The sequence below is a fragment of the Vibrio sp. 10N.261.55.A10 genome (assembly GCF_041470825.1).
In the GTDB taxonomy this organism is placed as follows: domain Bacteria; phylum Pseudomonadota; class Gammaproteobacteria; order Enterobacterales; family Vibrionaceae; genus Vibrio; species Vibrio crassostreae_C.
Genome location: NZ_JBFRNC010000022.1, coordinates 1 through 57,671, shown reverse-complemented (window position 1 = coordinate 57,671; position 57,671 = coordinate 1). Strand labels below are relative to the sequence as shown.

Here is a 57,671-nt window from a genome sequence, read left to right as displayed (position 1 = left end):
CTATTTGTATTTTCTCAATATTGAGACGGTATTAGCCGATTACCTTTGCAATCAAAGGGCGGGTGTTAAGGTGTAAGTGCAGCGTCGTTCGCCAGCAATGATGTGCTCTGTACGGCTCACGTGACACTCATCTTTTAGTAACTCAGTAAACACGTTGAGCTCAGATTGGCACAGGCTAGGGCAGCGAGTTGCAGCCTTACAGATAGGGCAGTGGTTCTCAATCAAGATGTAGTGATCATCATGCTCTTGAAGCTCAGCCATGTAGCCTTCGTCTTCACGAAGCTGGGTGAGTTTTTTAAGCTTGCTGATGAGTGAATCACAGCCAGACAGCGCAGTTTGATATTGCTTAAGAGTGTGTTGTTCACGCTCGGCAGCAACCTTAGCCAGCCCTTCTTTACCAAATAGATTCTCGACAGCATCAATCACTTGAATGGTGAGTTCACCATGTCGGTCTGAAAATTGGTTATGACCTTGTTGAGTCAGGGACCAGTGGCGAGTCGGGCGACCCACTTTCACTTTCACATCATGAAACGCAAGAATACCGTCATCTTCCAGGCTTTGCAGATGTTGCCTTGCCCCCATTGTCGTCATGCCAAATTCTTCTGACAGTTGTTTCGCGGTTACCGCGCCTTGACGCTTAATGGTCTGTAAGATTCTGTCGCTTGTTTTCATACTATCCCTACCTAATGAACCTTACTATTATGAGGCAAGGTGTTTATAAAGCAAACCATTTACTATATTGATGATAATTTACTCTATTGGCTGCCATGGTCAGATTCTGGTGCGCTAATAAAACAAAAGGCTGATACTAGGTATCAGCCTTGGAATATTCTGTTTCACCGAATTTAGGCTTACAGGATATGACCTACTACTTCTGGATCTTTACGCTCTAGGTAGTGGATAGATTTGATGCGGCGAATTGTACGGCAGCGGCCACGGATAAGCAGGGTTTCTGTGGTTGCGATATTACCTTGACGAGAAATACCTTCTAGCAAGTCACCCTTAGTGATGCCTGTTGCTGAGAATACAACGTTGTCGCTGCGTGCCATGTCTTCCATCTTCAATACGATACCCGCCGTTACGCCCATTTCTGCGCAGCGCTCAAGTTCAAGTTCACCGTGCTTGCGGTTCTCTTCTGTGTCGCCTTTCACTTCGTGGCGAGGTAGAAGACGACCGTGCATGTCGCCGTCGAGTGCGCGAATTACCGCAGCCGAGACCACACCTTCAGGTGCGCCGCCGATGCAGTACATGACGTCTACTTCACTGTCTGGCATACAGGTTAAGATAGAAGCCGCAACATCACCGTCTGGCACAGCAAATACACGAACGCCCATTGCTTGCATGTCGGCGATGACTTGATCATGACGAGGCTTAGCAAGCGTGGTTACGACTAGAGTATCAAGTGTTTTACCTAGTGCTTTAGCGATGTTTTCTAGGTTTTCTGTTAGTGGCAGTTCTAGGTCAATCACGCCTTTAGCGCCAGGGCCAACAACCAACTTTTCCATGTACATATCAGGCGCTTTAAGGAAGCTGCCTTTTTCGCCCGCAGCCAATACAGCCAATGCATTTGATTGGCCCATTGCTGTCATGCGTGTCCCTTCAATTGGGTCAACTGCGATGTCGACAGCGTCGCCGCCCACACCTACGTTTTCGCCGATGTATAGCATAGGTGCATCATCGATTTCACCTTCGCCGATAACAATCTCACCGCTAATTTCGGTTTTGTTTAATAGGCTACGCATTACTTCTACAGCAGCACCATCTGCAGCGTTTTTATCGCCACGGCCAAGCCACTTGTAACCAGCTAGTGCTGCACCTTCTGTGACACGAGAGAATGACATTGCTAAATCGCGTTTCATGCGGACTCCAAAATTTTCAAAGGGGGAATAGAAATTTCGCGGCGAATTTTACCATATCCAAAAGGAAACGTTTGCCTTTTTGTTTTTTGGAGATTGCTCTCGATCAATTCGCAGTGGAAAACAGTTATTATTCATCAAAATAATCGGTTTGCCGTTGTGGCGGTAATCGTTCACGTCAATATTCGGTAAAAAGTGCTGTTTTTTTCATCGAATGGCGCAAAATATCGAATATATTGAGTGTTTATCCTTGCTCTGCTGAGTAGAATGGGGAAATAAGTGGAGTGAACCTTCACCATCAAACGGATAACTTAAAGGTAGGCCAGAATGTCTTTTGAAGTACTAGAGCAGCTAGAAGCAAAAATTCAAACAGCAGTAGATACAATTGCACTTCTTCAAATGGAAGTGGAAGAGCTTAAAGAAGAGAAACAAGCACTAGCAACAGAAGCTGGTGAGCTTAAAGAAAGCCGTCACGAGCTAGAGCAAAAAACTCAGCAAATGCAGGAAGAGCATTCAGCGTGGCAAGATCGCATCCGTAACCTTCTTGGTAAAATGGATGACGTAGAGTAATTGACTCTTCAGATTTAAAAAAACGCCCGCTACTGAGTAGCGGGCGTTTTTGTTTGTATTCTTATGCTTCGTATTCTTATGGTTTGTTTTATTATTTGAAGCTGAGTGAGAGTTACTCGACCTCTTCTTCTTCAACATCCAGATCAAGTTCGACATCTAAAGGCTCTGCCGAAAGAATAATGCCGGTGTTGTCAGCGTAGAGGTAATCTTCCGGTAAGAAGGTTACGCTGCCAAAGTTGACCGGTACGTCCAATTCGCCGACACCTTCTTGGCTCGCACCAACAGGGATAGAAGCCAAAGCCTGAATACCAATGTTCATGTCTTCTAGCTCATCGACTTCACGAACGCAGCCGTAAACCACAATACCTTCCCACTCATTGTCTTCGGCAAGTAGGGCAATCTCAGCATCGATCAGCGCTTTGCGTAGTGAGCCGCCACCATCGATTAACAACACACGTCCCAGACCATCTTGCTCTAATACGGAGCGAATCAAAGCATTGTCTTCAAAACACTTTAATGTCGTGATCTGTCCTGCGAAGGATGCACGTCCACCGAAGTTGCTGAACATGGGCTCCACGACATCAACTTGATCCAAATATATGTCGCACAGTGCTGAAGTGTTGTATTCCATTAGTATACCTTTTGAACAATGAGCTTACTTTGAGTATATCGGTGCTTGATCCCTTTGCAATGATTAGTCTCATTTAACTCAATAGAGTTTGAGCTACGACAACCCCTGCAAACAATAGGTTAGTGACCAGTGAGCATTTCACAATCACTGGCATCATTGGTGCAATCTGCACTGGTTTTTCGGTTTCCCAAACGGCCTTGCCATGTTTGTAAACAATAACAATGCTCAATAAAAACGGCAGGCTGATCCAGACCGGTTTTTCTTGAATCAGTAGGTAGATAGCGAAAGAAGCAAGGGCGAGCCCAAGCAGTGCAAAATGATAGTGCTTGGCTTTGCGTTGCCCTAGGCGAACCGCCATGGTGCGCTTACCACATTCGCTGTCGTTCTCTATATCACGCATGTTGTTGATGTTGAGTACCGCAACCGCCATTAATCCACAGCCTAAGGCCGGAAGAAATAGGCTTGGCTCAACATGACCAGTGTGTAGGAAGTATGTGCCTGAAACGCCTAACAAACCGAAGAAGATAAATACCGATAAGTCGCCAAGGCCAATATAACCATAAGGTTTATTGCCCACGGTGTAAGCGATGGCAGCCATTATGGCTAATACGCCTAACGCGATGAAAGATAAGATGCTTTCAATCGAGGTTAAGGCATGAAAAATAAGAATCAGCCCAGCGAGCATGGTAAACACGATGTTGAGGATGATCGCTTGTTTCATGGTTTTCGCAGTCACCGCACCAGATTGCATTGCACGTGTTGGCCCTAGACGGTTTTCGTTGTCTGTGCCTTTTACTGCGTCGCCATAGTCATTGGCTAGGTTCGACAGGATTTGTAATAAGGTGGCAGTTAAAAAAGCCAGTAGGGCTATTGATAGAGAAAACTGACCGCCGGCGAACGCTAAACTACTTCCTGTAAGAATAGAGACGAGTGCGAGAGGCAGAGTTTTTGGTCGTGCGGCATCAAGCCAAATCAGTAGAGATTGTTTCATCGTAGGTCTATTTCTTTGTAAGTCTTCGTTTCAAACTGTGATTTGAGTATACGCCCATTTTTCGGGTAATAAAAAGCCCACTCGAAAGTGGGCCTTGAATTCGCTTATTAGCTGCTATTTCTTTGAGATAGAGCAATAAGTTGGAGTTTTGTGTGCTACAGGATGAAGCGACTTAGGTCTTCGTCTTCTACGAGCTCGCCAAGCTTAGATATTACATAAGCTTCATCAATCAGCAATTTACTGCCTGCTCGGTCTGTTGCGTCAAATGAAATTTCATCCATTAGGCGCTCCATGACTGTGTGTAGACGACGCGCACCGATGTTTTCAGTGGTTTCGTTCACACGCCATGCTGCGTCTGCAATTTGGTTGATGCCATCTTCAGTGAACTCAATGCCGACATCTTCTGTTTTCATCAGGGCAATGTACTGTTCTGTCAGTGACGCCTTTGGTTCAGTAAGAATACGTTTGAAGTCATGTGCTGATAGTGCTTCAAGTTCTACGCGGATTGGCAGACGACCTTGCAATTCAGGGATCAGATCTGATGGCTTAGCCACTTGGAATGCACCTGATGTGATAAACAAGATGTGGTCAGTTTTAACCATGCCGTGCTTCGTTGATACTGTGCTGCCTTCGATTAGAGGCAGTAGGTCGCGCTGAACACCTTCACGAGATACGTCTGGGCCTGAGCTGTCGCCACGCTTACAGATTTTGTCGATCTCATCGATGAATACGATGCCGTTGTTTTCAGCGTTGAAGATCGCGCTCTCTTTTAGCTCTTCTTGGTTCACAAGCTTCGCAGCTTCTTCTTCCGTCAGTGCTTTGAATGCGTCTTTGATTTTCATCTTACGCTTTTTCTTGGTGTCGCCCGCTAGGTTTTGGAACATGCCTTGCAGCTGGTTGGTCATCTCTTCCATACCCGGAGGTGACATGATTTCAACGCCCATTTGCGGTGCGGCTACATCGACTTCGATCTCTTTGTCGTCTAGCTTACCTTCGCGCAGTTTCTTGCGGAAAATCTGACGAGTGTTTGAAGAGGTGGTGTCTTCAGTTGATTGCTCGTTCTGACCCCAAGCATCACGTGCTGGTGGTAGAAGGGCATCAAGAATACGTTCTTCAGCTTGCTCTTCAGCGCGGTATTGTACTTTTTCCATCGCTTGTTGATGTGTCATCTTGATCGCAACGTCCGTTAGATCACGGATGATGGTCTCAACTTCTTTACCAACGTAGCCAACTTCGGTGAACTTAGTCGCTTCTACCTTGATGAACGGCGCATTAGCGAGTTTCGCTAGACGGCGAGCAATTTCAGTTTTACCCACACCTGTTGGGCCAATCATCAGGATGTTTTTTGGCGAAACTTCAACACGCAGGCTTTCTTCAAGCTGCATACGACGCCAGCGGTTACGTAGAGCGATAGCCACTGAACGCTTAGCGTTGTCTTGGCCGATAATGTGGCGATTGAGTTCGTGAACAATTTCGCGAGGAGTCATCTCAGACATGGTTTTTCCTTAATTCTTTAATCACTGTTGAATACAACGTTATTGATGGAAGCGGTCGTTACTCTGGCTTTGGCAGCTCAACGGTGCTTTCTAGTTCTTCAATAGTGTGGTGATGGTTGGTGAATACACAGATATCGCCAGCAATGTTCAGCGACTTTTCTGCGATTTCACGCGCATCTAAATCAGTATTTTCTAATAGTGCAGTCGCTGCTGCTTGAGCGAAGTTACCGCCCGAACCGATCGCAATCAGGTCGTTTTCTGGTTGAACGACGTCACCGTTACCAGTAATGATCAGTGAAGCGGTTTCATCCGCGACTGCTAGCAGTGCTTCTAATTTACGTAGAGCACGGTCGCTACGCCAATCCTTCGCCAGCTCAACGGCAGCTTTGGTTAGGTGGCCTTGGTGCATTTGCAGCTTGCTTTCAAATTTTTCGAATAGCGTGAAAGCATCTGCCGTACCGCCAGCAAAACCTGCCAGTACTTTATTGTTGTATAGGCGACGTACTTTACGGGCGTTGCCCTTCATTACTGTATTGCCCAGAGATACTTGTCCATCACCCGCGATGACGACTTTATTATTACGACGTACAGATACAATGGTAGTCACGAGTCGACCTCTTTTGATTATTATTTATGGTTACTACTTATATGTGGCTCCACTATCATGAATTCAAGTGCCACATTTAATGGTATGTCATATCAAAAAAACTAAATGTTACCAGTTGTTTCAAACATCCATTACCTGTTGAGCCTATGTGTGGCAAGGGTTGGTGGGTTAATAGTTTGTGATAAATATAAAAAAAGATAAAACAAATTTCTAACGTGAAATGGTTAACACTTTTTGTTTGATTTATAAGGAATGATGTTCACTAATCAGTGGTATTCACTGCATAAGGAGTAGTGTGATGAATAGTGACAATATCAGTTTTTTTAATAGAGATATGGATCTGGATGAGCTGTCTATACTGCATCATCTGATGTATCAGGAGGCGGGCGAGTGTTCAACAGAACATCTAAAAAACTCGGTCAACGTTTTTCTTAAACGTCCATTTCCTAACGTTTTAGCGCACTTGGATTTTTTTGGTTACATCGAGATAAATAAGGAGCAGGTCTACCTGACTGACTTTGGGCTTGAGTACTACGAACAAGTACCTCAGTTTCGTTAAAACGCACTCTTTTGATTAACATACTGGTATTGCTTGTGCGATGAACTATTGAACGCTTTCAAACAGCAATAGGGGGAATCCTCTTCCCCCTATTATATATTGAGTTGATTAAGACCCGTCTTTCCAAATAGCGCAAGGTTCAATTTTCGCTCGTTGCAGCTTATGGCGATCGCGTTCTGCGTCACGCTTCAACTTGTATGGCCCTAAAACCACACGGTACCAGCTACTGCCATCTTTCTTGCGGATCTCACTTGAGATACCTTGGAAGGCAATATCCAACTTACGTGCTTCTGCCTGCGACGAGGTTTTGTAAGCGCCACACTGCATGATGTAAGGGATCTTAGAGATCTGTTGCTCTTTGGCTTTTACTTCAATCTCGCGGCTTGGCAGCGTTTCAACGTAGTCCCACTTCTCTTCAGGAGGCGGCGGAATCACTTTCGCTGGTTTTGGCTTAGGTTTTGGTTTGGTTGCCACAGGCGTTGGTGCAGGCGGCTCAGGATCATTACTCAATAGGTAAAGTCCGTAACCAAAACCACCGGCAAGGAGGATCGCCAAAAGACCACTGCGCCAAGGTTTACGGCGAGGTGCTTGTTTTTTGGTCGGTTTTTTCGTGCCACGACCGCGCTTTACATAATCTCTATTAGCCACAAGACAATTCAATAGTTGCTGATTCTGCCCTCATGGTAATCCAGATTGCGCGAGGATAATAGTGCAGAAATGGAAGCGGCACATCAAAATGTGCCGCAGATTTATAAGGGTATTTCTAAGGGTTATATTCGAGGTGGCGCTGTACTGCCTCGAACCACTAATTTAGCTTCAAGCAGACGCGAACCTGCTTGCACATCGTTGCCTTTTAATAGATCAAGCATCATCAACATCGCTTGGCGTCCAATCTCATAACGAGGCTGAGAAATGGTGGTTAGCGGTGGATCGCAGTATTGAGCGAATTGGATGTCATCGAAGCCGACAATCGATAGGTCTTGAGGAACGCGCAAGCCCAGCTTCTTCGTTTCTTGAATCGCACCAATCGCCATCGCATCGTTGTGACAGAAGATAGCTGTAGGTTGTTCAGGAAGTGCCAGTAATTGACGAACCGCTTGAGCGCCCGCTTCAAAGGTGAAGTCACCGACCGTGCTATAGGCTGGATTCATTGAGACTCCGGCGCGACGCAGCGCTTGCTGGTAGCCTTGTTGGCGGAACTTACACAGTGTTGCCGATACTGGTCCTGAAATTTGAGCAATACGCTTATGACCTAACTGAGCTAGGTAGTTCACCGCTTCAAAGGCAGAGGTCAGGTTATCGATGTGTACCGTAGGCAGTTCAAGCTCAGGGGCAAACTCACACGCCATTACCATCGGCGGTAAATTCTTTTGTTCAGGTTTGCTGACATCAAACGGATGGTCAGTACCCAGCAGCAACATGCCGTCGGCTTGTTTGGTGAAAACTAAGTTAACAAACGAAGACTCGCGCTTCTTTTGCTGGCCGCTATCACCCAGTAGAACAAGGTAATCATTTTCTACTGCGGCATCTTCGATACCACGAATGATCTCGGCGAAATAAGGGTCACAGATATCAGGAACAATAGTGATGATGGTTTTTGATTCGTTGCGACGTAAGTTTCTAGCTAATGTATTGGGTGAGTATCCAGCTTCAAGTACTGCTGTTTCCACTCGTTTGCGAGTCGAAACTGAGACTTTCTCAGGGTTCATCAATGCACGTGATACCGTGGCTGTTGAGACGCCTGCTAGCTGGGCAACATCCTTCATTGTCGCCATAAATTAAACCCTCTTTTAAGTTCCTTTGCCGCCTAAGCATCTAAGGCGTGAATAATAAATGTAATCGAATAGATATTATGAAAGTGTTGCTAACACTTTTTTTATTGCAATATTTTATTCGTTTAATCCGTGTAAAGTTACGGCTAGATTAACAAAAATCACATGACTAGTGTGAAGTTGCTCACGAGAAATATGAAATATTTGTGAACAAACTTATCATTAGTTTTAACCCAAGTGGGTTTAACTCAAATCTTGCGGCTCAATATCGAGTGACCAGCGAACTTTTTTCGCAGCAGGTAACATATTGATGGCCGGCTTGGCACTCATCAATAGCTTCTGCATTAACGAGCGCGTCTGAGTTTGTAAGATTAACTGCCAGCGCGATTTGCCCGCTCGTTTTGCTAACGGAGCCGGGGTTGGCCCTAACACCATGCAATATTGGTCAAACAGCGGGTGCGATTCCAATGTGTGACGAACCTGACGCAAGAACTCTTCCACCAAGCGAGTGTCATTGGCTTCTGCTCTAAACAGCGTCATAAAGGTATAGGGCGGTAACATTGCCTGCTTACGTTCTGCTAGCGCCGTCTGAGCAAAGTGGTTATAGTCTTTGTGTAGCAAGGCTTGCAACAACCCATGTTCGGGGTGGTGAGTCTGTAAGATCACTTCACCGGGTTTGCTTGCTCGTCCTGCGCGTCCCGCTACTTGGATGAATAGCTGCGCAAGACGTTCAGAGGCACGGAAGTCACTACTATATAAAGAGCCATCCACATCCAATAACGCCACAAGTGTCACGTCAGGGAAATGGTGACCCTTAGCAAGCATCTGCGTGCCGATAAGAATTTGGAATTCACCCTTACGAATCGACTCGAGCGCGCTTTCTAAGCTGCCTTTACGGCGGGTGCTGTCGCGGTCAATACGAATGGTTTTGTATTCCGGGAATAGTTGACCAAGTTGAGCTTCTAACTGCTCGGTACCGACACCCACTGTCACCAAGTTCACAGACCCACAACCTTGGCAATTGTGCACGATATGCTGCTGAGAACCACAGTGGTGGCAGCGCATCTCATTGCTGTATTGGTGATAGGTGTAGTAAGCATCGCAACGTTTACACTCGGCTGTCCAACCACAATCGTGACACATCAATGCGGGAGAAAAACCTCGGCGATTGAGGAATAGCATCACTTGGTTGCCAGCTTTGAGGTGTCTTTGCATCTCTGCAATTAACGACGCAGACAAACCACTTTCTAGATATTCACCTTTAACGTCCAACACCTTATTGGTGGTCGGCAGTGCGACACCCGCACGTGAAGTCAGGGTGAGATAACTGTATTTGCCGATCTGAGCGTTGTGCAGCGTCTCAAAGGCCGGAGTCGCCGAGCCTAACACAACTGGAATCTGCGCTTTGTGCGCACGCATGATCGCCACATCACGAGCGTGGTAGCGCAGGCTATCTTGCTGTTTATAAGACGCGTCGTGTTCTTCATCGACAATGATAATACCTAGGTCAGCAAACGGCGTGAACAGAGCCGAACGGGTACCAATCACGATGCCCGCTATTTTATCGCGCGCCGATAACCAAGCATTCAGTCGCTCAGAATCGTTTAAACCTGAGTGGATAACCTCAACAGGTACATTAAAGCGTCGCTTAAAGCGGTTAATCGTTTGAGGGGTGAGGCCAATCTCGGGCACGAGCACTAACGCTTGTTTACCTTGGTCGAGAATCGGCTTAATCATATTAAGGTAAACCTCGGTCTTACCTGAGCCAGTAACGCCCTCTAACAGGAAGCAACCAAAGTCGGTTTGGCTATTTACGGTCGCAATCGCGATGGCTTGTTCGGCATTGAGCTTAGGCTTGTCTTGGTCGTTTTCAAGATCAACTGGCCACGGCTGACGCGTTGGCTTTTTCTCTACCGATTCAATCCAGCCTTTCTCTTCTAGCGTTTTGAGTACGGCGCTGCCAACTTCTTCATCAATGAACTCTTGATGAGGAACCGGGCCGTGTTCAAGCATGTGCATCACTTTGGCTTGCTTGACCGCGCGACCAAAACCTTGCATCAGTTGGTCTTTGCCTGATGGCGTTAACTGCCACTCAACCAGCGTCGCGAAGTCGGCGGCTTTGCCTTTTCTTAGAGCGCTCGGAAGGGCGTTAGCAAAGGTTTCGCCAAGAGGGTACTGATAAAACTGACTGCACCACATTAATAGTGAATAGACAGATTCCGGCCAAACAGGCTGATTATCTAACAAGGCTTTAATCGGTTTGAGCTTGTCTAGCTCGAATTCAGATTCGTTAACCAGAGCCGTGACAATGCCGGTTAAGGTTTGTCGTCCAAAAGGCACAGAGACTCGTCCACCAATAATCGGAAATAGGTGGTTTGGAATCTTGTAATCGAACTGCTTGTCGAGTGGAACAGGCAGTGCCACGCGGGCAATCATTGGACGCATAAAGGGACGGCTTTATCTGAGTTGACGAGAGCGAACAGTCTAAAGGATAAGGCGGTTAAATTCGAGAAGCAGTTTGGATGAAGGTGGCGAGTTAGCGTATACCGACAACGACAGCCCGAAATCTCAGGCCGATAAAGGAAATAAAGAGAGAATTGGTGAAAAATGTATCAAATCGGTTGATCCTGCTTTATAGATTCATTACTATACTGCGCCTTAAAGGTATGGCTTCATCACTCTTTTGTGTCGATGCGGTGTCTTTATTTCTTTTTTAAACTACGTGTGGTGTGCGGCTTAGAATCGTATAGCGACACGGCCTACTTGAGGTTATCCCATGAAAGCTGGAATCCACCCAGAATACAAAGCAGTTACTGCAACTTGTTCTTGCGGCAACACATTTGAGTTCAACTCAACGCTAGCAAAAGAATCAATCCACCTAGACGTATGTGACAAATGTCACCCGTTCTACACTGGTAAGCAACGTATCGTAGATACTGGCGGCCGTGTTGATCGCTTCAACAAGCGTTTCGGTGCTCTTTCTAGCAAGAAGTAATTCTCGCTATTTAGACATGAAAAAGGACACTTCGGTGTCCTTTTTTGTTGCCTGTAATTTGAGAAAGCACTGACTTCTATTCAAGCATCACTCTCACCCAACGATAAGTTGCCTCTCTATTCTATTTCAGGGCAATTCCTTGCGTATCTCTCTTCACCAAAATTCAGCACGAAACTTCAACAAGCGATAGTAATTTCAACTGCTCACTGGTCTTATTAGTAGTGAAATCTCGTTTTTTAATGAGACAGAGGCTTCAACCACCTAGGAACTTTGAAGTACATCCATTAACATGAACAAGATCCCCCAAATAATAATATCCTAGGAACCTACACCTATGTCTGAAGACAGCAGCCAAGCTCAATCCTCTCAAGCGTTATCATCTGAAAAATCGTTATCGCCTCAAGAACAATTCCGTCAGCAAGCTCTTGATTACCATGAGTTCCCAATTCCTGGCAAAATTGCCGTAGAACTGACGAAGCCTGCAAACTCTGCAGAAGACCTAGCACTTGCATACAGCCCAGGCGTGGCTGAGCCTGTTCGCGAGATCGCACAGAACGTTGATAACGTTTATAAGTACACAGGTAAAGGCAACATGGTTGCAGTTATCTCTAACGGTACAGCGATTCTTGGCCTAGGTAACCTTGGCCCTATTGCTTCTAAACCTGTTATGGAAGGCAAAGCGCTCCTGTTTAAGCGTTTTGCTGGTTTAGATTCTATCGATATTGAAGTAAAACACCGCACAATCGATGAGTTCGTTGATACAGTTGCGAATATCGCAGATACATTCGGCGGCATTAACCTGGAAGACATCAAAGCACCAGACTGTTTTGAGATTGAACGTCGCCTGATTGAACGTTGTGATGTTCCGGTATTCCACGATGACCAACACGGTACTGCGATTGTAACGGCAGCGGGTATGCTGAATGCGATCGAGCTTCAAGGTAAGAAACTTGAAGAGTGTAAGATCGTTTGTTTAGGTGCTGGCGCAGCGGCGGTTGCTTGTATGGAACTACTGATTAAGTGTGGCGCTCAGCGTGAAAAAATCTACATGCTTGACCGTAAAGGTGTGATCCATACTCGTCGTGATGACCTAAACGAATACAAAGAGCTGTTCGCAAATAACACTGATAAGCGTACGCTTGAAGATGTTATCGAAGGCGCTGACCTGTTCTTGGGTGTATCGGGGCCGAATCTACTGCCTGCTGAAGCACTAACGCTGATGGCTGATAAGCCTGTTGTGTTTGCATGTTCAAACCCAGATCCAGAGATCAAGCCTGAGCTTGCACACGAAGTTCGTTCTGACCTAATCATGGGTACAGGCCGCAGTGATTACCCTAACCAAGTAAACAACGTACTTTGTTTCCCATTCATTTTCCGTGGTGCACTAGACGTGCGTGCGAGCGAAATTAATGACGAAATGAAGCTAGCGGCGGTTAAAGCGATTCGTGAACTGGCGAAAGAAGAAGTTCCAGCTGAAGTACTAGCAGCTGCGGGCGAGACTGCACTGGAGTTCGGTAAGGGTTACATCATTCCTAAGCCAATGGACCCACGTCTACTTCCTCGCGTAGCACGAGCAGTTGCGGAAGCGGCTGTTGAATCTGGCGTAGCTCGTATCGAGATGCCTGCTAACTATATGGCTTAATAGCTGTTGCTCTATTGAGCCAAAAAGAATAATAAAAAACCGACTCATCTGGAGTCGGTTTTTTTATGTCTATCATTCACAGCGCAATCATAAAAAGCTATGCGCGATGTGATAAATAAGGTTCAGCTAGAGCGAATCAATAATGAAGGCAGTGACTGAGTTGTTTTTATTCTTCGTCAAACGCTTCGAACTCGATACCCATCTCTGTCATCAGCTTTTTCACTTCAGCAGGAATATCGTCTGGGCGGTCTTTACGAAGGTCTTCATCCGTTGGTAGTGGTTGGCCTGTGTACGCATGTAGAAAGGCTTCGCACAGTAGCTCACTGTTTGTTGCATGGCGTAGGTTATTAATCTGGCGGCGAGTACGCTCGTCAGTAAGAACCTTTAACACTTTTAGAGGGATAGAAACTGTAATTTTCTTTACTTGTTCGCTTTTCTTTCCATGCTCAGCATATGGGCTTATGTATTCACCATTCCAGTCGGCCATTGCGTACCTTCATCACTTTAGTTGTTAGAATAAATTAATAGTGGTGATTTTAGCGGGATTTACTGCCATAAGCAAAGACATATAGACGTCTAGAAGTGTTGACGTCTCACGTTTATGAAAGTAAAGTGAATAACATATATCTAACACAGCCGCAAAATGCCGACAAGCCGCTGTGATTCTCAGACGCAAAACTTGTAAGGAAGCACCTATGAGCAGCCGGAAGCCAGCAACAATCGCAGTACGTACTGGTATCGAGTCAGACACGCAACACCATGCCGTTGTCCCACCCATTTATCTTTCGACTAACTATGGGTTTCCCGCTTTTGGTGAAGTGCCAAAGTACGATTACACCCGTTCTGGTAACCCAAACCGCGGTTTATTAGAGACGGCACTGTTTGAGCTTGAATCAGGCAAAGGCGCGGTTGTGACTAACTGTGGTACTTCGGCGCTTAACTTATGGGTTTCGGCTTTCTTAGGCGGCGATGATCTTATTATTGCACCGCACGATTGCTACGGCGGTACTTACCGTCTGTTTAACACTCGCTCGCTAAAAGGTGACTTCAAAGTTCTGTTCGTTGATCAATCGGATCAAGCTGCTCTGGATGCGGCGATTGCGCTTAAGCCAAAGTTGATCTTAATTGAAACCCCATCGAATCCACTGGTTCGTGTGGTTGATATTGCAGAAACTTGCCGCAAAGCGAAAGAGGTTGGTGCTCTGGTTGCTGTCGACAACACGTTTTTGACACCTGTGTTCCAAAAGCCTTTAGAGCTGGGTGCTGATTTTGTTATCCACTCAACCACTAAGTACATCAATGGACACTCAGATGTTATTGGTGGCGTTGTGGTCACTAAGACAGAAGAACACGCTGAAGAGTTAGCATGGTGGGGCAACTGTATTGGTGCGACCGGCACACCATTTGATAGCTACATGACTTTACGTGGTATTCGTACGCTAGGTGCGCGTATGCGAGTTCACGAAGAAAGCTCACGTGAAATTCTAGCGTCTCTGCAGCAACAAGATCTTGTTGGCACTATTTACCACCCAAGCCTTCCTGAACATCCGGGTCATGATATCGCGAAGAAACAGCAATCGGGCTTTGGTTCCATGCTCAGTTTTGAGTTTGCGGGCTCATTCGAGGCGCTTAAATACTTTGTTGATAAGTTAGAGCTGTTTTCTTTGGCAGAATCATTGGGCGGTGTTGAAAGCCTGATTTGTCACCCTGCGTCGATGACTCACCGCGCGATGGGTGAAGAAGCCTTAGCAGAAGCGGGTGTTTCTCAGCAACTACTGCGTCTATCTGTTGGCCTTGAAGATGCAGAAGACCTAATCGATGACCTCAAGCAAGCGTTTGAAAGAACACAGCGCTTTATCGCTGAAGGGGAGGGTTAATAATGGCAACCTTTCGCCAGCTACATAAATTTGGTGGCAGCAGTTTAGCGAATCCTGAATGTTACCAACGCGTGGTCAACATTCTTAGAGAATACTCATCAGCATCTGATTTGGTGGTGGTATCGGCAGCAGGCAAAACAACCAACCGTTTGATTGAATTTGTTGAAGCGCTCGACAAAGATGGTCGTATTGCCCATGAATGCCTACAAGCACTTCGTCAGTTCCAACTCGATCTGATTGAAGCACTGCTTGAGGGTGAATCAGCCGCACAACTTACTTCAACCATTCAACAAGAATTTACCGCTTTGGGTGAGCTAACGGCTCCCTTGAGCGAAGCACAAAAAGCAAAAGTGCTTGGACACGGTGAGGTTTGGTCTTCACGTCTACTCGCGGCTTTGTTGTGCCAGCATGATTTACAAGCCGTTGCTCAAGATGCGCGTGCTTTTTTACGTGCAGAAGTGGGCGCTCAGCCTGAAGTCGACCGCGCACGTTCTTACCCTCTGATCAAAGAAGCCTTGGCGCAGCATGCACATTGCCGCGTGGTGATTACGGGCTTTATGGCTCAGAACTGCGAGGGTGAAACGGTATTGCTTGGCCGTAACGGTTCGGATTACTCAGCAACCGTGATTGGTGCTTTGGCTGAAGTTGAACGCGTGACGATTTGGAGTGATGTGGCAGGCGTTTACAGCGCTGACCCTCGTCTGGTTTCAGATGCGTGTCTATTGCCTCTACTTCGCCTTGATGAAGCCAGCGAATTGGCTCGTCTTGCCGCTCCAGTGCTTCACAGCCGAACGCTACAGCCTGTGGCTCAAAGTGCTATGGATCTCAGCTTACGCTGCAGCTATCAGCCGGAGGCGGGCTCTACACAGATCGAGCGTGTACTGGCATCGGGTCGTGGCGCAAAAATCATTACCTCTTTGGATGAAGTGCTTATCGTGCAACTGACCTTTGGTCACGGCCATGATTTCGACCGTCTAGAGAGTGAAGTGCTTGAAGGGCTTAAGCGTGCTCAACTTGAGCCGCTTGCTTATGAGCTTGAACCGGATCAACACTGTTTGCGTCTTGCCTACACAGAGGAGATCGCTGGTGGTGCATTAGAATATCTCCAAGACCATGCGATTGAAGCGGAAATTAAGCTAAAAGAAGGTTTCTCTCTGATTGCTGCAGTGGGTGCGGGTGTGACTAAGAACCCTAACCATTGCTACGGTTTCTACCAGCAGCTTAAGAGCTCGCCGGTTGAGTTCATCTCAGAAGCGAACTCAGGCTTAAGCTTGGTGGCTGTGATTCGTAAGAGTGAAACATCAAGTCTAGTGAAAGGCATTCATTCTCAACTGTTCCAAGCGCAGAAGCGTGTTGCGATTGCCTTGTGTGGTAAGGGCAATATTGGTTCAAGCTGGTTAAGCCTGTTTGCTGAGCAAAAAGCGGAACTTGAAAAGCGCCGTGGAATGAACTTTGAATTGGTTGCCGTGGTTGATAGCCAAACCTATTGGTTCGACGATCAAGGCATTGATGCGACTTCGGTAGGTAAGCGCTTTGATGACGAAGCTATTGCTAACAATGGTAACGACTGGTTAGAGCGTTTGGGCTCTATTCAAGGTTATGACGAAGCAGTGGTTCTGGATGTGACTGCGAGCCCAGTGCTTGCAGCAAAGTATCTGCAAATCGCACAACAAGGTATTCACCTAATCTCGGCGAACAAGGTGGCAGGTTCTGCATCGAGCGAGTATTACCATCAAGTACAAGATGCTTTCGCTAAGATCAGCCGTCATTGGTTGTACAACGCGACAGTGGGTGCTGGATTGCCGATTAACCACACGGTACGTGACCTACGTGAAAGTGGCGATGACATCATTGCGTTGTCTGGCATTTTCTCGGGCACGTTGTCTTGGTTGTTCCAACAGTTTGATGGCACCGTGCCGTTCAGCGAGTTGGTTGACTTAGCATGGCAACAAGGCCTTACGGAACCTGACCCTCGTGCTGACCTAGATGGCTCAGACGTGATGCGTAAGCTGGTGATTCTGGCGCGTGAATCTGGTTTGGATATCGAACCTGAAAACGTAAAAGTGGAATCGCTCGTACCTGCAGAGCTGCAAGATCTATCTGTGGATGACTTCTTCGACAAAGCTTCTGTACTGAGCGAAGAGCTGGCTGAGCGTTTAGAGAAAGCGCACTCTCAACAGAAAGTTCTGCGTTACGTAGCGCGTTTGGAGAAGAACGGTAAGGCAACCGTAGGCGTTGAAGCACTGTCTAAAGAACATGCTCTGGCGAACTTGTTGCCTTGCGACAACATCTTTGCGATTGAGAGCAAATGGTACAAAGATAATCCATTGGTTATTCGTGGCCCAGGTGCCGGTCGTGAAGTAACGGCAGGTGCAATTCAATCTGATTTAAACAGAATGTCTAGCCTGTTCTGATACTCAGATCGGTTGGTTTAGTGTCTAAATGGCATACTATTCACTAAGATAAATAAGGCTGAAAGCACGATGTGTTTTTCAGCCTTTTTTCTACATTATTTCTGCTTTGCGACCCATCTAACGACTTGAGTTTTACTCACGATCTACTTGAGAAAAATTCATAATGGATCTGTTGACATTAAATCGTATTCAATACATTCTACAGACATATAGACGTCTAAACGTCGTTTAAGGATTTGAGTTTTTAGTGGTTGCTTTTGCCACAGGGAGAGTAAGATGGGATACACACACGCTAGTCATATCGACGCTTTAAATCAGAATATCGCTGAGCTTTCTGACAACATCAATGTGTCATTTGAGTTTTTCCCACCGAGCAGTGAGAAGATGGAAGAGACCCTGTGGAACTCTGTTCACCGCCTTAAAACACTTCAACCAAAATTTGTATCGGTAACTTACGGTGCAAACTCGGGTGAACGTGACCGTACCCACTCAATCATTAAAGAAATTAAAAACCAAACCGGCCTAGTGGCTGCACCGCACCTAACGTGTATTGATGCAAGCCGTGAAGAGCTGATTCAAATTGCCGACGATTACTGGGCAAATGGTATCGAGAGTATTGTTGCGCTACGTGGTGATATTCCAGCAGGCGGCGGCGCGCCAGAGATGTACGCATGTGATTTGGTTGAGCTACTTAAATCTCGCCACGATTTTGATATCTCAGTAGCGGCATTCCCTGAGGTTCACCCTGAAGCAAAAAGCGCTCAATCTGATCTTATTAACCTAAAGCGTAAAGTGGATGCGGGTGCCAACCGTGCCATCACTCAGTTCTTCTTTGATGTAGAGAGCTACCTACGCTTTCGTGACCGCTGTGTAGCGGCTGGCGTTGATGTTGAGATTGTACCGGGCATTCTGCCGGTTTCTAACTTCAAGCAAGCATCTCGCTTTGCTGCGATGAACAACGTAAAAGTACCGGGCTGGATGGCGAAGCAGTTTGAAGGTTTGGATGATGATCCAACGACTCGTCAGCTTGTTGGTGCTAGCCAAGCAATTGATATGGTTCGTACACTGAGCCGTGAAGGTGTGAAAGATTTCCACTTCTACACGCTAAACCGTGCAGAAATGACTTATGCACTTTGCCATACGCTAGGTGTTCGTCCGCAAGTCGCTGCGCTGTAAGAAAAGTCTAAGAAGTAAAGCCTAAGCACTTGTAAAAAGCCTCTGGCAGTAACATTTCAAATCCTATAGATACAAAAAAGGCTTGGACTCATAGAGTTCAAGCCTTTTGCTTTTCTAGCTTAACTTAAGCTAGAGCGCCAAGTTCAAGCAGTACTTCTTCAGCCCATACAATCCATGCTTCACGGATAAGTAGGTTACGACGAAGTGTTAGACGCTCAAGGCGTGCTTGCTTGTCTAGTGTCGATGGCGTTGCGTAGTAAGCTGCTTCGATTTCACGGTAGTGAGAAACCAGTTTGCGAGACTCTTCTACTAGCTCAGCAAGTTGTACACGGTAAGCGTCAGAAGGTTGTACAGCACAAGCCATTAGCTTAGCTGAGAACTCGTCACGAACGGTTGGGTGTGCAGTTGGTTGTTCAAACCATTCACCTAGCGCGCCACGGCCAGCATCAGTGATAGAGTAAACTTTACGATCAGGTTTGCCTTCTTGAGGCTCAAGCACGCAAGTTACCTGGTCGTTCTGAGCCATTTTATTTAGCTCGCGGTAAACTTGTTGATGGCTAGCTTTCCAGAAGTAACCAATGCTTGCGGAGAATTCTTTTGTGATATCGTAACCAGTAGCATCGCGTGTACTTAAAACGGTTAGAATTACGTGTGGTAATGACATGTCTGAAATCCAAATGGTAAACAGTAAACAAATACTTAAACAACAAGTGTGCTTCTAATGGCACGTTATATTGGTTATGTCTAAGTAGCACCAACTCATCGGTTGGTTATGTCACCTTACAAAGCCGTTTATCACCTAGGTTGACCAGTTTATTGGTCAAGTTGCTGCAGATTATTTTTTTGGAGTGCTTCCGCAGCGGAGCAGTAGTATATCTAAATAATAAGCATAAAGTAGAATACATGGACAAAATAACCCAAAAAACTGACAAAATACTTATTAGTGGTTATCTTGCAAAATAAAAAGGTCGCACGTGGCGACCTTTTGTTCTTTTTTTAGATATAAATGCTGATCAGGTTATAGTAGGAATCACTAATTAACCAGTGTTTCGCATACCTGCTGCAATGCCTGCAATCGTCACCATTAGCGCTTCTTCAAGCTCTGCTGGTGGTGTTTCACACTTACGAGTACGGTAAAGCAGTTCAGCTTGAAGCATGTTTAGTGGCTCAACGTAGATGTTACGTAGGCGGATTGACTCAAGTCCCCAAGGGTCGCTCTGCATTAGGTTCTCGTTGTTCTCAACATTTAGCACGGCTTTGATGTCTTTTTGCAGCTGTTCACGCAGTAACTCACCTAATGGTAATAGCTCTTCGTCAACAAGGCGTTGGTCGTAGTACTTAGCGATTTCCATGTTGCACTTCGAGTACACCATTTCCAACATACCGAGACGGGTAGAGAAGAACGGCCACTCGCGACACATCTCTTCGAGCAGGGCTTGATGGCCTTGATCTACAGAGTACTGAATCGCTTCACCAGCGCCTAACCATGCAGGCAGTACCAAACGGTTTTGGCTCCAAGAGAAGATCCATGGAATCGCACGTAGGCTTTCTACGCCGCCGTTCGGGTTACGTTTCGCAGGGCGAGAGCCAAGAGGCAGTTTACCTAGCTCCAGTTCAGGTGTCGCTTGACGGAAGTAAGGTACGAATTTCTCTTCGCCACGAACCACGTTGCGGTAAGCCTCACAAGATACTTGAGATAGCACTTCCATTAGGTCGCGCCACTCTTGTTTTGGCTCAGGTGGCGGCAGAAGGTTCGCCTCTAGAATCGCGCTTGCGTAAAGGTTGAAGCTGTTTACAGCAACGTCTGGTAAGCCAAGTTTAAAGCGGATCATTTCGCCTTGCTCTGTTACACGTAAACCGCCTTTCAAGCTCTTAGGTGGCTGAGAAAGAAGAGCAGCGTGCGCCGGAGCACCACCACGACCAACCGTACCGCCACGACCGTGGAATAGAGTCAGTTCAATGCCTTCTTCATCACAAACCTTAACCAGTTTGTCCATTGCATCGTATTGAGCCCAACCTGCAGACATTACGCCCGCATCTTTCGCTGAGTCAGAGTATCCGATCATCACCATTTGGTGATTCTGGATAAAGCCACGGTACAAGTCGATGCTCATTAGCTGTTTCATCACTGCTTCTGAGTTGTTCAAGTCGTCTAGCGTTTCGAACAGTGGACACACGTCCATGCGATACGGGCAACCACACTCTTGCAGCAGCAAGTGAACAGCCAGTACATCCGATGCAGTACGAGCCATAGAAATCACGTAAGCGCCGAAGGCTTCACGAGGTTGAGCAGCGATGACCTTACAGGTGTCTAAAACCTCTTTAACCTGTTCAGATGGCTCCCAATCACGAGGAAGTAGTGGGCGCTTAGAGCTTAATTCATTGGTTAAGAAAGCAATCTTGTCTTGCTCGCTCCACTGGTCGTAGTCGCCAATGCCTAGGTAGCGAGTCAGTTCAGACAGCACATCTGAGTGACGTGTACTTTCTTGACGAACATCGAGACGCACTAGGTGTACACCGAATGCTTTTAGGCGGCGCAAGGTATCAAGTAGAGAACCGTCTGCGATTACGCCCATGCCACATTCGTGCAGCGATTGGTAACACGCGTAAAGCGGTGTCCAAAGTTGCTCGATGTTCTGTAGTGTTTCTTTCTTCGGTACTTCAGCATCATGCAGTTTTGCATCCAGCACTTCTAACGTGTTGTTCAGCAGAGTACGTAGGCTCTTTAGGATTGCTCGGTAAGCTTCATGCTCATCACCCGCTAGTTCACGAACGGCATCATTACACTTAGTCATCGATAGTTCGGTAATCAGCTCGTTTACGTCACCTAGGTAAAGGTCAGCGGCTTTCCAGCGAGATAGGCGCAGTACTTCTTTGGTGATGGTGTGCGTTACGAATGGGTTACCATCGCGATCACCGCCCATCCAAGATGAGAAGTGTACCGGGCGCGCATCAATTGGTAGACCTTCACCAAGGTAGCCTTTTAGTCGGCCGTCCATTTCACGTAGGAAATCTGGTACAGCTTCCCAAAGTGAGTTTTCAACAACCGCAAAGCCCCATTTCGCTTCATCAAGTGGCGTAGGGCGTTGCTGACGAATCACATCTGAGTGCCAACCTTGAGCGATAAGTTGCTCTAGGCGACGTTCTGTTTTCACGCGCTCTTTGTGTGATAGGTCGCTTAATTCTAATTTAGACAGACACTCGTTGATCTTAACCAATTTGTTGATCATGGTGCGACGAGTGATTTCTGTTGGGTGTGCAGTCAGAACGAGTTCAATGTTCAGGTCGCGAACGGCTTGAGCCGCATCTAGCTTGCTGATGTCATTCTGGTTTAATTTGGAAAATAGAGATTGCAGCACGTCTGGTTCGCAAACATGCTCCTCACAGTGGCGAGAGATGGTGTGGTACTGCTCTGCCATGTTGGTGAGGTTGAGAAATTGGTTAAATGCACGAGCAACAGGAGTGAGTTGTTCGTTCGGCAGGTTTTTGATTTCTTCAACTAGGCTGTCACGGTCAGCTTTGTTGCCTGCGCGGGCGGATTTGGAAAGTTTACGGATAGTCTCCACTTTCTCTAAGATAACGTCACCATGTGCATCTTGGATTGTGTTACCTAGCAAGCGTCCCAGCATGCTTACGTTACTCTTGAGAGCGGCGTATTTCTCGTTCATTGTCATCCTGCCTCGTAAAAAAATTACATCCATTGTTCCTTGTTAAGTACACAATCTAGCGAAAAGTGCTGTATCTAGTCAAATAAAGCATTCTAAGTTTGCAATTATTAGTTTTCGAAATGCGGGAGAAGTAAATTTCCCAATAGTTCGGAATTAAAGTGAAATTTAATTACAAGATCAGGCTGTGTCTGGGATAACAGAATAAAAGCCACCTTTTCGGGTAGCTTTTATACGAAAATATTGGAAGAAAAGTAATAACTAGAAACAATATTTGCGGATCGACTTACTCAGAACATCAATCGTTGGATCGATAAAATCGAAGCTTAGGAACTCATCTGGTTGGTGAGCTTGGTCGATTGAGCCTGGACCCAGCACTAAGGTTGGGCAAAGTTCTTGAAGGAAAGGTGCTTCTGTACAGTAGTTCACGGTTTGTGATTCAGTTTCGCAAACTGATTCCATGCCACCGATAAATGGATGGTCATGTTGGCACTCGTAACCCGGGATAGGTTCGTGCAGTGGCGTAATCTCAATTCTGCCCGGCCATTTTGCTTCTACTTCTTTGAGTGCGCTGCGCAGCATGTTATCCAAACCATCTAAGCTGATACCCGGTAAAGGACGTACATCGTAGTGCAGCTCACAGCAACCACAGATACGGTTCGCGCTGTCGCCACCGTGAATATGGCCAAGGTTTAGAGTGGGGCTTGGAATTGCGAAACCCGGGTGGTGATACTCTTTGACTAGCTTGTCACGCAGTTGCATTAAAGCGAACAACACTTCATGCATGATCTCGATGGCGTTGACACCTAATGCAGGATCAGAAGAGTGACCTGATTTACCCGTTACTCGCACAGCGTTAGCAACATGGCCTTTATGGCCACGAATCGGCACAAGGCTGGTTGGCTCACCAATAATGCAGTAATCCGGTTTAAACGGTGCATTTTCAGTGAAATGACGCGCACCCAGCATGGTGGTCTCTTCGTCACAGGTTGCCAATACATATAGCGGCTTGGTCTGTTTGCTCCAATCCATCTTCTTTGCCGCTTCATAAACGAAAGCGAAAAAGCCTTTCATATCGGCTGTGCCTAATCCATAGAAGCGATTGTTGTGTTCTGTTAGTGCGTGAGGGTCGAAGTTCCAACGTCCTTCATCAAATGGCACTGTGTCGCTGTGTCCTGCGAGTAGCAAGCCACCTTCGCCCGATCCCATCTTAGCGACCATATTATGCTTGCCGGGTTCGACTTCCACGACTTCAACGCTAAAGCCTACGTCTTTAAACCATTGAGCCATTTTTTCGATCACTTTCTCGTTGCCATGATCCCAGCTTGGATCGGTCGAGCTAATAGAGTCTGTGGAAATTAGGCCTTTGTAGACCTCAAGAAAACTCGGTAATTGCATAATAACTTCACTTCTACTATTGACAGGAAAACCATAAGTCGGTAAAACACATATTAAATCATATTTAATGCATAAGAAATCAAATAAAGCTAAAAATTAAGTATGAATAGTCAAATTTGAAATGTAACTTACCTCAAAAATGGATGTGTTGAGATGTTGAAAACCACGATCATTGGCGCAAGCGGCTACACAGGAGCAGAACTGGCTCTAATGATAAACAGACACCCTGAGCTCACGCTATCAGGTTTATATGTCTCAGCCAATAGTGTAGACGCAGGTAAACCTATTGCGGCACTGCACGGTAAGTTAGCTGGTTTGATTGATATGCCAGTACAACCTTTAACAAATCCGGAAGAAGTAGCTAAACAGTCTGATGTGATTTTCTTAGCAACGGCACACGAGGTTAGTCACGACCTAGCGCCAATCTTTCTAGAGAACGATTGCCAAGTCTTCGACCTATCGGGAGCATTCAGAGTTAAAGGCGAAAACTTCTATCAAGAGTTTTACGGTTTTGAACATCAACACGAACAATGGCTAGACAAAGCGGCTTACGGTTTAGCGGAATGGAACGAACAAGAAATTAAAGAAGCTCAGCTTGTCGCTGTCGCGGGTTGTTACCCAACGGCATCACAACTGGCGATTAAACCTTTGGTTGAGGCCAAGTTACTGGATGAAACCCAATGGCCAGTGATTAACGCGACTAGCGGTGTGACTGGTGCAGGCCGCAAGGCGACGATGGTTAACAGCTTCTGCGAAGTAAGCCTGCAAGCTTATGGCGTCTTCAATCACCGTCATCAACCTGAAATGGCTGCACATTTAGGATGTGATGTGATTTTCACTCCACACCTCGGCAACTTTAAGCGCGGTATTTTAGCGACCATCACCATGAAACTGGCTGAAGGCGTGACAGAACAACAGATACAAGATGCCTTTGAACAAGCTTACCAAGGTAAACCAGCAGTGAGACTACTCGAAGAGACACTGCCAAGAATTCAAGATGTAGAACAGACACCTTTCTGCGACTTAGGTTGGAAGGTTCAAGGTCAACACATCATCGTTGTTTCAGCGATTGATAACTTATTAAAGGGTGCATCTAGCCAAGCGATGCAGTGTTTAAATTTACGTTATGGTTTTGCGCCATTAACTGCGTTAGTGTAAGGAAATCTAGATATGAGCCTTAATAATCAACCATTAATCATAAAGTTAGGTGGCGCAGCGCTATCTTGTGGTGAAACACTTAGCAAGTTATTTGGTGCTATCTCTGCTTACCAACAACAGGCACAACGACCAATCGTGATTGTTCACGGTGGCGGTTACCTTGTTGATGATTTGATGAATAAGTTGAATCTAGAAACCGTTAAGAAAGAAGGGCTACGTGTTACTCCTTATGATCAGATCCCAGTGATCGCTGGTGCATTAGCGGGCACGGCGAATAAATTACTTCAAGGTCAGGCGATTAAAGACGGTATCAATGCCGTTGGTTTAAGCCTAGCAGACGGTGGTTTATGCAAAGTGAGCGAACTGAACCCTGAACTGGGGGCGGTAGGAAAAGCGGAGCCGGGCGACTCAACCGTTCTGCAAGCGATTCTTAATGCGGGCGCACTGCCAATCATTAGCTCAATTGGTCTTACTGAGCAAGGTCAACTGATGAACGTCAATGCCGACCAAGCTGCGGTTGCCGTTGCGGGCGCACTTGATGCTGAACTGGTACTGCTTTCTGATGTAAGTGGTGTGTTGGATGGCAAAGGCCACCTCATTCCAAGTCTTAATCAACAGCAAGCCGATGACCTTATTGCCGGCAAAGTGATTACCGACGGCATGATCGTTAAGGTTCAAGCTGCACTAGAAGCCGCTAACGACCTTGGACGACCAATCGAAGTTGCCACTTGGCGATACCCAGAAAAGCTAACACAACTGTTTTCAGGTAAAAGCATAGGAACACAGTTTTTACCTCAGTAGGTCTCACAACGAGTCACTACTTAAAGAATTTAGACAAATTAAATAAACATATAATTATGAAGTCATTTCCAACGCTGACCGCCATGTGCAGTATGGAAACTAGGAGAAAGAAAATGAGCAAAGTTAACGTAAAGAAAGTTGTAGTAGCCTACTCTGGCGGTCTAGACACATCAGTAATCATTCCATGGTTGAAAGAGAACTATGACTGTGAAGTGGTTGCGTTTGTTGCGGATGTTGGTCAAGGCGACGAAGAGTTGATTGGTATCGAAGAGAAAGCAAAAGCTTCTGGTGCATCTGAGTGTTACATCGCAGACCTTAAAGAAGAGATGGTTGCTGACTACATCTACCCAACGCTGAAAACGGGCGCTTACTACGAAGGTAAATACCTACTAGGTACGTCGATGGCGCGTCCAATCATCGCGAAAGCACAGGTTGAAGTCGCACGTAAAGTAGGTGCAGACGCACTGTGTCACGGCTGTACTGGTAAAGGTAATGACCAAGTTCGTTTTGAAGGCGCATTTGCTGCACTAGCACCTGATCTACACGTAATTGCACCATGGCGTGAATGGGATCTAGTGAGTCGTGAAGAGTGTCTAGATTACCTGGCTGAGCGTAACATCCCTTGTACGGCTTCTCTTACTAAGATTTACTCGCGTGATGCAAACGCATGGCACATCTCAACAGAAGGCGGCGTTCTAGAAAACACATGGAATGCACCTAACGAAGATTGCTGGGCTTGGACTGTAGACCCTGAGCAAGCGCCAAACGAATCTGAAACAGTGACGCTTAAAGTTGAAAAAGGCGAAGTGGTTGCGGTTGATGGCGAAACAATGACGCCATACAACGCACTGGTTTACCTAAACGAGAAAGGTGCTAAGCACGGTGTTGGTCGTATCGATATCGTAGAGAACCGTCTTGTTGGCATCAAGTCTCGTGGTTGTTACGAAACTCCGGGTGGCACAATCATGATGGAAGCACTGCGTGCAGTAGAGCAACTGGTTCTTGATAAAGCGGCATTCGAATTCCGTGAAGAGCTCGGTGTTAAGGCTTCTCACCTTGTATACGATGGTCGTTGGTTCACTCCACTATGTAAGTCAATCCTTGCCGCGACAGAAGAGCTAGCACAAGACGTGAATGGTGAAGTGGTTATCAAGCTTTACAAAGGCCATGCAACGGTGACTCAGAAGCGTTCTGACAACAGCCTGTACTCAGAAGAGTTTGCAACCTTTGGTGAAGATGAAGTTTACGACCAAAGCCATGCTGAAGGCTTCATCCGCCTTTACTCGCTATCAAGCCGTATCCGTGCTTTGAATAGCCAAAAGTAATCCTAACAATGAGTTAGTGAGCTAGCCTTTGATGAAAGATTGAAGGTTAGTAAACAGACATTATTATGCAAAGCCCATTCACTATTGATTAGTGAGTGGGCTTTTTACTTTCTATTTGCCTAATAAATCAGCTTCGGTTTTTCCTATCGGATGGCATATAATTCGCGCTCCACGCTAAAAATAATCAATGGATTGAACTGTTGGTGAATAAATATGTGAAAATAATGAATTAATACTTTATTTTCATTTTGAATTGCCGTAAGTTTAAACCATCAGAAAAATACTGAATCTTAATCAGAATTATCATTTGCAAAAACAGTGAGCACTGTGCAATTAGGAGATACACAATGGCATTATGGGGCGGTAGATTTACCCAAGCAGCAGACACCCGGTTCAAAGATTTTAACGATTCTCTTCGTTTTGATTACCGATTGGCTGAGCAAGACATTGTGGGCTCAATTGCCTGGTCTAAAGCTCTACTGTCGGTCAACGTATTAACAGAAGAAGAGCAACAGAAGCTTGAGTTAGCGCTGAATGAGCTAAAACTTGAGGTGATGGAAGATCCTGAACAGATTCTACGTTCTGATGCAGAAGATATTCACAGCTGGGTTGAGCAGCAACTTATCGGCAAAGTCGGTGACTTGGGCAAAAAACTTCACACTGGCCGTTCTCGTAACGACCAAGTGGCGACAGACCTGAAACTATGGTGTCGTCAGCAAGGTAACCAACTGCTACTGGCATTGGATCGCCTACAAAGCCAAATGGTGAACGTTGCTTCTCAGCATCAAGAAACCGTGCTTCCTGGCTACACTCACTTACAACGTGCTCAGCCGGTAACTTTTGCTCACTGGTGCTTGGCTTACGTTGAAATGCTTGAGCGTGATTATTCACGTTTGAATGATGCGATTAAGCGTCTAGACACATGTCCGCTGGGTTCTGGTGCCCTTGCTGGAACAGCTTACCCGATGGACCGTGAAGAGTTAGCTCACAACTTAGGTTTCCGTCGTGCAACGCGCAACTCTCTAGATTCAGTTTCTGACCGCGACCATGTGATGGAGCTAATGTCGATTGCTTCTATCTCTATGCTTCACCTTTCGCGTCTTGCAGAAGATATGATTTTCTACAACTCAGGTGAATCAAACTTCATCGAGTTAGCGGATACCGTGACGTCAGGTTCATCTCTGATGCCACAAAAGAAAAACCCAGATGCGCTAGAGCTTATCCGTGGCAAAACTGGCCGTGTTTACGGTTCATTAGCGGCAATGATGATGACAGTAAAAGCTCTGCCTTTGGCGTACAACAAAGACATGCAAGAAGATAAAGAAGGTCTGTTCGACGCTTTAGATACTTGGAATGATTGTATGGAAATGGCAGCACTCTGTTTTGACGGCATTAAAGTGAACGGCGAACGTACACTTGAAGCCGCGAAACAAGGCTACGCGAACTCAACTGAATTGGCTGATTACCTAGTAGCGAAAGGGATTCCTTTCCGTGAAGCTCACCATATTGTTGGTGTGACGGTAGTGGCGGCGATTGCTAAAGGCTGTGCATTAGAAGAATTAACCATCGCAGAGATGAAAGAGTTCTCTGAGGTGATTGAGGAAGATGTGTATGACATCCTGACCATTGAATCGTGTCTTGAAAAACGTAGCGCGCTAGGCGGTGTATCTCCACAGCAAGTGGCTTACGCGGTTGACCAAGCTGAGAAACGTTTATCACAGCGTGATACGTCCATCGTCAAGGTTCGTCCTGCTCGTCTGACCGATATTGAAGCGTTGGAAGGTATGGTCGCTTACTGGGCGAACATGGGTGAAAACCTACCTCGTTCTCGTAATGAACTGGTGCGTGATATTGGCTCGTTTGCGGTCGCAGAGCATCATGGTGAGGTGACAGGTTGTGCATCACTCTATGTGTATGACTCTGGCCTAGCGGAAATCCGTTCACTGGGTGTCGAAGCTGGCTGGCAAGGTCAAGGGCAGGGTACCGCAATTGTGCAGCACTTGGTTGAGAAAGCGCGACAAATGGCCATCAAGAAGGTGTTTGTGCTGACTCGTACACCTGAGTTCTTCATGAAGCATGATTTCTTACCGACATCGAAATCTTTGCTGCCTGAGAAGGTACTGAAAGATTGTGACCAGTGTCCTCGTCAACATGCATGTGATGAAGTGGCCTTGGAAGTGAACTTGGTAGAGCAGATTATTGCTAAGGTTAATGTTGCATAAGGCATTGATTTTATAGTCCCTAAAAAAAAGATCAAAAATATGATCTTTTTTGGGAACAAACTAAGAAAAGCTCGGTCTATTAAAGTACCACTGCTTTTTCTTAGAATTTTCTAAGAAAGCCCTAGAATCGATTGGTTCTGGGGCTTTTTTCTATCTGCTGTTTGGGAAATGATGACGGCTTGCTAAGGCGAGTCATTTAATTGGACATCTAGCCTTTATCACTTATCTAGCAAAGTCTCTCTGTTAACGCTTTTTGTTCCTTAAAGGCAGCACGACAAACTTCATTATCCAATGCAACGACAACAAGCCACTGAATGCGAAAGCGGCCATCATCAAAGCGATGGCATTGATGGTTTTTGGGTCTTCTCTGAAAAATAGCCACCATACTCCCCAACTCAAAATCGACAACACCATCAGCTGATTCATGCAACGCTGGCAACGACCGAGCTTGTTACGGATTTTTTCACTTTTATTGCAATGAATGCATGTCACCTTGGGTTTGATTCGCGTTATGCTTGTTGCCCTGATAATAACACGTCACAAGATATTGGATCACGGTGACACAGAGAGAGAAAGTCGATGATTGAGCGCCAAGAAACCAAACAACGCATGAGCCGTATTGTGAAACACAACGGCACTATCTACCTATGTGGCCAAGTGTGTGCTGATGCAACCAAAGACATCACTGAGCAAACACAAACGATGCTGGATAAAGTCGAAGCCCTACTTGATCAAGCAGGCAGCGACAAAGAGCACATGCTGTCAGCAACGATTTACTTGAAAGACATGAAAGACTTCCAAGAAATGAATGCAGTGTGGGATGCATGGGTACCAGAAGGTCACGCTCCAGCTCGCGCATGTGTGACTGGCGACATGGCTCGCGAAGCGCTATTGGTTGAGATCTCTGTGATTGCTGCTGAGAAGTAATTGCTTAAAGCTTTTAGTGACGCAATGGCTTCAAGAGATTCCAGATACCTCGTCCCTCGGTTCTGGAATGACGAGTTTAGTTTTGGTTTAGCTGATGCGTCACTTTGATTTTCTTCAGTTTAGACGCGTTTTGAAAAGCACCGTTATTCTGGTTAGCTTCGCCTAGACGTGTATGAAAATTGCTGTCATTCCCGAGAGCGACGAAGGAGCGTAATCGGGAATCTATAGTTTACTCGTTGCCAAAAACAAAAAGGAAAGCCAATGGCTTTCCTTTTTAGTATCTAACGTTTGTTAACTGCTAATTGACTGGCGCTAGTCTGAGATTAACAGCCCGGGCCACAATCCAGACAGTGTTTCACCATCTCTGGACCTAGGTGCAGTTTCGCATTCAGGTCACGTAGCGCTGTTCGTACACCTTCTTCGATTACTGGGTGGTAGAACGGCATGTCTAGCATTTCAGAAACCGTCATCTTGTTCTGGTGTGCCCAAGCTAACAAGTGAGCCAAGTGTTCTGCGTTTGGTCCCATCATCTCAGCACCAAGGAAGCGGCCTGTACCTTGCTCGCCGTAAACGTGCAGAATACCTTTGTTGCGTAGCATCACTCGTGAACGACCTTGGTTCTCGAAAGACACTTCACCCGTTGCGAAACAGCCACATGTGCCTAAGCGGGTAGTGATCTCTTTGTACGTTTCACCAACCATCGCGATTTGTGGGTCAGAGAATACCGCTGAGATTTTAGAGCGGCGTAGGCCTGCACGAATCTCAGGGAAGCGACCAGCGTTGTCACCTGCAATGCGTGCTTGGTCAGCTGCTTCATGTAGTAGAGGCAGTTGGTTGCTTGCATCACCAGCGATAAATATTGATGGTAGTGATGTTTGTAGCGTGTAGTGGTCTGCGATTGGCACACCACGTTCATCAAGCTCTAGAGAGGTATTCTCTAAGCCAAGCTTGTCAGTGTTAGGGCGACGACCTGTTGCTGCTAGTACGTATTCAACGACGTTAGTTTCTAATTCACCTTGTTTATTGATGAACTGGATTTCGACACGTGGCTCACCCGATTCAGTGGTAATGCGCTTCATGCTTTCGATTTTCACGTCGGCATCGAGATAGAACTCTTCATTGAAAGCTTTATCTGCATAAGCCATGATCTCTGGATCAGTTACTGGGCCAACTTGACCACCCAAACCGAACAGTTTGGTCTTCACACCTAAGCGGTGCAGTGACTGACCAAGCTCAAGACCAATAACACCAGGGCCAAATACCGCAACCGATTCTGGTAAATCATCCCAGCTGAACACGTCGTCGTTAATGATCAGGCGATCGCCAAGTTCATTCCAAACGGCAGGGTATGCAGGGCGAGAACCGGTCGCGATAACAATACGCTTAGCGGTGACAACCGTGTGGTCATCAATTTGTAGCGTGTTATCGTCTAAGAATTTTGCGTAACCAGAGATCTTGTCTTGCTCTGGGATTTCATCAACGCCTTCTAAAACAAAACCAACAAAACGGTCACGCTCAAACTTCACTCGCTCCATCACTTCACGACCGTTAATCACGATATCGCCTTGTGGGTGAACGCCAAAAGCCGGAGCTTTCTCGATTTGGTGTACGCTTTCTGCAGCTGCAATAAGCAGTTTAGATGGCATACAACCAACACGAGCACAGGTTGTACCGTAAGGGCCACCTTCAATCATCACGACACTGTCAGTGTGTGCTTTTGCAGCGCGGTAAGAACCTAAACCTGCCGTACCGCCCCCGATAACTGCTACATCTACATTGACTTGTTTCATAATAATTTTCTCGCAATGGCTAAATTTGGTTTGAACGAACCCCTCCAACTCTGATGATTTTTTGAGAGTCAGGATTGCGGGTCAGTTTTGTGATTCTGTTTTATTAGGTTTAGCTTGTGACTCTGCTTTTATTGCTAACTATAGGTTAGTAAAAGACAGGCGAGTCACCAGCTATATTCTTTTTCCCAAAACTCAGATAAGAGTGTTGGGAATAGCTAACCCACAAGAGGGTGGGTTAGCTGATACTTCTAAGCCTATATCGGCGATGAAGCGATTAGCCTAGGAAAGTTTCTAGTTCTTCACTACCACCGATGTGTTTGCCACCGATGAATACTTGAGGAACGGTAGTGCGACCAGAGATTGCACGTAGGCTTACTGTTGTTGCATCTTTACCTAGAACCACTTCTTCGTAGTTCAGACCTTTGTCGATTAGGTTCTGTTTTGCTTTCATACAGAAAGGACAGCCTGGCTTAGTGAATACTGTGATTGACTCTTGCTCTTTGTGCTCAGGAGCAAGGTAGTTAAGCATAGTATCTGCATCAGAAACCTTGAACGGGTCGCCTGGTACGTCTTCTTCGATGAACATTTTTTCTACCACGCCGTTTTTAACCAGCATGCTGTAACGCCATGAACGTTTGCCGAAGCCGATGTCGTTTTTCTCAACTAGCATACCCATGCCGTCTGTGAAATCACCGTTACCATCTGGGATGAATGTGATGTTTTCCGCTTCTTGGTCTGCTTTCCAAGCGTTCATTACGAATGTGTCGTTTACTGAAACACACAGAATGTCATCAACACCGTTTTCTTTGAATACAGAGTGTAGCTCGTTGTAACGAGGTAGGTGGCTTGACGAACATGTTGGCGTAAACGCACCTGGTAGGCTGAATACGATAACTGTCTTGTCTTTGAATAGCTCTTCAGTAGTTACGTTAACCCATGCATCACCTTGGCGAGTTGGGAATGTTACTTGAGGGATTGATTGACCTTCTTTAGATGCAAACATATTGATTTCCTTAAATAGTATTTTTAATTTTGTTCTATCAGAGCTTAACGTTTTTCTTCGCTCTGTTTCGTTTCGTTGAGCCCATTATTAGATAAATCCTTTGATAGCTCTAATCGTTTGATGTTATGGTTTTGATAGGTAAATTCTATCAAGAGCATTTTTCTTTTAAATGTTTCTATTAGAACCCTTGTTCTTATTAAAACCTGAGGTAAGAGACTGATCATGAACATTCGTGACTTTGAATACTTGGTGGCGCTCGCAGAGCATAAACACTTCCGAAAAGCGGCAGAAGCGTGCTTTGTCAGTCAGCCGACACTAAGCGGTCAAATACGCAAACTCGAAGATGAAATTGGACTTCAGTTAACCGAGCGTAGTCCAAGGAAGGTGATATTTACAGAATCAGGGTTACAACTTGTTGAACAAGCCAAGCGTATTCTCAATGAAGTGAAAACTTTTAAAGATATGGCGAGTGGACACGGTGAAGCGATGACGGGGCCAATGCACATTGGTTTTATTCCAACCGTGGGTCCTTACATCTTGCCTAAGATTGTTCCTCATCTTAAAGAGAGCTTCCCAGATCTTGAGCTTTACCTGCATGAAGCTCAGACCCATCAGTTAGTGAGCCAACTTGAAGATGGCAAGCTTGATTGCTTAGTACTGGCTGCGGTTGATGAAACGGCGGTGTTCAAAGAGATCGATGTGTATGACGAGCCGTTAAGTGTTGCCGTTCCATGTGACCACGAGTGGGCTCAGCAAGACACTGTCGATATGCTGCAGCTGAATGGACAAACCGTACTTGCGCTAGGTGACGGTCACTGTTTGAGAGACCAAGCCTTGGGCTTCTGTTTTGCTGCGGGCGCCAAAGATGATGAGCGCTTTAAGGCAACCAGCTTAGAAACGCTGCGTAACATGGTCGCGGCGGGGGCGGGGATTACCTTGCTTCCTCAGCTATCGGTGCCGAAAGAGAAGCAGAAAGACGGTGTGTGTTACGTACCTGCTGTGAATCCAACACCTTCACGTCGCATTGTTGTTGCCTACCGTCCGGGCTCTCCATTGAAGGGACGTTTCGAGCAATTGGCTGAGACGATTCGAACTCAACTGGAGAAGACGGCTTAGCGCTTGAATTTAGAGCCTAGTCTGGTCAGATATAGATATAAAAAAAGGGTTGATATGAATGCATATCAACCCTTTTTGTTGGTTCATGTTACTAGGTTCTACAAACCTTAGTTAGAACAGTTCTTCTACTGCTTCACCTGATGAGGTTGAGTAGATGTCATCATTGAAACGTTCAGTGATGTACTCGGTTGGCTCTGTGCCTTTCTCGAAGTACTCGAACATTGATGAGCTATCGAACTTGTTGGTCAGTAAGCCAGTTTCACGGTCGATACGAACACGGACGATGTTCTCAGGAATCTCTTTACGCTCAGCAGGAACACCCGCTAACGCCGTACCCATGAAATCAACCCATGCAGGTTCTGCTGTTTTCGCGCCAGCTTCTGCACCCGTAATTTGGTTCTTACCAAGATTTGAGTTCGCTTTGGTTCTGCCTAGGTTGCGGTTGTGGTTATCAAAACCAACCCATACCGTTGCAACCATGCCAGGGCCGTAACCGCTGTACCAAGTATCTTTCGAATCGTTGGTGGTACCCGTTTTTCCGCCAATGTCACGACGCTTCAACGGCTGTGCACGCCAACCTGTACCGTTCCAACCCGTACCTGCGCTCCAATCACCGCCACCCCAGATGTTGCTGTACATCATTTCACGAACAAGGAATGCGTTCTGTTCAGAGATAACTTGAGGTGCGTATTGTACTTTGTCATCCACATCTTGCTCTGTAAACTCATCAGCCATTGGGTCTGAGGTCATTTGCTGTTGGCAATCGTCTTTACAAACCACTTTTGGTGTCGCTTCAAATTCAGTCTCACCAAATGGTGTCTCAATGCGGCTGATGTAGAAAGGTTCAACGTAGTAGCCGCCATTAGCGAATACTGAGTAACCTTGAGCTACTTTCATTGGCGTTAAGCTACCCGCACCCAGAGCAATGGTTTCAGAGCGCGGAACTTCATCAATATCAAAGCCAAATCGAGTTAGGTAGTTACGAGTATCATCTAGACCTACTTCGCGCAGTACACGTACCGCCATTACGTTTTTAGACTGAGCTAAGCCAATACGTAAACGAGTTGGACCCACGTAAGTCGGTGGCGAGTTCTTTGGTCGCCATGCGGTACCTTGGCTCTTATCCCATTGGTTAATCGGTGCATCGTTGATCAGTGAGGCTAGCGTTAAGCCTTTCTCAATCGCTGCTGAGTAGATAAAGGGTTTGATACCAGAACCCACCTGACGAATAGATTGCGTTGCACGGTTGAACTTGTTGTGGACAAAGTTAAAGCCACCGACCATCGACAATACCGCGCCGTTGTTCGGGTTCATTGCAACAAATGCTGTGTTCGCATTCGGTACTTGGCTTAGTCGCCATACAATCGGTGTTTCTGATTCTGCAGTCGCTGACTCTTCTGTCGGCTCTTCAGAGACTTCATTGCCGGTAACGGCTTCATGGCGAACCCAGATTTGTTCACCAACCGCCAGAATTTCTTTCGCTTGAGAAGGCGCTGGTCCTTGGCGGTTATCCGTTAGGAATTTACGCGCCCAGTTCATGCCTTGCCATTCGATAGTGCCTTCACCTTGGTTCTTAACCCAAATTTGAGCACTTTTCGAATCAACCGCGGTAACAACAGCAGGGACTAGGTCACCATAGGTTGGTTGAGACTTAAGGTGTTTAACGATTTGTTCTTGATCCCACGCTGATTGCGCAGTCTGCCACAATACTTTTTCAGCACCACGGTAGCCGTGACGCTCATCGTAGCCAAGTAGGTTCTTAATTGCGGCTTGGTTCGCTGCTTTTTGCAGTTTCGAATCAACGGTCGTGTAGACCTTCATGCCTGATGTATAAGCTTCTTCACCATAGCGTTCCACCATCCAAGCACGTGCAACTTCAGCAACATATGGCGCGCTCAGTTCGATCTCTGCACCGTGGTATTTCGAGATAAGCTCTTCGCTACGAGCGTCATCGAACTCTGCTTGAGTGATGTATTTCTCGTCTAACATACGACGCAATACAACGTTACGACGGTTAGTCGCGCGCTCAACAGAGTAAATAGGGTTCATTGTCGAAGGTGCTTTTGGCATACCCGCAAGGGTCGCAATTTCACTCAGCGTGAGATCAGGAAGATCTTTACCGAAGTAAACACGTGCTGCCGCGCCAAAACCATACGAACGGTGACCAAGGAAGATCTTGTTGACGTAAAGCTCCATGATCTCTTCTTTACTAAGAAGTTGCTCAATGTGGATCGCAATGAAGATCTCTTTGATCTTACGCATAATCTTTTTCTCATTAGATAAGAAGAAGTTACGCGCAAGCTGCTGAGTAATGGTACTAGCACCTTGTTTGGCTGAACCCGACATTGCAACCACGAGTGCTGCACGTGTGATACCGATTGGGTCAATACCTGGGTGTTCATAGAAACGGCTATCTTCGGTGGCAATCAGAGCCTCAACTAAGTGGCGAGGAATCTCGTCATAAGTGACTGGATTACGACGCTTTTCACCAAATTGAGAGATCAGCTTACCGTCTTGACTGAAGACTTGCATCGGCGTTTGGAGTTCTACGTCGCGCAAAGTGGCAACATCAGGCAACTCTGGTTTTACGTAAAAATAAAACCCGAAAATTGTACTGACTCCAAGAATCATGCAAATCAATGTAAATATGAATAATCGCTTTATGAACTTCACCGGATAATCCCTGATTAGTTAAGGCTGATAAGCAGCAAACCCTTGTACTCTAGGCTAAAAACTTAGCTTTCGTTTATTAACGCTTATTTAACTAATAATCACAACCCCTAGATAATCAACGAAATGCTTGGCACTTCAGGAGCTAGGTCACATGGGTTCATCATTAATTACAGGTATAGATATAAATCATCACAGCATCAAAGCCGTGGTACTAAAACCCGTGGGGGAGTTGTATGCCCTAGTGGGATACAAAGAGCTGCCGATTTCGGACGACATTTTTACAGCTAACCATACTTTGGAGTATCAGAAAACTGTTAAGAAACTTAAAGAACTTAGGAAAGGACTGCCTTTTGGCTGTCGCAACGTCGCCATTTCGGTACCTGATAACACGGTGATCAGCAAAGTACTGCAAATAGAGAGTGAGTTAGAAGACAGAGAAAAAGAGTTTTCTATCTATCAAACCTTCGCCCATCAATCTCCCTTCCCTATCGAGGAGCTGAGTTTAGATTTTGTAAAGCTGGAAGACAAACGATTTGGTAAAGGTTCGACAAGCAGTTATCAGGTATACGCCACTCGTAAAGAAGTTGTGGATAGCCGAGCGGATGCATTAACCAAGGCTGGCTTCAAACCTGTGGTGGTGGATACACAGGCGCATGGGCTACTTAATATCTGGCAATTGGCCTCGCGCCTGTATCCCGATAAGAAAAACTGGTTGCTGGTGGATGTTGGAATCGACCAAACCTCGCTAGGGGTTATCCCGCAGAATTCGGCGCCTTTCTATAAAGACATCGCCTTTGGCACTCAAGATCTTCGCAGCTCAGATGACCCGAGTGATATCGAGAGCGTGTTCGGTACTATGGAAGAGACACATCAATTCATCGTTAACCTGATTGAGAAGCTCAAGCGTCAATTGCAGCTTTATTCATCGGGAAATGCGCAACAACCTATTTCTGGGATTTGGTTGATGGGCGAGGGCGCCAGTATTCCTATGGTAACCGAAGAGCTAGAACGGCATTTTCAGCTGAGCTGTGAGTCATTAAATCCTTTGTCTCTGTTTGAGAATAAGGTCGCAAAGAGACGCCGACTGCCGATGGACTGGCAACACTTTGGTATCGCGGCGGGTATGGCGATGAGTGGACTCAAGTGGCAGGGAGAGAAGCATGTTGCATCAAATTAACCTGCTGCCGTGGCGTGATGAGATTCGTGCTCAGCACAAGAAGCGTTTTATCCATCTGGTCATTCTTGGCGTCATCATTGCGCTTGGTGGGCAATGGGCGGTCGGTAACTACTTTCACGACCAACAAGCCAAGCAGCAAGCGCGCCTTAATTATCTCAATCAATACATCGCTGAGCTTGATCGACAAATTCAGTCACTGAAAGTCGCCGAGCAAGAGCACAAAGCCATTCTGACTCGACTGGATGTAGTGGAGTCTTTACAGCTTGGCCGCAATAAGACCACCGACTTCATGAACTTGATGCCGGAGCTTATCCCTGAGGGCGTGTATGTCGACAAGATAAAGATGAATGGTCAGGAGATAGAGATGTCGGGCATCAGCGACAGCACTGCTCGTCTCGCCACCATGTTGGACAACCTCGAACGTTCAGATTCTTTGAAAGGGGTCGAGATGCACTCTATCGTTCATAACCGCAAGCGCTTCAATAAAGAGTTTCAGACCTTCAAGGTCTCTTTTGTGTTTAGCCCTGTGTCTTTAGAAAACACAACCGCGAGCAGAAAAGATAAGGGGGGGCATCATGGCTAACCTTCAAAATAGGATTAGTAGGCAAAACAGGATGAGCTTGCAAGATCTCGATGTTGATGAGATCACCGAATGGCCATTGTTGCCTCAGCTTCTCGTGATTCTGGTGTTGATGGTGTTAATCCAAGGTGTTGGCACTTGGCTGTATCTGCTGCCGCTCGACGAGGAACTGAAACAGATGAAGCAACAGGAGCAGACCTTAAAAACGACCTTGAGGATAAAGGCGAATAAGGTTGCAGCCTTGCCTAAGTTGCAGAGCCAGTTGGATGAGCTAACTAGTCGCTACGATTATCTATTAGAGCAGCTGCCCGTTCAAAAGGAGTTAGCGAGCATGTTGGCCTCCGTGAATGAGCTCGGCTTGGATAACTCGCTGACCTTCACACGAATCGATTGGGGGCAAAAGCAGAATAAGGAGTTTCTCTATCGATTGCCTCTCAATATAGAGCTGACAGGTGACTATCACGAGATTGGGGACTTCTCTGCTGCTATCGCCAAGCTGCCGCGCATCATCAGCTTTGATGATGTGAATTGGCAGCGAGTCAGCCAAGAAAGTAGCACGCTGCATTTTAGGGTTCGAGCTTATACCTACCAGTTTAAATCGGAGGTCAATGATGAAACCCAATAGCGCGTTTTACTCAATCGTATTGATGCTTGCGTTGTCAGGCTGCAAAGCTAATCAAGACTCACTGGAAGACTTTGTCGCGCAGGTTGAAGCCAAGGCGAGAAAAGACGTCGAGCAGCTTGTCCCAGCAACTGAATTCACGGCGGCGACTTATCAACGCCGTGCTTTTCGTCCTCCCTTTGAACTGCCTAAAGAAGCCATTGTGCAAAACCAACCCTTGGTCAAGAAAGACTGTTGGCAACCCAGCGCCCGTTCTCGTAATGGCAAGTTAGAGAAGTACCCACTGAGTAAGCTTCGTTTAAGAGGCGTGATGGGCAGTGGATCAAGCGTGTTCGGCTTAGTGCAAACACCCAAAGGCAACGTGGTAAACGTCAAGAAAGGCCAGTTTATCGGCTTAAACAATGGCCGAGTTACTAAGGTGACGAGCCAGTATGTTCAGATTAATGAAACTCTTCCAGATGGCTTAGGTTGTTGGCATAAGCGCAACGTTAGGCTGGCTCTGAAGTAAACCAATGTCACATGATGTGGATATGAGATGTAAATATGATTAAAGGAATAAGTGGATTAGTGAGCAAGGCTCTACAAGGTTTTGCTGTGTCTGTGATGTTGGTTGTTAGCGTGCTCAGCCATGCCGAGAGCTTACCGAACAAATTGGAGAATATTGATTTTAGGGTCAATAAGGATAAAGACGCCGTCATCATTATTGAGCTGGCGACCAGCACAGCAGTGGTGGATGTTCAACGAGCTCAGGAAGGGTTAAGTATCGAGCTAATCAATACTCAAGTTGATGATGACAAGCTCTACCTGCTGGATGTGAAGGATTTCGCTACCTTGGTTGAAGGCATTGAAGTCTATAAAGAGACACCAAGCACTCGGCTTCTAGCGACGATTAGCAATGACTATCAGTATGAATACAACCTAAAGGGGCGCTTTATTGAGGTGGTGATCAGCAAACCGGTGCTCGATGAAGCGACCAAAGAAAAAAGCGTTCTAGAGAAAGAGGGCAAGCTGATATCGATTAACTTCCAGGATATCCCGGTACGAAATGTCCTGCAACTGATTGCCGATTACAACGACTTCAATCTCGTGGTGTCTGATTCGGTAGCCGGAAACCTGACGTTACGCTTAGATGGCGTACCTTGGCAGCAAGTTCTCGACATTATCTTGCAAGTTAAAGGCTTGGATAAGCGTGTTGATGGCAATGTTATCTTGGTCGCGCCGAAAGCGGAGCTCGACCTTCGAGAGCAACAAGCGTTAGAGAAATCGCGCTTAGAAGAGGAGTTAGGGGAGCTTAAATCGGAAATCATCAAGATTAACTTTGCTAAAGCCACCGACATCGCTGACATGATTGGAGGTGAAGGTGCGGTCAGCATGTTGTCCGATCGTGGTTCGATTACCATTGATGAGCGCACCAACTCACTGCTCATTCGTGAATTGGAAGAAAACATTGCCGTGATCCGAGGCATCATTGAATCGTTAGACATTCCCGTGAAGCAGGTACAGATAGAGGCACGTATTGTCACGGTTACTGAGGGTAATCTTGATGAGCTTGGCGTGCGCTGGGGCGTTTCCTCAACCAACGGAAGCTTCACCGTTGGTGGCTCAATCGAAGGTAACCACCCATCAGCGATTACGCCGTATGACGACGATAGCGGCAGCAGCGTGATTGATGACTATCTCAACGTCAATTTAGGGGCAACATCGCCGAACGCCTCGAGTATTGCGTTTCAGGTGGCCAAACTGGGTTCAGATACCTTACTCGATCTTGAACTGTCGGCACTGCAACAAGAGTCAAAAGCTGAAATCATTTCTAGTCCACGCTTAATCACCACCAATAAAAAGCCGGCTTATATTGAGCAAGGTACTGAAATTCCTTACTTAGAGTCATCTTCAAGTGGCGCTACGTCGGTTGCATTTAAGAAAGCCGTGTTGAGTCTTAAGGTGACACCGCAGATCACGCCCGATAATCGTTTGGTATTGGATTTGAGCGTGACTCAAGATAGGCCAGGGCAAGTGGTAAAAACTGGAACCGGTGAAGCGGTCGCCATTGATACGCAAAGAATAGGTACGCAAGTGCTTGTTAATAATGGTGAAACTGTCGTGCTTGGCGGGATATTTCAGCACAGCGTGAGCAGTACAGTGGATAAAGTTCCTCTGTTGGGGGACCTGCCAGTTTTGGGCGCATTGTTCCGTCGCAGCTATGAAAATGTGGGTAAAAGTGAACTACTTATTTTTGTCACACCCAAAGTTGTGATTCAGTAATGAACAATTAGATTAAAAATAAAGTTGCATTAGTGGCACCTAACCTTGATAATTTCGGGTCTTATCACGAATTATCTGTGAGGAATCGGTGCCACGGGCCTTTTAATTTCAGTACTTGTACTGACCTACCTTGTGGCGATGTCATTGAATTAACGTTGTAAATTACTGCTAAAAACATGGCTGAGAAACGCAATATTTTTCTTGTTGGCCCAATGGGCGCCGGCAAAAGTACAATTGGTAGACACCTAGCTTCCCAACTTCATATGGAGTTTCTAGACTCTGACACTGTGATCGAAGAGCGCACTGGCGCAGACATCGCATGGGTTTTTGATGTTGAGGGCGAAGAAGGTTTCCGTAAGCGCGAAGAATCTGTAATCAATGATCTGACAGAAGAACAAGGTATTGTTCTTGCGACAGGTGGTGGTTCAGTGTTGAGCAAAGAAAACCGTAACCGTCTATCTGCACGAGGCATTGTTGTATACCTAGAGACAACAATTGAAAAGCAACTTGCTCGCACTAACCGCGACAAGAAACGCCCTCTACTTCAAACAGACAACCCGCGTGATGTGCTAGAAGATCTAGCTGTATCTCGCAACGCACTATACGAAGAAGTGGCGGACTACACAGTTCGTACTGACGACCAAAGTGCAAAAGTGGTAGCCAACCAGATCGTAAAAATGCTAGAAGAACGTTAAGTTCATTTTTTCGGAGAGCAAACCCATGGAACGGATTACGGTCAATCTAGCTGAGCGTAGCTACCCTATCTCTATTGGCGCCGGGTTATTTGAAGACCCGGCGTACCTTTCTTTTTTATCAGGTAAGCAGAAAGTTGTTGTTATCAGTAATGTGACAGTAGCGCCTCTTTATGCTGATAAAATTTTATCGCTATTGGATCAAGTCGGCTGTCAGACATCTCTTCTCGAGCTGCCAGACGGTGAACAGTACAAAACCCTTGAAACGTTCAATTCAGTGATGAGCTACATGCTTGAAGGAAATTACAGCCGCGATGTGGTGGTGATTGCTTTAGGAGGTGGTGTTATCGGTGACTTGGTCGGTTTTGCTGCCTCTTGTTACCAGCGCGGTATTGATTTCATTCAAATCCCGACGACCCTTCTTTCTCAAGTGGACTCTTCTGTTGGTGGTAAAACCGCAGTAAACCATCCTCTTGGTAAGAATATGATCGGCGCTTTTTACCAACCGAAATCTGTGATCATCGATACCAACTGTTTATCAACGCTTCCAGAGCGTGAGTTTGCAGCGGGCATTGCTGAGGTGATCAAATACGGCATCATTTACGATGAAGCCTTCTTTGATTGGTTGGAGCAGAATCTAGAGAAACTTTATCAACTTGATGAAGAAGCACTGATTACCGCGATTGCTCGTTGTTGTGCAATTAAGGCTGAAGTGGTGGCTCTAGATGAAAAAGAGTCAGGAATCAGAGCGTTATTGAACCTAGGTCATACATTTGGTCATGCGATTGAAGCAGAACTAGGCTATGGTAATTGGCTACATGGTGAAGCTGTGTCGTCAGGCACTGTAATGGCAGCTAAAACAGCTCAATTACAGGGACTGATCTCTCAGCAGCAACTTGAGCGAATTATTTCTATACTCAAGAATGCGAAACTACCAATCCATACGCCAGAAAGCATGTCTTTTGAAGACTTTATGAAGCACATGATGCGCGATAAAAAAGTGCTGTCTGGTCAGTTGCGTTTGGTATTACCAACAAGTATTGGTACTGCTGAAGTGGTTGCTGATGTGCCTCAAGACATCATTAAACAAGCGATCGATTTCTGCCGTACTCTTTAAATTTGGTTGTGAGGTTGCCTAGCTAAACTCTAGGCAACTGAAGCGTTTTACTGATCGATCTTATCAGTAGGGATCCCCAATGAGTTTGGCTCATGAATTAAGAGTATTAGAGTTAGAATCTCAAGTTGAGCTGCTAGAGCGCTTACAGCTTTTGACTAACTTTGGTTCAAACCTTGTGACGGTGGCGGGCAAAGCTGGCTCTGGCCGATCTTGGTTGGCTCAGCGTTATCTTGAAGCATGGTCGACAGAAAAAAATCAGTGTTTACTGCTTTGTCATCCAAGCCAAGACGATCAACAACGCCGTGCGCTCATTCTTAGCCAAATTGTTTCTGATCCCCTGTTTAATCAACATGATTCTTTATCGGATAGCCTAACAAGGTTACTGGATGGAGAACCGTGTAATGTGGTTATCGTCGTTGATGATGCCCAACGACTTTCTGAGCTATTGGTATCCGAATTATGGATGTTGGTACTGGAAGCTCAATCAAACCCTCAATGGACGATCAATATCGTTCTCTTCTCGGAACCTGGCCACTTAGATACGTTATTAACGCGTTTGAGCTACGGTCAACAACACAAACCTATCGATCTTGAGATCGATGACCTTTCGCAACCAGAAGCTGAACATTTCTTTGAATCACTGGTGATTCGATATGTTGATGATGAGTCTGAAACTTGCGTGCGACGTGCGTTTAATAAAGCGCAACCTCTGCCCGGTGAGTTAATGGCTTTAGGAGAATTGAAAGTGGAAAAAAGGATTATTATTCGCTCAATTATTGGCTCACCCATCAATATCGCGATTGTGGTGGCCTTGCTGTTGATTTTAATTGGTGGTGGTTATTGGTGGATGTTCAGTCAACCAACCCCTGACGATAAAGCGCAATCTCTTATCGCTCCGATTGAACAGACAGCTATCCCAACTTTTGAAGTGGAAAGTGGTACCGAGCAAGCTGGAATCGACGGAATCGACGGAATGGACGATTCTGAAGCCGAAGCTGACATGAGTTATCAAGGTGCTGATGACGACAGTTCATCTTTGCCACCGACTGTCGTTGAAGATACCGCGAGTGTTGGAGAAGTCGAACAAGATCAGCAGCGTGTCGTAATCACCTCTGATGTGGTTGATGCCTTGCTTGATGATAAACCTGAAAGTGCCGATACCAGTGCGATTGATGCTGCTGTTGAAGAAAACACAGGTGTCGCGGTGAGTTCGCAATCAGATGCAGACAAAGTGGAGTCACAGCCTTCAGCCGATGAAGCAACAGACCTAACACAGTCCACGCCACCGACTAAGAAAATTACATTCTCATTTTCTCGCGAAGAGTTACAAGCTATCTCTCCGCGAGCTTATACTTTGCAGTTGAGTGCGATGACCTCATTGGACGACGTACAGTCTTTCATTGAAGAGTATGACCTTGAGAACAAGGTTCGTATTTACCCAACACTTCGCAACGACACCAAGTGGTTTATTATCACTTATCAAGATTACCCAACGATTCAAGTGGCGAGAGACGCGGTAAGTGCGTTATCAAAACCCCTTCAACAGTTGGAACCTTGGGCAAAATCGATGAATCAAGTGCATCGAGAGATAGAACGTGCGAAATAACCCTGAGCTTAGCCTCAAAATATGTTACATTCCGCAGCCTTATTTTTGAGTTGATAGATAGAGCAGTAAATGAAAAAGCAGCGTGCCTTTCTAAAATGGGCTGGTGGTAAATATGGCCTAGTTGAAGACATCCAACGTCACCTGCCACCTGCTCGTAAATTGGTAGAACCGTTTGTCGGTGCCGGCTCAGTATTTCTGAATACTGACTTTGAACAGTACCTGCTTGCAGATATCAATCCCGATCTTATCAACCTGTACAACCTGCTTAAAACCGATCCTGAAACTTATATCACGGAAGCGAAGCGCTGGTTCTGTCCTGAGAACAACCGTAAAGAAGCCTTCTTAGATATTCGCGCTGAGTTCAATGGTACAGATAACGTCATGTATCGTTCATTGGCTTTCTTGTATATGAACCGATTTGGCTTCAATGGCCTATGTCGTTACAACAAGAAGGGCGGTTTTAACGTTCCATTTGGTTCTTATAAAAAACCTTACTTCCCAGAAGCTGAGCTGGAATTTTTTGCCGAGAAAGCGAAAAAAGCCACCTTCGTCTGTGAGGGATACCATGAAACCTTTAGCCGCGCGCGCAAAGGCTGTGTGGTTTACTGCGATCCTCCATACGCACCACTGTCGAACACGGCAAACTTTACCTCTTACGCAGGTAATGGCTTTAGCTTAGATGACCAAGCTGCACTGGCGGATGTTGCTGAAAAAGCAGCGATGGAACGAGGCATCCCTGTCTTGATCTCAAACCATGACACCACCTTAACGCGCCGTTTATACCATGGTGCAGAACTGAACGTGGTCAAGGTTAAGCGCACCATTAGCCGTAATGGCGCAGGGCGCAATAAAGTCGATGAGTTACTGGCACTTTTTCATAAAGAGAAAAACCAGCAACACGCTTCAGAAGAATTGTAGCGGCCAACATAACCCTCGAACTCATTAAATTGAGTGACCAACGGGTACTTTCATAAACTAATCTTTCGAACTGCTAGGATCTGCTTAGTTGCTTAGGTAGAATTGCACACCAAATAGTCTTGGAATTGAGTCTTGTATTTGTATATGAGATGTCACAAGGCGGTGATATTCGCAATTTACTCACTCTTAAGAGGTTTGGTATGAAAGATTTTCTAATCGCTCCATCGATTTTGTCTGCAGATTTTGCTCGTCTTGGTGAAGACGTAGAAAAAGTACTCGCAGCTGGTGCTGATGTTGTGCACTTCGATGTGATGGACAACCACTACGTACCTAACCTGACTTTTGGCGCGCCTATCTGTAAAGCGCTGCGCGACTACGGTATTACGGCTCCTATCGATGTTCACCTTATGGTTAAGCCAGTAGACAGCATCGTGCCTGAGTTTGCTAAAGCCGGCGCATCAATGATTACCTTCCACGTTGAAGCTTCAGAGCACATCGATCGCACTCTACAGCTCATCAAAGAGCACGGCTGTAAAGCGGGTGTGGTTCTTAACCCTGCAACGCCGCTTTCTTGCTTAGATTACATCCTAGACAAAGTAGACATGATTCTACTGATGTCTGTGAACCCAGGCTTCGGCGGTCAATCTTTCATTCCGCACACGCTAGATAAACTACGTGCTGTTCGTAAGCTGATTGATGAGTCAGGCCGTGACATTCGCCTTGAGATTGATGGCGGCGTGAAGGTTGATAACATCCGTGAAATCGCAGAAGCGGGCGCAGATATGTTCGTTGCGGGTTCAGCTATCTTCAATCAACCAGATTACAAAGAAGTGATTGATGAGATGCGTGCAGAGCTTGCAAAAGTAAACGCATAATCGTAAAACTACAGATAGATTGAATATTAAGGGGCTAATTTGCCCCTTTTTTACGTCTTATAGCTCAACTCATAAGACGAACATAATAAATAGGAAAGTAAGATGTCATTAAGCTCAATAAAACTGATCGCCTTTGATTTGGATGGAACCTTGTTAGACAGCGTGCCTGATTTGGCCGTTGCTGCTGACCAAGCTTGTCAGGAGTTGGGTTTCCCTTCAGTGAGCGAAGAACAAGTTCGCGACTACGTAGGTAATGGTGCTGATGTTCTTATCGGACGTTCACTCAGCCGTAACTTGACGGTTGACCCAAGCCTAGAGCCAGAGCTACTGAAAAAAGCACGCATCCTGTTTGATGATTTCTATGAGCAGGGCGGTCACAAGCTAAGTCACCTTTACCCATCGGTTAAAGAGACGCTGGCTGAGCTGGATAAAGCCGGCTTCACTATGGCGCTGGTTACCAACAAGCCATCGAAGTTTGTACCAGACGTACTGGCGCAACACGGTATTGATAAGTACTTTGTTGATGTGTTGGGTGGCGACTCTTTCCCAGAGAAAAAACCGAACCCAGTCGCTCTGAACTGGTTGCTAGAAAAGCACAATGTAAAAGCGGAAGAGATGTTGATGGTTGGCGATTCAAGCAACGACATTAAAGCGGCTAAGAATGCAGGTTGTCACTCGTTTGGTCTGACTTACGGTTATAACCACGGCGAGCCGATTTCAGCATCAAACCCTGACTATGTCGCGGATAACGTCGCGCAATTACTAGATGTCGTTCTAGTTTCAGCATAAAGCGGACAAAAGTTAGCTAACCTACTAGCAAAATACTTATCAATGAGTACACTGGATGAGCCGTACAGAAGAGCTGTACGGCTTTTCTATATTTAAGTTAAGAAGCTAAGCGTTCAATAAACTTAGCGAATAAGCAAAGGAATTAAAACCATGAGCAAGCCCATCGTATTGAGTGGTGTTCAACCATCTGGTGAACTAAGTATCGGTAACTACTTGGGTGCTCTACGTCAATGGCAACAGATGCAAGATGATTACGATTGCCAATACTGTGTTGTAGACCTTCACGCAATTACGGTTCGCCAAGATCCGAAAGCACTGCATGAAGCGACTCTAGACGCACTAGCAATCTGTCTTGCTGTCGGTGTTGATCCAAAGAAGAGCACGCTATTTGTTCAGTCACACGTACCAGAGCATGCTCAACTTGGTTGGCTTCTTAACTGTTACACACAAATGGGTGAACTGAGCCGTATGACTCAGTTTAAAGATAAGTCTGCACGTCACTCAAACGACGTAAACGTAGGCCTATACGACTACCCAGTGTTGATGGCTGCAGACATCCTGCTTTACGGTGCTCACCAAGTACCTGTAGGTAGCGACCAGAAACAACACCTAGAGCTAGCGCGTGATATCGCAACTCGCTTCAATAACATCTACGGTCCTGAAACGCCAATCTTCCAAGTACCAGAACCTTACATTCCAACAGTGAATGCACGTGTAATGAGCCTGCAAGACGCGACGAAGAAGATGTCTAAGTCGGACGACAACCGTAAGAACGTGATTACTCTGCTAGAAGAGCCTAAGTCGATCATCAAGAAGATCAACAAAGCGCAAACCGATGCAGAAACACCACCACGCATTGCTCACGATTGGGAAAACAAAGCGGGTATCTCTAACCTAATGGGTCTGTACTCTGCAGCGACGGGTAAAACGTTCGAAGAGATCGAAGCGCAGTACCAAGGCGTTGAAATGTACGGTCCGTTCAAGAAAGACGTAGGCGCAGCATTGGTTGAGATGCTTGAGCCGATTCAAGCTGAATATCACCGTATCCGTGCTGACCGTGCCTACATGGACGCAGTAATGAAAGCCGGTGCTGAAAAAGCCTCTGAACGTGCTGCAGTGACACTGAAAAAAGCATACGAAGCAGTAGGTTTTGTTACTCGCCCATAGGGTGAACTAACACAACTCGCTTGAGAATTTGAGCCCAAAGTAGCTGTTGTTTACTTTGGGCTTTTTCATGCCCATTCCATTTGCCTTCCTCGAAACCCCCTTGTTTGAATTGATAATTTACCCAGTATTTAGCTAGCATATCCATCGCTGTAATGCTGTGCAGATGATCTTATTTGGTACCCTCAAGCTTTATAAAATTACACTCGTTTCTATATATGTTGGAAATATATAACGTGCCAAACAATTGATGATTCCAAAGTGATAAGTTCCTCATTTTCTTGCCAACTGACTTATTCCTTTCATAAATAAACCTGATAGTTACCACAAAATACATGACTGCCCATAGATGGCAGTGACTATAACTCGATGAACTCAGGTGAAACGGATGGCTCTTTTACACAAACCTTCATTGCTAGCAGTGGCAATTGGTAGCTTGTTAACTACAAGCGCACACGCTGATTTGTTTATTTCACAATATGTGGAAGGCGGCAGCTATAACAAAGCGGTTGAGATTGCCAATAGTGGCGATAGCAGCATTAGTTTAGATGGTTACTCATTGGTGAAATCTGCCAATGGCAACGGATCATGGGGTGCCACTTTACCTTTAGATGGACACGTTTTAGCACCCGGTGAAGTACTCGTGGTCGCACATTCTAGTGCGAGTGATGAGATTAAAGCTCAAGCTGACATCATTAATGCCTCTATCGCCAATCATAATGGTGACGACCCGCTAGCTATCTTGAATGCAGATGGTTCGGTGCATGATGTTGTTGGTTTGATGGGCGATGTGGACTGGGGCAAAGATGTTACTTTGGTTCGTGCGACACAAACACCTTCTGCGACGTTTGATGCTTCACAATGGGTATCGCTACCAAAAGACAGCATTGAAGGCCTAGGTTCACTAGACAGCGTTGAACTGCCAGAAGCCTTCACTTGTACACAAGATGGCTCTGACCCAGTATTCACCACCATTCAAGAAATCCAAGGTGAGGGCGCTACATCGCCATTCATCGATGGCTACCCGTACATCACCGACGATGAATATTTCGTAAAAGGTGTGGTAAGTGCGGTAACAACAGGCCTAACTAAAGGCTTCTACCTGCAAGCACTTGAGGATGATTTCAACTCAAGCACTTCTGAGGGTCTATTTATTCATACCAACCAGTCGAGCTCAGAGCTAGTAGCCGGTGATGTAGTGTGTGTGAAAGGCAAGGTTCAAGAATACTACAGCCACACTCAGCTGAAAGTAGAAAACAACCAATGGCTAAAACAGGGCGAGCAGCAGGCACCTGAAGCGACGGCGATAGAAGTGCTAGACAGTGACGAGAACTTCGCTGCAACGCTTGAACGCTACGAAGGCATGTTGGTGAAAACAACCGAAGCGCTTGATATGCGTGTGACGCGTACCTTCGGTTATGACTACGCAGGTCGTCGTAACAACATGGTATTAGCCCATGAGCGTATCAACATGCAGCCGAACCAGCTTTTTGCTGCCGGTTCTGATGAAGCGAAACAACAAACAGAAGACAACGCTGATCGTCGCCTTTTCGTTGAAACGGATCAAAAAGCGGGTGACGGACAAGTTCCTTTCTACCCAGATTTTGGCCGTACCGACATCGACCAAGATGGTTCGACCGAAGACTACATCCGTATCGATGACACCATTGTCGGCCTAGAAGGTGTGTTGACTTACAGCTACGGTGAATACCGTTTAATTGCGACTAACCAGATCTCGGCTGAAAACTTCGTTCGTAACGACCCACGTACTGACAAACCAGACATGGATGAAGGTGACCTGCGTATTGCGACCTTCAATGTATTGAACTACTTCAACTCTCCATTTGGCGGTGACGCGAACCAGCACGGCAACAACCGTGGCGCGAACACCATCACTGAGTTTGAAATGCAGCAAGAGAAGATTGTGAACGCGATTCTTCGTCTAGACGCTGACATCATTGGTTTGATGGAAATTGAGAACAACGGCTTTGGTGAAGGTTCAGCGATTCAACAGCTTGTTAACCAGCTGAATGATCGCATTGAGCGTAAGAAAGACCGTTATACGTTTGTCGCTGTTGATTCAAATGAAGATGGCGTAACCGACGAGATGGACTCGATTGGTACTGACGTAATCACAACGGGTGTTATTTACCGTAAGAAGGTAGTTAAGCTAAAAGACAGCCGCGTTATCGCGATGCCAAGCCAACAAGCACCAGAGGTGTTAGACGATTCAGGTAAGGTGATTGAGGACGGTAAGAACTACCAGCGTGACTCATTAGCGCCAACCTTCAAGGTCAAAGGTACCAAAGAGAAACTGACCGTAGCGATTAACCACTTTAAATCTAAAGGCTCTAAGTGTTGGGAAGATGCAGCACCGGTTGAACAGGGTGGTCAAGGTGGTGTTGATGCCGACAAGCAAGGCTCATGTGAGAACTTCCGCGTAGCTGCGGCGGTGGCACTGGGTGAAGCGCTCGATGGTATCAAAGGTCACAAAGTGATCCTGGGTGATATGAACTCGTACGGCATGGAAGATCCAATGCTGGTGCTAACGGATTACTCTGAAGAGAAATACGGTAAGCAAATCAAAGCGGCTCGTAACACTTACATTGATGGTGTTGAACAGTTTGGTGATAACGGCGCGGTGATTACTAAGAACTACGGTTACATTAATGCTGTGGCTCAAAAGCACCCAGACAGCTGGAGCTACTCATACAATGACGAAGTGGGCGCACTGGATCACCTGTTGATCAGCGACAGCCTGAAAGACATGGTTGTGGATGCAACTGACTGGCACATTAACGGTGGCGAATCGACGTTGTTTGACTACAACGAAGAGTATAAAGGCGATCTGCCTAAGTACCAAGATCACTTCCGTTCATCGGATCATGATCCTGCGGTTCTTGAGCTCAGAGTCGGCGGTTCATTCGGCTTGGGTGCATTGATGTCATTGTTTGGTCTAGTAATGTGGCGTCGTCGCAAGTAGCTAAATCGTAAGTAGATTGGCAAGCCATACAAGCAAGCCAATTCAGGTAACTTAAGGCTATCTGTAAACAATTAAGGTCAACTTAGGTTGGCCTTAATTATTGGCGAAATGCAGTTTCCACTTGCCTTTCGCTATGGGTATTGCACAATACCGCCCCTATATCTCCCAATCCTTTAGTATTTAGCAAACGATTTCGACCCATGTTACTTATCATCGATAACTACGACTCCTTTACCTATAACTTGTATCAGTATTTCTGTGAGTTAGGGGTAACTGTAAAAGTTGTTCGCAACGATGAGATTGATATTGCGGGCATCGAAGCGCTAAATCCTAGTCATCTTGTTATCTCGCCGGGTCCTTGTACACCGGATGATGCGGGCATTTCTCTACAAGTCATCGAACACTTCGTTGGTAAACTGCCGCTCTTAGGAGTGTGTCTTGGTCATCAAGCCATTGCCCAAGTGTTTGGTGGTGAAGTGGTGAGAGCCAGACAAGTGATGCACGGTAAAACCTCTCCGATACGCCACAATGGCAAGAGTGTTTTTCAGGGATTGAACAACCCATTGACCGTGACACGTTACCACTCACTAGTGGTGAAAAATGGCACGCTACCAGATTGCTTTGAACTGACGTCTTGGACGGAGTTTGAAGATGGCAGCATGGATGAGATCATGGGTTATCAACACAAAACCTTGCCGATTGATGCGGTGCAATTTCACCCTGAATCGATTAAAACAGAGCAAGGACACCAACTTCTCGCTAACTTCCTAGCACGCTAAGTGTTTAAATTTGACCCTTTCTCCGCCTAAATAAGCCAGTTAAACCTGTCAGCCCATTCGTTAAGCGTTTAAATTCGGGCTTTACGCGTCTCTCTCCCTCTGACGCCGATCACTTTTTATAACATTTCTCTCTCGCTTCGCTAAGTTTTTAGCCTATGCAAAATTATTCGCGTTATTTCCTCTCGAACCCTATATACCGCTGTGCCAGTAAGGCTTTGCTATTACTAGTCATACGTTTAGGTAAAAAAAGCTTCATAAAACAGATTAATTGATGCATAAATAGTCATAGGTAGTGACGTTTAGCTGGTTGTGAGGGATGGCTAAAGAATAATCTACTATTGAAAAGGTTAATTAAATGTAAATATAATGCTGCAGCGGGATTATGGCGAGACAAAATATCTTTGTCTCACTTATGAACCATTACGCTTATTTGCGAAGCTTGCGGTATCGAGAAGGAATGTACGATGACAGTGGAAAATAAAGTAGAACGTAGTCTGTTTAATGAGGTGATGGTGCCTTGTTATAACCCAATGGAAATGATCCCAGTAAAAGGGGAAGGCGCACGCGTTTGGGACCAACAAGGCCGAGAGTATATCGACTTTGCTGGTGGTATCGCTGTGAGCTGTTTGGGTCACTGTCACCCGGCAATGGTTAACGCAGTTACTGAGCAAGCAAACAAGATTTGGCACCTAAGTAACGTGATGACCAACGAACCTGCGCTGCGTCTAGCGAAAAAGCTAACCGACGTATGTTTTGCAGAAAAAGTATTCTTTGCCAACTCTGGCGCAGAAGCGAATGAAGCAGCATTGAAGCTAGCTCGTCGTTGGGCGGCGGATGTTCACGGTCCTGAGAAATCTGAAATCATTGCATTCAAACAAGGTTTCCACGGTCGTACTTTCTTTACCGTAACGGTTGGTGGTCAAGAAGCTTACTCTGATGGTTTCGGTCCTAAACCGGGCGATGTGACTCACCTGCTTTACAACGATATTGCAGCGCTAGAAGCGCACATCTCTGATCGTACTTGTGCAATCATGATGGAACCTCTGCAAGGCGAGGGCGGTATCATCTCTCCAACGTCTGAATTCGTGAACACGGTTCGTGAACTGTGTGATAAACACAATGCACTGCTTATCTTTGATGAAGTGCAAACGGGTAATGGTCGTACCGGTAACTTTTACGCTTACCAAGGCCTAGGTGTGACACCAGATATTCTAAGCACGGCTAAATCTCTAGGTGGTGGTTTCCCTATCGGTGCAATGCTTACGACCACTGAACTCGCGACACATCTAAAAGTTGGTACGCACGGTTCTACTTACGGTGGTAACCCACTGGCGTGTGCTGTTGCTGAGGCGGTTGTTGATGTGGTTAGCCAACCTGAAACATTAGCTGGCGTGAAAGAGCGTGAAGCTCTGTTCCGCGATGGTCTAGCTAAGATTAACGACAAGTACCAAATCTTCAGTGAAGTTCGTGGTAAAGGCCTACTACTAGGTGCTGCACTTAACGAAGAGTGGCAAGGCCGTGCACGTGACGTATTGGTAGCAGCAGGCGAACAAGGCTTGATGGTACTGGTTGCGGGTGCAAACGTGGTTCGTTTCACGCCATCACTGGTTATTACTACACAAGAAATTGAAGAAGGCTTATCAAAACTAGACAAAGCAATCGCTACGCTAGTTTAGCCTGAGCGGCGTCATAGGAATGATCGCCAATAGAGCGATCCCATGACGTTCTGCTAAAGGCCCAAGCTTCTGGTTTTGGGCCTATTTTGCATCTGGAGGGAATATTGATGCTAGTTGTTCGCCCAATTAAACTATCTGATTACGACGCGTTGCATACCTGCGCTGTTGAGTCAGGACATGGATTCACATCTCTTCCGGTTAACGAAGAACTGTTAACCAATCGTATTACTCACTCTGAATATAGCTTCGCGAAACAAGGCGTGACCGAGCCCGGTGATGAAGGCTACCTAATGGTGGGTTTCGACGCTGAAACTGGCGAAGTTGCTGGTACAACGGGTATCGAAGCTTCCATTGGCTGGGATGTACCGTTTTATTCTTACCACATCAGCAAAGTAGTCCACTCATCACAAAAGCTAGGCGTGAACAACGTCGTTAAGCTACTGACTTTCGGTAATAACTACACCGGGTGCAGTGAGATCTGTACGCTATTTTTGCGTCCAGATTTCCGTGGCGGCTTGAACGGTCGTTTGATGTCGAAGTGTCGGTTTTTGATCATGGCGGAACACCCAGAGCGTTTCTCAAAAACGATTTTTGCTGAGATGCGTGGTGTATCGGATGCCGAAGGCAACTCTCCTTTCTGGCAATGGCTGCAAGAGCACTTCTTCTCGATTGATTTCACGCTTGCTGATTACCTAACCGGTATTGGTAAGAAAGGCTTCATTGCTGACCTAATGCCGAAGCTACCTATCTATGTGAACCTGCTGAGCAAAGAAGCTCAGGCGGTGATCGGAGAGGTACATGATAATACGCGCCCTGCACTTAAGTTGCTGGAACGTGAAGGTTTCACTAACCGAGGCTACGTTGACATCTTTGATGCGGGGCCAACGGTTGAATGTGATTTAAGAAACATTGAATCGGTACGTTATGCGATTCGTGCTCAAGTAAAAATTGCAGAGCACTCCAGTTCTAAAGACTTCCTAATTGGTAATACCTCGTTCGAGAACTTCCGCGCAGTCGCTGCGAAAGGTGCGTATGACCAAGCAAGTGACACAGTGATTTTATCATCTGAAGTAGCAAGCGCTCTTGAAGTAAAAGAAGGCGAATTCGTTCGCATGTTAGCTCAGTAAGAGCAGTGATTATCTGTCGAAGATTTTAAGGATAGAAGTATGACTCAGTGGATAGCAGGACAATGGGTGGCAGGTCAAGGTGACGCCATGGCATCAGTAAGCCCATACAATAATGAAGTAGTATGGCAGGGTGATAGCGCAACTCCTGCACAGGTTGAATCTGCAGTAGCAGCGGCTCGTGAAGCCTTCTTAGTTTGGAAAAAACTGAGCTTTGCCGAGCGTGAAGCGATCGTGTTGAATTTTGCTGAGAAAGTTAAAGAGAACAGCGAAGAAATAGCACAAATTATTGCAAAAGAGACGGGGAAACCGATTTGGGAAACGCGTACTGAAGCGGGCGCGATGGCGGGCAAAATTGCTATCTCTATTCGTGCTTACCATGAACGTACTGGTGAAGCTTCACGTGAAGCTGCAGGCAACCAAATTGTACTGCGTCATCGTCCATTAGGCGTAATGGCAGTATTTGGTCCTTATAACTTCCCTGGTCATCTACCTAACGGTCATATTGTTCCAGCACTGCTATCGGGTAATACCGTGGTATTTAAGCCGTCAGAGCAGACACCTTGGACGGGTGAGTTTGCGATGAAACTATGGCAAGAAGCTGGCCTTCCTGCTGGCGTAATTAACCTAGTACAAGGTGCCAAAGAGACAGGTATCGCACTGGCTGATGCTAAAGGCCTTGATGGCGTGCTGTTCACAGGTAGTGCCAATACCGGTCATATCCTGCATCGTCAATTCGCGGGCCAACCGGGCAAGATGCTGGCACTAGAAATGGGCGGCAACAACCCTATGGTGATCAGCGACCAATACGGTGATGCAGACGCAACGGTATACACTATCATCCAATCGGCGTTCATCAGTGCTGGTCAGCGTTGTACATGTGCTCGTCGCTTGTATGTGCCTGTTGGCGAGAAGGGCGATCTGCTTCTAGATAAACTGGTCGCAGCTACGCAAAAGATTCGTGTCGATCAGCCTTTCGCGGAACCAGCTCCTTTCATGGGCCCTCAGATCTCTGAAGCTGCCGCTAAATTTATTCTAGACGCGCAAGCTAATCTGCAATCGTTAGGTGGTGTCAGCCTAGTAGAAGCAAAAGCGGGTCAAGCGGCGTTTGTTTCTCCGGGCATTATCGATGCAACCAATATTGCTGAACTGCCGGATGAAGAGTACTTCGGTCCATTGCTACAAGTTGTTCGTTACCAGTCACTAGAGCAAGCGGTTGAGTTAGCGAACGACACTCGTTTTGGTTTGTCTGCGGGTCTTGTATCAACAGATGATTCTGAATGGGAATACTTCGTTGACCATATCCGTGCGGGTATTGTTAACCGTAACCGTCAGCTAACAGGCGCAAGTGGTGATGCACCATTTGGTGGTCCGGGTGCTTCAGGCAACCTACGCCCAAGTGCTTACTATGCGGCGGACTACTGTGCTTATCCTATGGCTTCAATGGAAGGCGGTGAAACTCAACTTCCAGCAACGTTTAGCCCGGGTATTGAGCTTTAATTTAGGCTAATGAGTCTTAGGCTCATGCGTTAAGCTTGAAATAGGGAAGTGGTGTTATCGCTTTCCTTTTCCATCACGTCCGACACCTAGATTGGGCGGTAGATAATAATAGAAAAAGTATGTCACAGGCTGATGGCTGCTGACTCTGTGTCTCAGCCTCTCCCTCTCTTATCCAAATTACTAGCTTGCTAGAACCTTTGACAAGGAGTCACCATGACGCCCGATCTACTCTTTAAATCACTTTGGGACGATTACATTCACAGGCTTTGTCCATCGGCTGAGAAAGTACATCACTTGCTGAAAGAAGACGAAGCTCTGATTAATGATCACATTGCACTGCGTACTTTCAATGTTGCTCCGCTAGGTATTGAAACATTGGCTAAGCCTTTCCTTGAGCTAGGTTATAAAGCGTGTGGCGATTACTTGTTTGAGAGTAAGAAGCTAGTAGCGAAGCATTACGAGCACCCAGATCCAAATCAACCTAAAGTGTTCATTAGTGAGTTGAAGGTCGAAGAGTGTTCAAGTGACTTGCAACAGATCGTTGCTAAGTTGGTTGAGCAAGTCGACGTAAGCAAGCTTCAAGGCCATGAATTCTTGTTTGGTGGTCGTCTATGGGACTTGAGCTTCGCAGATTTCCAAGTGCTTGCAAAAGAGAGTGAATACGCGTCTTGGCTCGCAGCTCATGGTTACGGTGCCAACCACTTTACAGTGAGCGTTAATCAACTCGATGCTTTTGATGAAGTGCAGGCAGTGAATGATTATTTGAGCGAATCAGGCTTCACGATCAATGCATCTGGTGGCCAGGTTAAAGGCTCTCCAGAGGTCTTATTAGAGCAATCATCAACAATGGCAGATAAAGTCCCAGTTTCATTTGTTGAGGGCAATGAGATGATTCCTGGAGGCTTCTATGAGTTCGCTAAGCGTTATGCGATGGCTAATGGTGAGCTTTATACCGGTTTTGTGGCAGCATCGGCTGACAAGATCTTCGAAAGCACTAACGGTTAAAGAAAGATACGAGTACGGACTTTACCCTAAAGATGCAGATAGGCTTCGCTTCGAGAGTGTTTGCGCTTCGAAGCTGTAGGTGTTTCATTCGTATTTTCTTTGTAGATCTTTAGAAAACAAAAAAGGTTCATCGCGGCT

General features: G+C 46.1%; 49 protein-coding genes. 31 read left to right on the top strand and 18 right to left on the bottom strand.

Features of this window, described 5'->3' with window-relative positions; genetic code table 11:
* Window positions 1-51: 51 nt before the first annotated feature.
* Together AB4274_RS06455 and glpX are read right to left on the bottom strand one after the other, a co-directional pair.
* Window positions 52-672 (bottom strand): metalloregulator ArsR/SmtB family transcription factor, encoded by a 621-nt coding sequence (locus AB4274_RS06455; RefSeq protein WP_017063674.1) that lies wholly within the window; start codon window positions 670-672, stop codon window positions 52-54.
* 179 nt (window positions 673-851) lie between these two features.
* Window positions 852-1,859, bottom strand: coding sequence for a class II fructose-bisphosphatase (glpX, locus tag AB4274_RS06450; protein ID WP_017061153.1), 1,008 nt, complete (start codon window positions 1,857-1,859; stop codon window positions 852-854).
* A gap of 324 nt (window positions 1,860-2,183) precedes the next feature.
* On the opposite strand from glpX, the gene zapB reads away from it, so the two are divergent.
* The gene (zapB, locus tag AB4274_RS06445; RefSeq protein ID WP_004729696.1) at window positions 2,184-2,426 is read left to right on the top strand and encodes a cell division protein ZapB; all 243 of its coding nucleotides are present in this window, start codon (window positions 2,184-2,186) and stop codon (window positions 2,424-2,426) included.
* A 112-nt stretch (window positions 2,427-2,538) separates the two neighbouring features.
* Here zapB and rraA read toward each other — a convergent pair whose 3' ends face one another.
* From rraA to hslV, 4 genes are all read right to left on the bottom strand, one after another.
* Window positions 2,539-3,057 (bottom strand): ribonuclease E activity regulator RraA, encoded by a 519-nt coding sequence (gene rraA / locus AB4274_RS06440; RefSeq protein ID WP_017077596.1) that lies wholly within the window; start codon window positions 3,055-3,057, stop codon window positions 2,539-2,541.
* Window positions 3,058-3,130: 73 nt separating this feature from the next.
* Entirely contained in the window at window positions 3,131-4,048 is a 918-nt protein-coding gene (locus AB4274_RS06435; RefSeq protein WP_372111374.1) for a 1,4-dihydroxy-2-naphthoate polyprenyltransferase, read from the bottom strand.
* A 155-nt stretch (window positions 4,049-4,203) separates the two neighbouring features.
* A complete protein-coding gene (hslU, locus tag AB4274_RS06430; protein WP_017077598.1) occupies window positions 4,204-5,544 on the bottom strand; it encodes an HslU--HslV peptidase ATPase subunit in 1,341 nt (446 codons plus the stop codon).
* A gap of 58 nt (window positions 5,545-5,602) precedes the next feature.
* Entirely contained in the window at window positions 5,603-6,151 is a 549-nt protein-coding gene (gene hslV / locus AB4274_RS06425; protein WP_004729692.1) for an ATP-dependent protease subunit HslV, read from the bottom strand.
* A gap of 298 nt (window positions 6,152-6,449) precedes the next feature.
* Between hslV and AB4274_RS06420 the strand changes: the two genes are divergently transcribed.
* Window positions 6,450-6,710, top strand: a complete 261-nt coding sequence (locus AB4274_RS06420; RefSeq protein WP_017061149.1) for a hypothetical protein — start codon at window positions 6,450-6,452, stop codon at window positions 6,708-6,710.
* A 108-nt stretch (window positions 6,711-6,818) separates the two neighbouring features.
* Here the strand turns inward: AB4274_RS06420 and AB4274_RS06415 are convergent, their stop codons facing one another.
* The 3 genes from AB4274_RS06415 to priA all read right to left on the bottom strand — a co-directional run bounded on the left by AB4274_RS06415 (window position 6,819) and on the right by priA (window position 10,927).
* Window positions 6,819-7,358, bottom strand: a complete 540-nt coding sequence (locus AB4274_RS06415) for an SPOR domain-containing protein (RefSeq protein WP_017061148.1) — start codon at window positions 7,356-7,358, stop codon at window positions 6,819-6,821.
* A gap of 122 nt (window positions 7,359-7,480) precedes the next feature.
* Entirely contained in the window at window positions 7,481-8,485 is a 1,005-nt protein-coding gene (gene cytR / locus AB4274_RS06410) for a DNA-binding transcriptional regulator CytR (RefSeq protein ID WP_017061147.1), read from the bottom strand.
* 240 nt (window positions 8,486-8,725) lie between these two features.
* The gene (gene priA / locus AB4274_RS06405; protein WP_229647417.1) at window positions 8,726-10,927 is read right to left on the bottom strand and encodes a primosomal protein N'; all 2,202 of its coding nucleotides are present in this window, start codon (window positions 10,925-10,927) and stop codon (window positions 8,726-8,728) included.
* A gap of 331 nt (window positions 10,928-11,258) precedes the next feature.
* On the opposite strand from priA, the gene rpmE reads away from it, so the two are divergent.
* Both rpmE and AB4274_RS06395 read left to right on the top strand, forming a co-directional pair.
* Entirely contained in the window at window positions 11,259-11,477 is a 219-nt protein-coding gene (gene rpmE, locus AB4274_RS06400) for a 50S ribosomal protein L31 (protein ID WP_004737142.1), read from the top strand.
* 334 nt (window positions 11,478-11,811) lie between these two features.
* Window positions 11,812-13,119: a malic enzyme-like NAD(P)-binding protein gene (locus tag AB4274_RS06395; RefSeq protein WP_017063680.1), complete on the top strand. Its 1,308-nt coding sequence runs from the start codon at window positions 11,812-11,814 to the stop codon at window positions 13,117-13,119.
* A gap of 166 nt (window positions 13,120-13,285) precedes the next feature.
* On the opposite strand, the gene metJ is transcribed toward AB4274_RS06395, so the two are convergent.
* Complete coding sequence (metJ, locus tag AB4274_RS06390; protein WP_004415993.1) at window positions 13,286-13,606, bottom strand: met regulon transcriptional regulator MetJ; 321 nt, start codon at window positions 13,604-13,606, stop codon at window positions 13,286-13,288.
* A gap of 208 nt (window positions 13,607-13,814) precedes the next feature.
* On the opposite strand from metJ, the gene AB4274_RS06385 reads away from it, so the two are divergent.
* The 3 genes from AB4274_RS06385 to metF all read left to right on the top strand — a co-directional run bounded on the left by AB4274_RS06385 (window position 13,815) and on the right by metF (window position 18,586).
* Window positions 13,815-14,996, top strand: coding sequence for an O-succinylhomoserine (thiol)-lyase (locus AB4274_RS06385; RefSeq protein WP_017061143.1), 1,182 nt, complete (start codon window positions 13,815-13,817; stop codon window positions 14,994-14,996).
* Between the two features lie 2 nt (window positions 14,997-14,998).
* On the top strand, window positions 14,999-17,410 hold the full coding sequence (locus AB4274_RS06380; RefSeq protein WP_017063682.1) for a bifunctional aspartate kinase/homoserine dehydrogenase II: 2,412 nt from the start codon (window positions 14,999-15,001) through the stop codon (window positions 17,408-17,410).
* A gap of 276 nt (window positions 17,411-17,686) precedes the next feature.
* Entirely contained in the window at window positions 17,687-18,586 is a 900-nt protein-coding gene (metF, locus tag AB4274_RS06375; protein WP_229647419.1) for a methylenetetrahydrofolate reductase, read from the top strand.
* 124 nt (window positions 18,587-18,710) lie between these two features.
* Here metF and AB4274_RS06370 read toward each other — a convergent pair whose 3' ends face one another.
* The 3 genes from AB4274_RS06370 to argE form a co-directional block, all read right to left on the bottom strand.
* Window positions 18,711-19,250, bottom strand: a complete 540-nt coding sequence (locus AB4274_RS06370; RefSeq protein ID WP_017061141.1) for a PadR family transcriptional regulator — start codon at window positions 19,248-19,250, stop codon at window positions 18,711-18,713.
* A gap of 373 nt (window positions 19,251-19,623) precedes the next feature.
* Window positions 19,624-22,260 (bottom strand): phosphoenolpyruvate carboxylase, encoded by a 2,637-nt coding sequence (gene ppc / locus AB4274_RS06365; RefSeq protein ID WP_372111371.1) that lies wholly within the window; start codon window positions 22,258-22,260, stop codon window positions 19,624-19,626.
* 252 nt (window positions 22,261-22,512) lie between these two features.
* Entirely contained in the window at window positions 22,513-23,649 is a 1,137-nt protein-coding gene (gene argE, locus AB4274_RS06360) for an acetylornithine deacetylase (RefSeq protein ID WP_009848891.1), read from the bottom strand.
* A 153-nt stretch (window positions 23,650-23,802) separates the two neighbouring features.
* Here argE and argC point away from each other — a divergent pair, with 153 nt between their 5' ends.
* The 4 genes from argC (at window position 23,803) to argH (ending at window position 29,155) form a co-directional block, all read left to right on the top strand.
* Window positions 23,803-24,807 carry an N-acetyl-gamma-glutamyl-phosphate reductase gene (gene argC, locus AB4274_RS06355; protein ID WP_372111368.1) on the top strand — a complete coding sequence of 335 codons (1,005 nt, stop codon included), beginning with the start codon at window positions 23,803-23,805 and terminating at the stop codon, window positions 24,805-24,807.
* 12 nt (window positions 24,808-24,819) lie between these two features.
* On the top strand, window positions 24,820-25,608 hold the full coding sequence (gene argB, locus AB4274_RS06350; protein WP_017063686.1) for an acetylglutamate kinase: 789 nt from the start codon (window positions 24,820-24,822) through the stop codon (window positions 25,606-25,608).
* Window positions 25,609-25,721: 113 nt separating this feature from the next.
* A complete protein-coding gene (locus tag AB4274_RS06345) occupies window positions 25,722-26,933 on the top strand; it encodes an argininosuccinate synthase (protein ID WP_372111366.1) in 1,212 nt (403 codons plus the stop codon).
* Window positions 26,934-27,280: 347 nt separating this feature from the next.
* Window positions 27,281-29,155: an argininosuccinate lyase gene (gene argH, locus AB4274_RS06340; protein ID WP_017061136.1), complete on the top strand. Its 1,875-nt coding sequence runs from the start codon at window positions 27,281-27,283 to the stop codon at window positions 29,153-29,155.
* 243 nt (window positions 29,156-29,398) lie between these two features.
* Here the strand turns inward: argH and AB4274_RS06335 are convergent, their stop codons facing one another.
* On the bottom strand, window positions 29,399-29,614 hold the full coding sequence (locus tag AB4274_RS06335; protein ID WP_372103632.1) for a DUF3624 domain-containing protein: 216 nt from the start codon (window positions 29,612-29,614) through the stop codon (window positions 29,399-29,401).
* 120 nt (window positions 29,615-29,734) lie between these two features.
* On the opposite strand from AB4274_RS06335, the gene AB4274_RS06330 reads away from it, so the two are divergent.
* Window positions 29,735-30,082: a RidA family protein gene (locus AB4274_RS06330; RefSeq protein ID WP_372111363.1), complete on the top strand. Its 348-nt coding sequence runs from the start codon at window positions 29,735-29,737 to the stop codon at window positions 30,080-30,082.
* 323 nt (window positions 30,083-30,405) lie between these two features.
* Here the strand turns inward: AB4274_RS06330 and AB4274_RS06325 are convergent, their stop codons facing one another.
* The 3 genes from AB4274_RS06325 to AB4274_RS06315 all read right to left on the bottom strand — a co-directional run bounded on the left by AB4274_RS06325 (window position 30,406) and on the right by AB4274_RS06315 (window position 33,099).
* A complete protein-coding gene (locus tag AB4274_RS06325) occupies window positions 30,406-31,872 on the bottom strand; it encodes a dihydrolipoyl dehydrogenase (protein ID WP_102370803.1) in 1,467 nt (488 codons plus the stop codon).
* Between the two features lie 274 nt (window positions 31,873-32,146).
* Window positions 32,147-32,875 carry a glutathione peroxidase gene (locus AB4274_RS06320; protein ID WP_017061133.1) on the bottom strand — a complete coding sequence of 243 codons (729 nt, stop codon included), beginning with the start codon at window positions 32,873-32,875 and terminating at the stop codon, window positions 32,147-32,149.
* A gap of 44 nt (window positions 32,876-32,919) precedes the next feature.
* Window positions 32,920-33,099: a hypothetical protein gene (locus tag AB4274_RS06315; RefSeq protein ID WP_017096544.1), complete on the bottom strand. Its 180-nt coding sequence runs from the start codon at window positions 33,097-33,099 to the stop codon at window positions 32,920-32,922.
* Here AB4274_RS06315 and oxyR point away from each other — a divergent pair.
* Window positions 33,098-33,991, top strand: coding sequence for a DNA-binding transcriptional regulator OxyR (gene oxyR, locus AB4274_RS06310; protein ID WP_017061132.1), 894 nt, complete (start codon window positions 33,098-33,100; stop codon window positions 33,989-33,991). The two genes, AB4274_RS06315 and oxyR, sit on opposite strands and share 2 nt — an antisense overlap.
* A gap of 111 nt (window positions 33,992-34,102) precedes the next feature.
* On the opposite strand, the gene AB4274_RS06305 is transcribed toward oxyR, so the two are convergent.
* Entirely contained in the window at window positions 34,103-36,664 is a 2,562-nt protein-coding gene (locus AB4274_RS06305) for a penicillin-binding protein 1A (protein WP_372111360.1), read from the bottom strand.
* Window positions 36,665-36,815: 151 nt separating this feature from the next.
* Here AB4274_RS06305 and pilM point away from each other — a divergent pair, with 151 nt between their 5' ends.
* From pilM to AB4274_RS06215, 18 genes are all read left to right on the top strand, one after another.
* On the top strand, window positions 36,816-37,841 hold the full coding sequence (gene pilM, locus AB4274_RS06300) for a type IV pilus assembly protein PilM (protein ID WP_102320000.1): 1,026 nt from the start codon (window positions 36,816-36,818) through the stop codon (window positions 37,839-37,841).
* Window positions 37,825-38,424, top strand: coding sequence for a PilN domain-containing protein (locus tag AB4274_RS06295; RefSeq protein ID WP_372111359.1), 600 nt, complete (start codon window positions 37,825-37,827; stop codon window positions 38,422-38,424). The genes pilM and AB4274_RS06295 overlap by 17 nt, the downstream gene beginning before the upstream one ends.
* Window positions 38,417-39,046 (top strand): type 4a pilus biogenesis protein PilO, encoded by a 630-nt coding sequence (locus AB4274_RS06290; protein WP_017061128.1) that lies wholly within the window; start codon window positions 38,417-38,419, stop codon window positions 39,044-39,046. Before AB4274_RS06295 ends, AB4274_RS06290 begins: the two co-directional genes overlap by 8 nt.
* On the top strand, window positions 39,033-39,551 hold the full coding sequence (locus tag AB4274_RS06285; RefSeq protein ID WP_372111399.1) for a pilus assembly protein PilP: 519 nt from the start codon (window positions 39,033-39,035) through the stop codon (window positions 39,549-39,551). Before AB4274_RS06290 ends, AB4274_RS06285 begins: the two co-directional genes overlap by 14 nt.
* 35 nt (window positions 39,552-39,586) lie before the next feature.
* The gene (locus AB4274_RS06280) at window positions 39,587-41,305 is read left to right on the top strand and encodes a type IV pilus secretin PilQ (RefSeq protein ID WP_032545762.1); all 1,719 of its coding nucleotides are present in this window, start codon (window positions 39,587-39,589) and stop codon (window positions 41,303-41,305) included.
* Window positions 41,306-41,481: 176 nt separating this feature from the next.
* Window positions 41,482-42,000 (top strand): shikimate kinase AroK, encoded by a 519-nt coding sequence (aroK, locus tag AB4274_RS06275; protein ID WP_017061125.1) that lies wholly within the window; start codon window positions 41,482-41,484, stop codon window positions 41,998-42,000.
* A gap of 25 nt (window positions 42,001-42,025) precedes the next feature.
* Complete coding sequence (gene aroB, locus AB4274_RS06270) at window positions 42,026-43,114, top strand: 3-dehydroquinate synthase (protein WP_017061124.1); 1,089 nt, start codon at window positions 42,026-42,028, stop codon at window positions 43,112-43,114.
* A gap of 79 nt (window positions 43,115-43,193) precedes the next feature.
* Window positions 43,194-44,720: an SPOR domain-containing protein gene (locus AB4274_RS06265; protein ID WP_372111357.1), complete on the top strand. Its 1,527-nt coding sequence runs from the start codon at window positions 43,194-43,196 to the stop codon at window positions 44,718-44,720.
* Between the two features lie 69 nt (window positions 44,721-44,789).
* Window positions 44,790-45,638, top strand: coding sequence for a Dam family site-specific DNA-(adenine-N6)-methyltransferase (locus tag AB4274_RS06260; protein ID WP_017061122.1), 849 nt, complete (start codon window positions 44,790-44,792; stop codon window positions 45,636-45,638).
* Between the two features lie 200 nt (window positions 45,639-45,838).
* Complete coding sequence (gene rpe / locus AB4274_RS06255; protein ID WP_010435263.1) at window positions 45,839-46,513, top strand: ribulose-phosphate 3-epimerase; 675 nt, start codon at window positions 45,839-45,841, stop codon at window positions 46,511-46,513.
* A 102-nt stretch (window positions 46,514-46,615) separates the two neighbouring features.
* A complete protein-coding gene (locus tag AB4274_RS06250; RefSeq protein WP_017061120.1) occupies window positions 46,616-47,302 on the top strand; it encodes a phosphoglycolate phosphatase in 687 nt (228 codons plus the stop codon).
* Window positions 47,303-47,452: 150 nt separating this feature from the next.
* A complete protein-coding gene (gene trpS / locus AB4274_RS06245; protein ID WP_016796005.1) occupies window positions 47,453-48,469 on the top strand; it encodes a tryptophan--tRNA ligase in 1,017 nt (338 codons plus the stop codon).
* Between the two features lie 385 nt (window positions 48,470-48,854).
* Window positions 48,855-51,449, top strand: a complete 2,595-nt coding sequence (locus AB4274_RS06240) for an ExeM/NucH family extracellular endonuclease (RefSeq protein WP_372111354.1) — start codon at window positions 48,855-48,857, stop codon at window positions 51,447-51,449.
* A gap of 200 nt (window positions 51,450-51,649) precedes the next feature.
* Complete coding sequence (locus AB4274_RS06235) at window positions 51,650-52,228, top strand: aminodeoxychorismate/anthranilate synthase component II (protein ID WP_048605375.1); 579 nt, start codon at window positions 51,650-51,652, stop codon at window positions 52,226-52,228.
* A 464-nt stretch (window positions 52,229-52,692) separates the two neighbouring features.
* Complete coding sequence (locus AB4274_RS06230) at window positions 52,693-53,904, top strand: aspartate aminotransferase family protein (RefSeq protein WP_210442161.1); 1,212 nt, start codon at window positions 52,693-52,695, stop codon at window positions 53,902-53,904.
* Window positions 53,905-54,011: 107 nt separating this feature from the next.
* Complete coding sequence (gene astA / locus AB4274_RS06225) at window positions 54,012-55,031, top strand: arginine N-succinyltransferase (protein WP_372111352.1); 1,020 nt, start codon at window positions 54,012-54,014, stop codon at window positions 55,029-55,031.
* 39 nt (window positions 55,032-55,070) lie between these two features.
* Window positions 55,071-56,528, top strand: coding sequence for a succinylglutamate-semialdehyde dehydrogenase (gene astD / locus AB4274_RS06220; protein WP_372111350.1), 1,458 nt, complete (start codon window positions 55,071-55,073; stop codon window positions 56,526-56,528).
* Window positions 56,529-56,741: 213 nt separating this feature from the next.
* The gene (locus AB4274_RS06215; RefSeq protein WP_010435216.1) at window positions 56,742-57,533 is read left to right on the top strand and encodes a DUF1338 domain-containing protein; all 792 of its coding nucleotides are present in this window, start codon (window positions 56,742-56,744) and stop codon (window positions 57,531-57,533) included.
* Window positions 57,534-57,671 lie beyond the last annotated feature (138 nt).

Coding starts and splice junctions, on each gene's coding strand:
- AB4274_RS06455 (WP_017063674.1), bottom strand. CDS start 672: ATGAAAACAAGCGACAGAATCTTACAGACCATTAAGCGTCAAGGCGCG.
- glpX (WP_017061153.1), bottom strand. CDS start 1,859: ATGAAACGCGATTTAGCAATGTCATTCTCTCGTGTCACAGAAGGTGCA.
- zapB (WP_004729696.1), top strand. CDS start 2,184: ATGTCTTTTGAAGTACTAGAGCAGCTAGAAGCAAAAATTCAAACAGCA.
- rraA (WP_017077596.1), bottom strand. CDS start 3,057: ATGGAATACAACACTTCAGCACTGTGCGACATATATTTGGATCAAGTT.
- AB4274_RS06435 (WP_372111374.1), bottom strand. CDS start 4,048: ATGAAACAATCTCTACTGATTTGGCTTGATGCCGCACGACCAAAAACT.
- hslU (WP_017077598.1), bottom strand. CDS start 5,544: ATGTCTGAGATGACTCCTCGCGAAATTGTTCACGAACTCAATCGCCAC.
- AB4274_RS06420 (WP_017061149.1), top strand. CDS start 6,450: ATGAATAGTGACAATATCAGTTTTTTTAATAGAGATATGGATCTGGAT.
- cytR (WP_017061147.1), bottom strand. CDS start 8,485: ATGGCGACAATGAAGGATGTTGCCCAGCTAGCAGGCGTCTCAACAGCC.
- priA (WP_229647417.1), bottom strand. CDS start 10,927: ATGCGTCCAATGATTGCCCGCGTGGCACTGCCTGTTCCACTCGACAAG.
- rpmE (WP_004737142.1), top strand. CDS start 11,259: ATGAAAGCTGGAATCCACCCAGAATACAAAGCAGTTACTGCAACTTGT.
- AB4274_RS06395 (WP_017063680.1), top strand. CDS start 11,812: ATGTCTGAAGACAGCAGCCAAGCTCAATCCTCTCAAGCGTTATCATCT.
- metJ (WP_004415993.1), bottom strand. CDS start 13,606: ATGGCCGACTGGAATGGTGAATACATAAGCCCATATGCTGAGCATGGA.
- AB4274_RS06385 (WP_017061143.1), top strand. CDS start 13,815: ATGAGCAGCCGGAAGCCAGCAACAATCGCAGTACGTACTGGTATCGAG.
- AB4274_RS06380 (WP_017063682.1), top strand. CDS start 14,999: ATGGCAACCTTTCGCCAGCTACATAAATTTGGTGGCAGCAGTTTAGCG.
- metF (WP_229647419.1), top strand. CDS start 17,687: ATGGGATACACACACGCTAGTCATATCGACGCTTTAAATCAGAATATC.
- AB4274_RS06370 (WP_017061141.1), bottom strand. CDS start 19,250: ATGTCATTACCACACGTAATTCTAACCGTTTTAAGTACACGCGATGCT.
- ppc (WP_372111371.1), bottom strand. CDS start 22,260: ATGACAATGAACGAGAAATACGCCGCTCTCAAGAGTAACGTAAGCATG.
- argE (WP_009848891.1), bottom strand. CDS start 23,649: ATGCAATTACCGAGTTTTCTTGAGGTCTACAAAGGCCTAATTTCCACA.
- argC (WP_372111368.1), top strand. CDS start 23,803: ATGTTGAAAACCACGATCATTGGCGCAAGCGGCTACACAGGAGCAGAA.
- argB (WP_017063686.1), top strand. CDS start 24,820: ATGAGCCTTAATAATCAACCATTAATCATAAAGTTAGGTGGCGCAGCG.
- AB4274_RS06345 (WP_372111366.1), top strand. CDS start 25,722: ATGAGCAAAGTTAACGTAAAGAAAGTTGTAGTAGCCTACTCTGGCGGT.
- argH (WP_017061136.1), top strand. CDS start 27,281: ATGGCATTATGGGGCGGTAGATTTACCCAAGCAGCAGACACCCGGTTC.
- AB4274_RS06330 (WP_372111363.1), top strand. CDS start 29,735: ATGATTGAGCGCCAAGAAACCAAACAACGCATGAGCCGTATTGTGAAA.
- AB4274_RS06325 (WP_102370803.1), bottom strand. CDS start 31,872: ATGAAACAAGTCAATGTAGATGTAGCAGTTATCGGGGGCGGTACGGCA.
- AB4274_RS06320 (WP_017061133.1), bottom strand. CDS start 32,875: ATGTTTGCATCTAAAGAAGGTCAATCAATCCCTCAAGTAACATTCCCA.
- oxyR (WP_017061132.1), top strand. CDS start 33,098: ATGAACATTCGTGACTTTGAATACTTGGTGGCGCTCGCAGAGCATAAA.
- AB4274_RS06315 (WP_017096544.1), bottom strand. CDS start 33,099: ATGATCAGTCTCTTACCTCAGGTTTTAATAAGAACAAGGGTTCTAATA.
- pilM (WP_102320000.1), top strand. CDS start 36,816: ATGGGTTCATCATTAATTACAGGTATAGATATAAATCATCACAGCATC.
- AB4274_RS06295 (WP_372111359.1), top strand. CDS start 37,825: ATGTTGCATCAAATTAACCTGCTGCCGTGGCGTGATGAGATTCGTGCT.
- AB4274_RS06290 (WP_017061128.1), top strand. CDS start 38,417: ATGGCTAACCTTCAAAATAGGATTAGTAGGCAAAACAGGATGAGCTTG.
- AB4274_RS06285 (WP_372111399.1), top strand. CDS start 39,033: ATGAAACCCAATAGCGCGTTTTACTCAATCGTATTGATGCTTGCGTTG.
- AB4274_RS06280 (WP_032545762.1), top strand. CDS start 39,587: ATGATTAAAGGAATAAGTGGATTAGTGAGCAAGGCTCTACAAGGTTTT.
- aroK (WP_017061125.1), top strand. CDS start 41,482: ATGGCTGAGAAACGCAATATTTTTCTTGTTGGCCCAATGGGCGCCGGC.
- aroB (WP_017061124.1), top strand. CDS start 42,026: ATGGAACGGATTACGGTCAATCTAGCTGAGCGTAGCTACCCTATCTCT.
- AB4274_RS06265 (WP_372111357.1), top strand. CDS start 43,194: ATGAGTTTGGCTCATGAATTAAGAGTATTAGAGTTAGAATCTCAAGTT.
- AB4274_RS06260 (WP_017061122.1), top strand. CDS start 44,790: ATGAAAAAGCAGCGTGCCTTTCTAAAATGGGCTGGTGGTAAATATGGC.
- rpe (WP_010435263.1), top strand. CDS start 45,839: ATGAAAGATTTTCTAATCGCTCCATCGATTTTGTCTGCAGATTTTGCT.
- AB4274_RS06250 (WP_017061120.1), top strand. CDS start 46,616: ATGTCATTAAGCTCAATAAAACTGATCGCCTTTGATTTGGATGGAACC.
- trpS (WP_016796005.1), top strand. CDS start 47,453: ATGAGCAAGCCCATCGTATTGAGTGGTGTTCAACCATCTGGTGAACTA.
- AB4274_RS06240 (WP_372111354.1), top strand. CDS start 48,855: ATGGCTCTTTTACACAAACCTTCATTGCTAGCAGTGGCAATTGGTAGC.
- AB4274_RS06235 (WP_048605375.1), top strand. CDS start 51,650: ATGTTACTTATCATCGATAACTACGACTCCTTTACCTATAACTTGTAT.
- AB4274_RS06230 (WP_210442161.1), top strand. CDS start 52,693: ATGACAGTGGAAAATAAAGTAGAACGTAGTCTGTTTAATGAGGTGATG.
- astA (WP_372111352.1), top strand. CDS start 54,012: ATGCTAGTTGTTCGCCCAATTAAACTATCTGATTACGACGCGTTGCAT.
- astD (WP_372111350.1), top strand. CDS start 55,071: ATGACTCAGTGGATAGCAGGACAATGGGTGGCAGGTCAAGGTGACGCC.
- AB4274_RS06215 (WP_010435216.1), top strand. CDS start 56,742: ATGACGCCCGATCTACTCTTTAAATCACTTTGGGACGATTACATTCAC.